The sequence below is a fragment of the Mesorhizobium sangaii genome (assembly GCF_014207355.1).
Classification (GTDB): Bacteria; Pseudomonadota; Alphaproteobacteria; order Rhizobiales; family Rhizobiaceae; genus Mesorhizobium; species Mesorhizobium sangaii.
The window spans coordinates 342414-397069 of the sequence record NZ_JACHEF010000006.1 but is presented as its reverse complement, the minus strand read 5'-3'; the positions used below and the strand labels follow the sequence as shown (position 1 = coordinate 397069).

General features: G+C 63.9%; 58 protein-coding genes and 1 riboswitch (2 of these 59 cut by a window edge). Of the genes, 28 read left to right on the top strand and 30 right to left on the bottom strand.

The features are described 5' to 3' along the window. The 3 genes from HNQ71_RS27385 to HNQ71_RS27375 form a co-directional block, all read left to right on the top strand. Positions 1 to 738, top strand: the 3' portion of a protein-coding gene (locus HNQ71_RS27385) for an iron ABC transporter substrate-binding protein (protein WP_184876239.1). Its footprint begins 270 nt before the window's first position; the window shows 738 of its 1008 coding nt (coding positions 271-1008); the start codon falls outside the window, past its left edge; its stop codon occupies positions 736 to 738. Positions 739 to 912: 174 nt separating this feature from the next. Further along, positions 913 to 2493, top strand: a complete 1581-nt coding sequence (locus tag HNQ71_RS27380; protein WP_184876391.1) for an ABC transporter permease — start codon at positions 913 to 915, stop codon at positions 2491 to 2493. Beyond that, positions 2490 to 3572, top strand: coding sequence for an ABC transporter ATP-binding protein (locus HNQ71_RS27375; protein WP_184876237.1), 1083 nt, complete (start codon positions 2490 to 2492; stop codon positions 3570 to 3572). Before HNQ71_RS27380 ends, HNQ71_RS27375 begins: the two co-directional genes overlap by 4 nt. Before the next feature lie 47 nt (positions 3573 to 3619). Here HNQ71_RS27375 and HNQ71_RS27370 read toward each other — a convergent pair whose 3' ends face one another. From HNQ71_RS27370 to HNQ71_RS27350, 5 genes are all read right to left on the bottom strand, one after another. Then, entirely contained in the window at positions 3620 to 4429 is an 810-nt protein-coding gene (locus HNQ71_RS27370; protein WP_184876235.1) for a phosphodiesterase, read from the bottom strand. 70 nt (positions 4430 to 4499) lie between these two features. Next, on the bottom strand, positions 4500 to 5600 hold the full coding sequence (locus HNQ71_RS27365) for a sn-glycerol-3-phosphate import ATP-binding protein UgpC (RefSeq protein WP_184876233.1): 1101 nt from the start codon (positions 5598 to 5600) through the stop codon (positions 4500 to 4502). A 14-nt stretch (positions 5601 to 5614) separates the two neighbouring features. Continuing rightward, positions 5615 to 6529, bottom strand: a complete 915-nt coding sequence (locus HNQ71_RS27360; protein WP_184876231.1) for an ABC transporter permease subunit — start codon at positions 6527 to 6529, stop codon at positions 5615 to 5617. Between the two features lie 7 nt (positions 6530 to 6536). Further along, positions 6537 to 7421 (bottom strand): carbohydrate ABC transporter permease, encoded by an 885-nt coding sequence (locus tag HNQ71_RS27355; protein ID WP_095084869.1) that lies wholly within the window; start codon positions 7419 to 7421, stop codon positions 6537 to 6539. Positions 7422 to 7579: 158 nt separating this feature from the next. Next, positions 7580 to 8932, bottom strand: a complete 1353-nt coding sequence (locus HNQ71_RS27350; RefSeq protein WP_184876229.1) for an extracellular solute-binding protein — start codon at positions 8930 to 8932, stop codon at positions 7580 to 7582. A gap of 256 nt (positions 8933 to 9188) precedes the next feature. On the opposite strand from HNQ71_RS27350, the gene HNQ71_RS27345 reads away from it, so the two are divergent. Both HNQ71_RS27345 and HNQ71_RS27340 read left to right on the top strand, forming a co-directional pair. Further along, positions 9189 to 10229, top strand: coding sequence for an endonuclease/exonuclease/phosphatase family protein (locus HNQ71_RS27345; protein ID WP_184876226.1), 1041 nt, complete (start codon positions 9189 to 9191; stop codon positions 10227 to 10229). Positions 10230 to 10462: 233 nt separating this feature from the next. After that, positions 10463 to 12901 (top strand): sensor domain-containing diguanylate cyclase, encoded by a 2439-nt coding sequence (locus tag HNQ71_RS27340; protein WP_184876224.1) that lies wholly within the window; start codon positions 10463 to 10465, stop codon positions 12899 to 12901. Here HNQ71_RS27340 and tlpA read toward each other — a convergent pair. Next, positions 12898 to 13584, bottom strand: a complete 687-nt coding sequence (gene tlpA / locus HNQ71_RS27335; RefSeq protein ID WP_184876222.1) for a thiol:disulfide interchange protein TlpA — start codon at positions 13582 to 13584, stop codon at positions 12898 to 12900. The genes HNQ71_RS27340 and tlpA overlap by 4 nt on opposite strands. A 35-nt stretch (positions 13585 to 13619) precedes the next feature. Between tlpA and argH the strand changes: the two genes are divergently transcribed. The 3 genes from argH to lysA all read left to right on the top strand — a co-directional run bounded on the left by argH (position 13620) and on the right by lysA (position 16656). After that, positions 13620 to 15020, top strand: a complete 1401-nt coding sequence (gene argH, locus HNQ71_RS27330; protein WP_184876220.1) for an argininosuccinate lyase — start codon at positions 13620 to 13622, stop codon at positions 15018 to 15020. Positions 15021 to 15113: 93 nt separating this feature from the next. Further along, positions 15114 to 15320: a lipoprotein gene (locus HNQ71_RS27325; RefSeq protein WP_095084873.1), complete on the top strand. Its 207-nt coding sequence runs from the start codon at positions 15114 to 15116 to the stop codon at positions 15318 to 15320. 67 nt (positions 15321 to 15387) lie between these two features. Continuing rightward, positions 15388 to 16656, top strand: coding sequence for a diaminopimelate decarboxylase (lysA, locus tag HNQ71_RS27320; RefSeq protein WP_184876218.1), 1269 nt, complete (start codon positions 15388 to 15390; stop codon positions 16654 to 16656). Positions 16657 to 16690: 34 nt separating this feature from the next. On the opposite strand, the gene HNQ71_RS27315 is transcribed toward lysA, so the two are convergent. After that, a complete protein-coding gene (locus HNQ71_RS27315; RefSeq protein ID WP_184876216.1) occupies positions 16691 to 16993 on the bottom strand; it encodes an ArsR/SmtB family transcription factor in 303 nt (100 codons plus the stop codon). A 50-nt stretch (positions 16994 to 17043) separates the two neighbouring features. On the opposite strand from HNQ71_RS27315, the gene HNQ71_RS27310 reads away from it, so the two are divergent. The 3 genes from HNQ71_RS27310 (at position 17044) to HNQ71_RS27300 (ending at position 21117) form a co-directional block, all read left to right on the top strand. Beyond that, entirely contained in the window at positions 17044 to 17985 is a 942-nt protein-coding gene (locus tag HNQ71_RS27310) for a threonine/serine dehydratase (protein WP_184876214.1), read from the top strand. Positions 17986 to 18098: 113 nt separating this feature from the next. Next, the gene (locus HNQ71_RS27305; protein ID WP_184876212.1) at positions 18099 to 20690 is read left to right on the top strand and encodes a TIGR02302 family protein; all 2592 of its coding nucleotides are present in this window, start codon (positions 18099 to 18101) and stop codon (positions 20688 to 20690) included. A gap of 55 nt (positions 20691 to 20745) precedes the next feature. Then, the gene (locus HNQ71_RS27300) at positions 20746 to 21117 is read left to right on the top strand and encodes a glyoxalase superfamily protein (RefSeq protein ID WP_184876210.1); all 372 of its coding nucleotides are present in this window, start codon (positions 20746 to 20748) and stop codon (positions 21115 to 21117) included. Positions 21118 to 21171: 54 nt separating this feature from the next. On the opposite strand, the gene HNQ71_RS27295 is transcribed toward HNQ71_RS27300, so the two are convergent. After that, positions 21172 to 22035: a LysR family transcriptional regulator gene (locus tag HNQ71_RS27295; RefSeq protein ID WP_184876208.1), complete on the bottom strand. Its 864-nt coding sequence runs from the start codon at positions 22033 to 22035 to the stop codon at positions 21172 to 21174. 199 nt (positions 22036 to 22234) lie between these two features. Here HNQ71_RS27295 and HNQ71_RS27290 point away from each other — a divergent pair, with 199 nt between their 5' ends. Further along, positions 22235 to 23182: a DMT family transporter gene (locus HNQ71_RS27290; RefSeq protein WP_184876206.1), complete on the top strand. Its 948-nt coding sequence runs from the start codon at positions 22235 to 22237 to the stop codon at positions 23180 to 23182. Here HNQ71_RS27290 and HNQ71_RS27285 read toward each other — a convergent pair whose 3' ends face one another. The 3 genes from HNQ71_RS27285 to HNQ71_RS27275 all read right to left on the bottom strand — a co-directional run bounded on the left by HNQ71_RS27285 (position 23183) and on the right by HNQ71_RS27275 (position 24840). Further along, the gene (locus HNQ71_RS27285) at positions 23183 to 23554 is read right to left on the bottom strand and encodes a response regulator (RefSeq protein WP_184876204.1); all 372 of its coding nucleotides are present in this window, start codon (positions 23552 to 23554) and stop codon (positions 23183 to 23185) included. Between the two features lie 75 nt (positions 23555 to 23629). Continuing rightward, positions 23630 to 24172 carry a hypoxanthine phosphoribosyltransferase gene (gene hpt / locus HNQ71_RS27280; RefSeq protein ID WP_184876202.1) on the bottom strand — a complete coding sequence of 181 codons (543 nt, stop codon included), beginning with the start codon at positions 24170 to 24172 and terminating at the stop codon, positions 23630 to 23632. Positions 24173 to 24195: 23 nt separating this feature from the next. Next, complete coding sequence (locus tag HNQ71_RS27275) at positions 24196 to 24840, bottom strand: hypothetical protein (protein ID WP_184876200.1); 645 nt, start codon at positions 24838 to 24840, stop codon at positions 24196 to 24198. A gap of 192 nt (positions 24841 to 25032) precedes the next feature. Here HNQ71_RS27275 and ftsE point away from each other — a divergent pair, with 192 nt between their 5' ends. From ftsE to HNQ71_RS27260, 3 genes are all read left to right on the top strand, one after another. Then, positions 25033 to 25692 (top strand): cell division ATP-binding protein FtsE, encoded by a 660-nt coding sequence (gene ftsE, locus HNQ71_RS27270; protein ID WP_027023302.1) that lies wholly within the window; start codon positions 25033 to 25035, stop codon positions 25690 to 25692. Beyond that, positions 25685 to 26680 carry a cell division protein FtsX gene (locus HNQ71_RS27265; protein WP_184876198.1) on the top strand — a complete coding sequence of 332 codons (996 nt, stop codon included), beginning with the start codon at positions 25685 to 25687 and terminating at the stop codon, positions 26678 to 26680. Before ftsE ends, HNQ71_RS27265 begins: the two co-directional genes overlap by 8 nt. Before the next feature lie 133 nt (positions 26681 to 26813). Beyond that, the gene (locus HNQ71_RS27260; RefSeq protein WP_184876196.1) at positions 26814 to 27539 is read left to right on the top strand and encodes a YdcF family protein; all 726 of its coding nucleotides are present in this window, start codon (positions 26814 to 26816) and stop codon (positions 27537 to 27539) included. A gap of 3 nt (positions 27540 to 27542) precedes the next feature. Here HNQ71_RS27260 and HNQ71_RS27255 read toward each other — a convergent pair whose 3' ends face one another. Beyond that, positions 27543 to 28193 carry a pyridoxamine 5'-phosphate oxidase family protein gene (locus tag HNQ71_RS27255; RefSeq protein ID WP_184876194.1) on the bottom strand — a complete coding sequence of 217 codons (651 nt, stop codon included), beginning with the start codon at positions 28191 to 28193 and terminating at the stop codon, positions 27543 to 27545. 24 nt (positions 28194 to 28217) lie between these two features. Next, positions 28218 to 28688: a nuclear transport factor 2 family protein gene (locus HNQ71_RS27250; protein WP_184876192.1), complete on the bottom strand. Its 471-nt coding sequence runs from the start codon at positions 28686 to 28688 to the stop codon at positions 28218 to 28220. 122 nt (positions 28689 to 28810) lie between these two features. Here HNQ71_RS27250 and HNQ71_RS27245 point away from each other — a divergent pair, with 122 nt between their 5' ends. Beyond that, the gene (locus tag HNQ71_RS27245) at positions 28811 to 29713 is read left to right on the top strand and encodes a LysR family transcriptional regulator (RefSeq protein WP_184876190.1); all 903 of its coding nucleotides are present in this window, start codon (positions 28811 to 28813) and stop codon (positions 29711 to 29713) included. A gap of 114 nt (positions 29714 to 29827) precedes the next feature. Continuing rightward, complete coding sequence (locus HNQ71_RS27240) at positions 29828 to 30616, top strand: lysophospholipid acyltransferase family protein (protein ID WP_184876188.1); 789 nt, start codon at positions 29828 to 29830, stop codon at positions 30614 to 30616. An 18-nt stretch (positions 30617 to 30634) separates the two neighbouring features. On the opposite strand, the gene HNQ71_RS27235 is transcribed toward HNQ71_RS27240, so the two are convergent. The 3 genes from HNQ71_RS27235 to HNQ71_RS27225 all read right to left on the bottom strand — a co-directional run bounded on the left by HNQ71_RS27235 (position 30635) and on the right by HNQ71_RS27225 (position 32941). Then, entirely contained in the window at positions 30635 to 31258 is a 624-nt protein-coding gene (locus HNQ71_RS27235) for a LysE family translocator (protein ID WP_184876186.1), read from the bottom strand. A 91-nt stretch (positions 31259 to 31349) separates the two neighbouring features. Beyond that, positions 31350 to 32297, bottom strand: coding sequence for an aldo/keto reductase (locus HNQ71_RS27230; RefSeq protein ID WP_184876184.1), 948 nt, complete (start codon positions 32295 to 32297; stop codon positions 31350 to 31352). 122 nt (positions 32298 to 32419) lie between these two features. Next, a complete protein-coding gene (locus tag HNQ71_RS27225; RefSeq protein ID WP_184876182.1) occupies positions 32420 to 32941 on the bottom strand; it encodes a gamma-glutamylcyclotransferase in 522 nt (173 codons plus the stop codon). Between the two features lie 133 nt (positions 32942 to 33074). Here HNQ71_RS27225 and HNQ71_RS27220 point away from each other — a divergent pair, with 133 nt between their 5' ends. Both HNQ71_RS27220 and HNQ71_RS27215 read left to right on the top strand, forming a co-directional pair. Beyond that, the gene (locus HNQ71_RS27220; protein ID WP_184876180.1) at positions 33075 to 34073 is read left to right on the top strand and encodes a DUF2125 domain-containing protein; all 999 of its coding nucleotides are present in this window, start codon (positions 33075 to 33077) and stop codon (positions 34071 to 34073) included. A 7-nt stretch (positions 34074 to 34080) separates the two neighbouring features. Then, complete coding sequence (locus HNQ71_RS27215) at positions 34081 to 35007, top strand: sugar kinase (RefSeq protein ID WP_184876178.1); 927 nt, start codon at positions 34081 to 34083, stop codon at positions 35005 to 35007. A gap of 9 nt (positions 35008 to 35016) precedes the next feature. Here HNQ71_RS27215 and HNQ71_RS27210 read toward each other — a convergent pair whose 3' ends face one another. Together HNQ71_RS27210 and hisC are read right to left on the bottom strand one after the other, a co-directional pair. Continuing rightward, positions 35017 to 35952, bottom strand: coding sequence for a prephenate/arogenate dehydrogenase family protein (locus tag HNQ71_RS27210; protein WP_184876176.1), 936 nt, complete (start codon positions 35950 to 35952; stop codon positions 35017 to 35019). A gap of 6 nt (positions 35953 to 35958) precedes the next feature. Beyond that, positions 35959 to 37068 carry a histidinol-phosphate transaminase gene (gene hisC / locus HNQ71_RS27205; protein ID WP_184876174.1) on the bottom strand — a complete coding sequence of 370 codons (1110 nt, stop codon included), beginning with the start codon at positions 37066 to 37068 and terminating at the stop codon, positions 35959 to 35961. Between the two features lie 137 nt (positions 37069 to 37205). Then, positions 37206 to 37283: riboswitch (SAM riboswitch) on the top strand. 110 nt (positions 37284 to 37393) lie between these two features. Between hisC and metX the strand changes: the two genes are divergently transcribed. After that, complete coding sequence (gene metX / locus HNQ71_RS27200) at positions 37394 to 38563, top strand: homoserine O-acetyltransferase MetX (RefSeq protein WP_184876173.1); 1170 nt, start codon at positions 37394 to 37396, stop codon at positions 38561 to 38563. Further along, positions 38560 to 39174, top strand: coding sequence for a methionine biosynthesis protein MetW (gene metW / locus HNQ71_RS27195; protein ID WP_095084894.1), 615 nt, complete (start codon positions 38560 to 38562; stop codon positions 39172 to 39174). The genes metX and metW overlap by 4 nt, the downstream gene beginning before the upstream one ends. A gap of 70 nt (positions 39175 to 39244) precedes the next feature. Here the strand turns inward: metW and HNQ71_RS27190 are convergent, their stop codons facing one another. After that, a complete protein-coding gene (locus tag HNQ71_RS27190) occupies positions 39245 to 39571 on the bottom strand; it encodes a DUF1330 domain-containing protein (RefSeq protein WP_184876171.1) in 327 nt (108 codons plus the stop codon). Positions 39572 to 39943: 372 nt separating this feature from the next. On the opposite strand from HNQ71_RS27190, the gene HNQ71_RS27185 reads away from it, so the two are divergent. Continuing rightward, the gene (locus tag HNQ71_RS27185) at positions 39944 to 40621 is read left to right on the top strand and encodes a glycosyltransferase family 2 protein (protein WP_246462160.1); all 678 of its coding nucleotides are present in this window, start codon (positions 39944 to 39946) and stop codon (positions 40619 to 40621) included. Further along, entirely contained in the window at positions 40621 to 40869 is a 249-nt protein-coding gene (locus HNQ71_RS35060) for a hypothetical protein (protein WP_246462159.1), read from the top strand. The genes HNQ71_RS27185 and HNQ71_RS35060 overlap by 1 nt, the downstream gene beginning before the upstream one ends. A 20-nt stretch (positions 40870 to 40889) precedes the next feature. Here the strand turns inward: HNQ71_RS35060 and HNQ71_RS27180 are convergent, their stop codons facing one another. The 3 genes from HNQ71_RS27180 to HNQ71_RS27170 form a co-directional block, all read right to left on the bottom strand. Continuing rightward, a complete protein-coding gene (locus tag HNQ71_RS27180) occupies positions 40890 to 41693 on the bottom strand; it encodes a DUF1194 domain-containing protein (RefSeq protein WP_184876169.1) in 804 nt (267 codons plus the stop codon). Positions 41694 to 41781: 88 nt separating this feature from the next. Beyond that, positions 41782 to 43608: an ABC transporter ATP-binding protein/permease gene (locus HNQ71_RS27175; RefSeq protein WP_184876167.1), complete on the bottom strand. Its 1827-nt coding sequence runs from the start codon at positions 43606 to 43608 to the stop codon at positions 41782 to 41784. Between the two features lie 127 nt (positions 43609 to 43735). Continuing rightward, positions 43736 to 44524: a class I SAM-dependent methyltransferase gene (locus HNQ71_RS27170; protein WP_184876165.1), complete on the bottom strand. Its 789-nt coding sequence runs from the start codon at positions 44522 to 44524 to the stop codon at positions 43736 to 43738. 138 nt (positions 44525 to 44662) lie between these two features. On the opposite strand from HNQ71_RS27170, the gene gloB reads away from it, so the two are divergent. Further along, positions 44663 to 45430: a hydroxyacylglutathione hydrolase gene (gloB, locus tag HNQ71_RS27165; RefSeq protein WP_095084900.1), complete on the top strand. Its 768-nt coding sequence runs from the start codon at positions 44663 to 44665 to the stop codon at positions 45428 to 45430. A gap of 25 nt (positions 45431 to 45455) precedes the next feature. Continuing rightward, on the top strand, positions 45456 to 45902 hold the full coding sequence (locus HNQ71_RS27160) for a cupin domain-containing protein (RefSeq protein WP_184876163.1): 447 nt from the start codon (positions 45456 to 45458) through the stop codon (positions 45900 to 45902). Here the strand turns inward: HNQ71_RS27160 and HNQ71_RS27155 are convergent. From HNQ71_RS27155 to HNQ71_RS27145, 3 genes are read right to left on the bottom strand one after another with little or no spacing between them, the layout of a single operon-like run. Continuing rightward, complete coding sequence (locus tag HNQ71_RS27155; RefSeq protein ID WP_184876161.1) at positions 45899 to 46573, bottom strand: lysoplasmalogenase; 675 nt, start codon at positions 46571 to 46573, stop codon at positions 45899 to 45901. The genes HNQ71_RS27160 and HNQ71_RS27155 overlap by 4 nt on opposite strands. Beyond that, entirely contained in the window at positions 46570 to 47463 is an 894-nt protein-coding gene (gene yddG, locus HNQ71_RS27150) for an aromatic amino acid exporter YddG (RefSeq protein ID WP_184876159.1), read from the bottom strand. The genes HNQ71_RS27155 and yddG overlap by 4 nt, the downstream gene beginning before the upstream one ends. A gap of 45 nt (positions 47464 to 47508) precedes the next feature. Beyond that, positions 47509 to 48297 (bottom strand): DUF3108 domain-containing protein, encoded by a 789-nt coding sequence (locus tag HNQ71_RS27145; protein ID WP_184876157.1) that lies wholly within the window; start codon positions 48295 to 48297, stop codon positions 47509 to 47511. A 256-nt stretch (positions 48298 to 48553) separates the two neighbouring features. Between HNQ71_RS27145 and rpmB the strand changes: the two genes are divergently transcribed. The 3 genes from rpmB (at position 48554) to HNQ71_RS27130 (ending at position 50388) form a co-directional block, all read left to right on the top strand. Next, positions 48554 to 48850: a 50S ribosomal protein L28 gene (gene rpmB, locus HNQ71_RS27140; protein ID WP_184876155.1), complete on the top strand. Its 297-nt coding sequence runs from the start codon at positions 48554 to 48556 to the stop codon at positions 48848 to 48850. A gap of 137 nt (positions 48851 to 48987) precedes the next feature. Then, entirely contained in the window at positions 48988 to 49668 is a 681-nt protein-coding gene (locus HNQ71_RS27135) for a queuosine precursor transporter (protein ID WP_095084906.1), read from the top strand. A gap of 39 nt (positions 49669 to 49707) precedes the next feature. After that, positions 49708 to 50388 (top strand): spermidine synthase family protein, encoded by a 681-nt coding sequence (locus HNQ71_RS27130; RefSeq protein ID WP_184876153.1) that lies wholly within the window; start codon positions 49708 to 49710, stop codon positions 50386 to 50388. Between the two features lie 24 nt (positions 50389 to 50412). Here the strand turns inward: HNQ71_RS27130 and HNQ71_RS27125 are convergent, their stop codons facing one another. From HNQ71_RS27125 to HNQ71_RS27105, 5 genes are all read right to left on the bottom strand, one after another. Next, positions 50413 to 50898, bottom strand: coding sequence for an SRPBCC family protein (locus tag HNQ71_RS27125; RefSeq protein WP_184876151.1), 486 nt, complete (start codon positions 50896 to 50898; stop codon positions 50413 to 50415). After that, positions 50895 to 51263, bottom strand: a complete 369-nt coding sequence (locus tag HNQ71_RS27120) for an ArsR/SmtB family transcription factor (protein ID WP_184876149.1) — start codon at positions 51261 to 51263, stop codon at positions 50895 to 50897. Before HNQ71_RS27120 ends, HNQ71_RS27125 begins: the two co-directional genes overlap by 4 nt. Positions 51264 to 51437: 174 nt before the next feature. After that, a complete protein-coding gene (locus HNQ71_RS27115) occupies positions 51438 to 52466 on the bottom strand; it encodes an esterase-like activity of phytase family protein (RefSeq protein ID WP_184876147.1) in 1029 nt (342 codons plus the stop codon). Then, positions 52463 to 54361 (bottom strand): cobaltochelatase subunit CobT, encoded by a 1899-nt coding sequence (gene cobT, locus HNQ71_RS27110; RefSeq protein WP_095084911.1) that lies wholly within the window; start codon positions 54359 to 54361, stop codon positions 52463 to 52465. The genes HNQ71_RS27115 and cobT overlap by 4 nt, the downstream gene beginning before the upstream one ends. Positions 54362 to 54371: 10 nt before the next feature. Then, positions 54372 to 54656, bottom strand: the 3' portion of a protein-coding gene (locus HNQ71_RS27105) for a hypothetical protein (RefSeq protein ID WP_184876145.1). The gene runs 171 nt beyond the window's last position; the window shows 285 of its 456 coding nt (coding positions 172-456); its start codon lies beyond the right edge, outside the window — the gene reads right to left on this strand; it ends in the stop codon at positions 54372 to 54374.

Sequence of the window (54656 nt, the reverse complement as noted above, 5' to 3'; positions counted from 1 at the left end):
GCGCTGGTCGAAAGTGCCGGCCTGTTCGCTCCGGTCGACGCCGACACGCTGGCGCAGGTTCCCAGCGACTATCAGCCGGCCAGCGGCAAATGGGTTGGCGTCGCCGCACGCAGCACCGTCTTTGCCTACAACAAGACCAAGCTGACGGTCGACCAGCTGCCCAAGTCGATGCTGGATCTCGCCGATCCGAGCTGGAAGGGCCGTTGGGCCGCCTCGCCGTCGGGCGCCGATTTCCAGGCCATCGTCAGCGCGCTGCTGCAGCTCAAGGGCGAGGCCGCCACGGCGGACTGGCTGAAGGCGATGAAGACGAATTTCACCGCCTACAAGGGCAACAGCACTGTGATGAAGGCGGTCAATGCCGGTGAGATCGAAGGCGGCGTGATCTACCACTATTACTATTTCGGCGATCAGGCCAAGACCGGCGAAAACAGCAAGAATGTCGAACTGCACTATTTCAAGAACCAGGATCCGGGCGCGTTCGTTTCGATCTCCGGCGGCGGCGTGCTGGCCTCGAGCAAGCATCCGAAGGAAGCCCAGGCGTTCCTCAAGTGGGTGACCGGCAAGGGCGGCCAGGAGATCTTGAAGACCGGCGATTCCTTCGAATACGCGGTCGGCAAGGGTGCAGAGTCCAATCCGAAGCTGGTGCCGCTGGCCGACCTGCAGGCACCCAAGGTCGATGCCACGACGCTGAACTCCAAGAAGGTCACCGACCTGATGACGGCAGCCGGCTTGCTTTAGTTGCCATTCCTCCTAAAAGGACAACCAACCACGCTCCCGCGGGAATTGGCCTTCCGCGGGAGTGATTTTGTTTTTCGAGATGGCATTCGTCGATGACGACACGCTGTGTTCCCGACCGCAATTGTGGTCCTTCAACTGCTGCCGCTGGACGGCACCGGCACGGCGTCTGACCTGATGCAGTCTGCGGTCGATCTCGCGCGCTCGGGCCTGCCTGCGGGCACAGGCCGCAGGGCTCGGCGACGCGCGGCACCCTGGCTGGTCATCGCCGCCCTTTTCGTGTCGCTGCTGGCGCTGCTGCCGCTGGCCTTCATCATCTGGATCGCGGTGCAGACCGGCTGGGAAACAGTCTCGGCTCTGGTCTTCCGGCCGCGTGTCGGCGAGCTTCTGGTCAACACGGTCCTGCTGGTGTTGCTGGCGGTGCCGATCACCGTCGTGCTGTCGGTGGCGCTGGCCTGGCTGACCGAGCGCAGCGACCTGCCTGGCGCCCGGCTCTGGGCCTGGCTGTGCGTGGCGCCGCTCGCCATCCCGGCTTTCGTGCACAGCTACGCCTGGATCACCATGGTGCCCAGGCTGCACGGCCTGTGGGCCGGTGTACTGGTTTCCGTCATCGCCTATTTCCCGTTCCTCTATCTGCCGGTGTCGGCGGCGTTGCGCCGTCTCGATCCCGCCCTCGAGGACGCCGCGGCGGCACTCGGCCTTGGGCCGTGGCGCGTATTCCAGCGCGTCGTGCTGCCGCAACTCAGGCTCGCCATCTGCGGCGGCTCGCTGCTGGTCGGGCTGCATCTGCTGGCCGAGTACGGCCTCTATGTCTTCATCCGCTTCGACACCTTCACCACCGCGATCGTCGACCAGTTCCAGTCGACCTTCAACGGACCGGCGGCCAACATGCTGGCCGGCGTGCTGGTGAGCTGCTGTTTCGTGCTTCTGGGCCTCGAAGTGCTGGTGCGCGGCGAGGAGCGTTATGCGCGCGTCGGCTCCGGCGCCGCGCGGCACCAGCAGCGCACGCCCCTCGGTCGCGCCACCATCCCGTGCCTGGCCGTGCTTGTCGCCACCACACTGCTGGCGCTGGGCGTGCCTTTCGTCACCATCGGCGGCTGGCTGGCCGCCGGCGGCACCGCCGTCTGGCGCTTCGACGAGATCGGCCTGGCGCTCGGCCAGACGCTGTTCCTGGCGCTCGCCGGCGCATTGCTCGCCACCGTCGCCGCCATGCCGATGGCCTGGATCTCGATCCGCGCGCCCGGGCCATTGCAGCGCCTGCTGGAGGGCTGCAACTACATCGTCGGCTCGTTGCCCGGGGTCGTCATTGCGCTGGCGCTGGTCACCATCACGGTGCGCATCGCCATGCCCCTCTACCAGACCTTGTTCACCATCCTGGTGGCCTACACGCTGATGTTCCTGCCGCGCGCGCTGGTCAGCTTGCGCGCATCGATCGCGCAGGCGCCGGTCGAACTCGAGCGCGCGGCTTCCAGTCTCGGCCGGCCGCCGCTGCAGGCGCTGTGGTCGACGACCATCCGCCTGTCGGCGCCAGGCGCGGCGGCCGGCATGGCGCTGGTGGCGCTCGGCATCATGAACGAACTGACCGCCACCCAGATGCTGGCGCCGAACGGTACCCGCACGCTGGCGATGGCGTTCTGGTCCTACAGCGGCGAGATTGATTATGCCTCGGCGGCCCCTTACGCCTTCATCATGGTGGCGATGTCGTTGCCCTTGACCTGGCTCCTCTATGTCCAGTCGAAACGGATGGCCGGACGATGAGCTTTCTCGAAATCAGCGGCCTGCACAAGCACTACGGCCCGGTGGCGGCTCTTGCCGGCGTCGATCTGAGCGTCGTCAGCGGCAGCCGCACGGCGATCGTCGGCCCGTCCGGCTGCGGCAAGACGACCTTGCTGCGGCTGATCGCAGGCTTCGAGGCGCCGGACCAGGGCCGCATCACGCTCGACGGCGAGGTGCTGGCCAAGGACGGCAGCGCGGTGCCGGCGCATCGTCGAGGCATCGGCGTGGTGGCGCAGGACGGCGCCCTGTTCCCCCATCTGACCATTGGCGACAATATCGGTTTCGGCATGGGTCGCGGCGAGGACAAGCGCGCCGAGCGCATCGTCGAACTCGCCTACATTGTCGGTCTCGACAAGGCGATCCTCAAACGCCGCCCGCATCAACTCTCCGGCGGCCAGCAGCAGCGCGTGGCACTGGCCCGCGCCATGGCGATGAAGCCGCGGCTGATGCTTCTCGACGAGCCGTTCTCGGCCCTGGATACCGGCCTGCGCGCCTCGATGCGCAAGGCCGTGGCCGAGCTTCTGGAGGCAGCCGGCATCACCACCATCCTGGTGACGCACGACCAGGCCGAGGCGCTGTCCTTCGCCAGCCAGGTGGCGGTGATGCGCGACGGCAAGTTCTCGCAGGTCGGTACGCCGCGCGAGCTCTATCTCAAGCCGAAGGACAGGATGATCGCCGAGTTCCTCGGCGACGCCATCATCCTGCCGGCAAAGATATCGGGCGGCTTCGCCTATTCTCCGCTCGGCCGCATCGCGGTCGATACACCGGACAGCCGCGATGTCGTCCGCATCATGCTGCGGCCGGAGCAGATTGCCTTGAAGCGCACATCGCGCGAAGGCATGTCGGGCACCCCTGACATGCTGTTCGGCGAAGTGACGGAATCCGAATTCGCCGGCTCGATGTGCACGGTCGCGGTACGGCTCCTGAACAGCGCCGATCCGCCCGACGCCGCCGCGATCGGCAACACGCCGCTGATCCTGCGCAAATCCGGCATGGACGCGCCAACGGTCGGCGAGATCGTCCGGCTGACCGTATCGGGAACGGCGCACGTGTTCGCCTGAACGGTCGAAGGCCTGGCGACACTGCGCCTCGACGCGGCGAGCCGGCTTCACGCCGTGATGCGTTCTCCGGTCTCGCCGGAATAGATCGGCCATTGTTCGAGAAAATCGCAGCCATGCACGACCACGCGCCCGTTGGCGCTGTCGACGAGGATGACCGCGTAGGAGGGTGGCGCCTGCTCGACGATCTCGCTCGATCTGTCGAGGGCGAGCGCGAACCTTGCATGCAGGCCGCGCTGCGCCGAGAACGGAATGCCGGCGACCGTGCCGGCAATGTCGCGATGGACGTGACCGAAGAAGATGTGGCGGACATTACCGTGGCGCTGCAGCAGGCCGAGGAAGCGTTCGGGCTGCTCGAGCGCCAGCGGATCGAGCTGCGGCAGGCCGAGCGCGACCGGCGGATGGTGCATGAAGACATAGGCGGGCCTGCCGGCTGTCTCTTCGAGCCGGGCGTCGAGCCAGGCAAGCCGCCTTTCGCACAATTCGCCTTCGATGCGTCCCTCCACCAGGCAGTCGAGGAACAGCAGCACCTCGTCGGCCATCTGATGAGCCGACTGCACGAAACCGTTCTCATCGACCGGAATTTCAGGAAACGCCGCGACAAGGTTGGTTCGCCGGTCATGGTTGCCCGGCAGCAGCCGCCAGGGCACCGACAGCGCGTTCAGGGCTGTCCTGAGATCGGCATAGCTCTCGGGCGCTCCGGTCTCGGTCAGGTCGCCGGTGAAGACGCAAAGCGCCGCGTCGGCGTGATTTGCGTTGATGTGCGCGATGCATGAAGCCAATCGCTGGTGCAGGTCGACGCCATAACGGCGCTCGCCTTGCCGGCCAAGATGGACATCGGTAACCTGGATAAGTTTCATCGCACGACCGTTTCTTCGACTTGCCAGCGTCGCCTGCCCCATCGTCGGCGACAGTGACTGCCTTCAGAAATCAGAGTGCCGGCTCCGGCACCGAGGCCTTGAAGACCTCGAGACGGGTTCGCGTCTCCGACGAGAAGAAATGCAAGTCATCCGGCGAAAACCGCAGACCGACGGTGCTGCCCGGTTCGGGGTGGACGGCCTCCGAGGTCATGACGGAGAACGACGCGCCGTCGAGATCGACATAGACGACCCGTCCAGCGCCCAGTTCCTCGACGAGGTCGACCGTCGCATCGAGCGCGCCTGCCGTGCCGGGCGCCACCAGACGGACGGCCTCGGGCCGGATGCCGACGGCCACCTGCGTGCCGACAGCCAGACCGGCGCGTTGAACGGCAAGGCGCCGGCTGCCGCCGAGCAGCGAAAGCCCGTCGAGCTCGACCGTGCCTTCGAGCATGTTCATCGCCGGCGCACCGACGAAGGTGGCGACAAAACGGCTGGCCGGACGGCTGTAGACTTCACCGGGCGTGCCGACCTGTTCGACACGTCCGCCATTCATCACCACCAGCCGGTCGGCCAGTGTCATCGCCTCGACCTGATCATGCGTGACGAACACGGAGGTCGCGTTCAAGCGGCGATGCAACTTGCGGATCTCCGAGCGCATCTGGACGCGCAGTTTGGCGTCGAGGTTGGACAGCGGCTCGTCGAACAGGAACACCTTGGGTTCGCGGATCATGGCGCGGCCCATGGCGACGCGCTGCCTCTGGCCTCCGGAAAGCGCCATCGGCTTGCGGTCGAGCAGATGCTCGAGTTCCAGGGTACGGGCAACCGCCTGGATGCGCTGCGTACGCTCGGCGGCCGGAACACCAGCCACCTTGAGCGAATAGCCGATGTTCTGCGCCACGCTCATATGCGGATAGAGCGCATAGTTCTGGAACACCATGGCGCACCCGCGCTCGCGCGGTTCCAGCTTGTTGACGACAGTGCCGTCGATCGCGATCGTGCCGCCGGAGATATCCTCCAACCCGGCGATCATGCGAAGCAAAGTGGACTTGCCGCAGCCGGACGGCCCGAGGATGACGACGAACTCGCCCGACGCGATGTCGAGGTCGACGCCGTGCACGACCTGCGACTTGGCGTAGCTTTTCTTGACGTCGCGAATGGTGATGGAGGCCATTGGCCGTCTCCTTGTTACTTTTCGGTGGCGATCAGGCCGCGCACGAACCAGCGCTGCATGGCGACCACGACAATCAGCGGCGGCAACATGACGATAAGCGTTCCGGCCATGGCGATGTTCCATTCCGGGATGCCGCCGACATTGGGGATAAGCTGCTTCAACTCGGTGACTGCTGTCGCATGCGACTGGTCGGTGGTGATGAGCAGCGGCCACAGATACTGGTTCCATGCCCACAGGAACATGATGGTTCCAAGCGCCGCCATGTTGTTGCGCGACAGCGGCAGCAGGATGTCGATGAAAAAGCGGAGGGCACCGGCGCCGTCCATGCGCGCGGCCTCGGTCAGCTCATCGGGAACCGTGAGGAAGAACTGCCGGTAGAGGAAGGTGCCGGTTGCCGTCGCGATCAGCGGCAGGATAAGTCCGGAATAGGAGTTGAGCAGCCCGAGGCTGAGCGAAACCTGCACGCCCGAGACTTTCTCGACGAGCCAGCTCAGACCAGTCAAATCCAGGATGGTCTGATAGGGCGACAGAACGTTGGCGACCACTGCATAGGTCGGCACTATGCGCACTTCCAGCGGCAGCATCAGCGTGACGAAGATCAGCCAGAAAATGAAGGTGCGGCCGGGGTAGCGGAAATAGACGATCGAGAAGGCGGTGAACGCCGAGATCATCACTTTGCCCGCCGCGACGCCGGCGGCCATGATAAAACTGTTCAGAAGCTTGGGGCCGAGGTCGGCGGTCGTCCAGGCCGTCTTGATGTTGAGCCAGAAGTCGCTGCCCGGCAGCAGCGACATCGGCACATCGTTGACATCCTTGAGATTATGCGACGCGGCAATGGTGACAACCACGAACGGCGCGATGCAAAGCACGAAGCCGACGAACAGGATCACATGCGTGAAGAAATTGAGGAAAGGGGTGCGCTCTACCATATCGGCCTCACCTGTAGTGCACACGCCGCTCGATGAAGCGGAACTGGAAAATGGTCAGCACGATGATGAGCAGCATCAGGATGATACTCTGCGCGGCGGCACCCGAGTAATCGAGCCCTTTGAAGCCGTCGGAATAGATCTTGTAGACCATCAGGTTGGTGGCGTTGGCCGGGCCGCCGGAGGTCATGATGTCGACGATGCCGAAGGAATCCTGGAAGCTCTCGGTGATGTTGATGACCAGCAGGAAGAAGATCGTCGGCGTGATCAACGGGAACTGTATGTCCCGGAAACGCCTCATGACGCCCGAGCCGTCCATCGCCGCGGCCTCGATCAGCGAACGCGGGATGGCTTGAAACGCGGCGAGGAAGAAGATGAAATTATAGCCGACATATTTCCAGGAGAAGGCGATGATGATCGAGGCCATGGCGTCGGCGCCATCAAGGCCAGGGTCCCAGAAGCCGGGCCAGACCTGGTTGACGACGGCCATGAAGCCTGCTTCCGGCGCCAGGATGAATCGGAACGCCATTGCCAGCGCCGGAGCGGCGATGCCGTAGGGCCAGATCAGCACCACGCGATAGAAGCGCGAGCCGGCAAGCTGCCGGTCGGTCAGCGCCGCGAGCACCAGGGCGATGAACATCGCAAGCCCGGTGCTGATCCCGGCAAAGACCAGGCTGGCGGTGATCGAGTTCCAGTAATCGGCGTTGGACAGGATCGAGCGGAAATTGTCGAGCCCAACCCAGATGTTGCCGCCGCCCCAGGGCTGCTGCAGCGTCAGCGACCAGTAGACCGCCTGACCGGCCGGCCAGTAGAAGAACGTGAAGATCAAGAGGAGCTGCGGCACCGCGAAAAGGATGCCTATCGTCCAACTGCTGAAGGTAACGCGTTTTTCCATCGGTCCGCCGACGCCGCTTAACAGCTGGCTTAGAGCAAAGGGAGACTAGTCTACGAAATGGCCGCCCGTCGACCCAAGCATGATCCCGAAAGTGAAAACCGGTTTTCGGAAGAGATCATGCTTGGACAGGACCGGCGGGCGGCCGCGTAGATCCGAGATCAGGGCAGGGTCTTGCCCGGATAGGTCTGCTGGAAGCGGTCGAGGATGGCATCGCCATTCTTGACCAGCGTGTCGAGGCCTTCCTGGACGCTGACCTTGTTGGCGAAGATCGCCTGCATCTGCGTGCCGAACTCGGCGCGGATCTGGGTGAAATTGCCCAGCCGGATACCGCGGGTGATTTCGGTCGGCTCGGACGCGGTCAGGCTGGCGATCGCGGTTTCACGGCCCTTGAAGGGCGCCTTGTCGTAGAAGCCATTCGACTTCATGTAGTCGAAGCCCGACTTGGTCACCGGGATGTAGCCGGTGTTGGTCGACCAGAACAGTGCGGTCTTGGGATCGTGGATGAAATTGAGGAACGCGGCCGCGCCCTTGTATTCCGCGTCCGACTTGCCCGAGAGCACCCACAGCGAAGCGCCGCCGACCAGCGAATTCTTGCGCTCGGTGCCGGCGTAGGCCGGGAGTTCGGCGACATCCCAGTTCATGCCTTCCTTCTGGGTCTTGCCGACGGTGCCGTGGTCGCCGACCGAGGTCATGATGACCTGGCAGGTGCCCGAGGCGAAAGCCTGGACCATGTCTTGGCCGAGGTCCTTCGACTTGATCTTGATCAGGCCGGCGTCATACCACGTCTTGAGGTCGGTGACGTACTGGACGAACTTGGTCTTGTTGACTTCCAGGCGCGCGTCGAGGCCGTCATAGCCGTTGTTCTTGGTGGCGATCGGCTGGTTGTGGATGGCGGAGAACTGTTCCATCAGCTGCCAGCTTTCGTTGGCCGAGATGTTGATCGCCATCGGGCACTCGTAGCCGGCGTCCTTCATCGCCTGCAGGTCGGCGCCGACATCTTCCCAGGTCTTCGGTGCTTCGGTCTTGCCGATCTTGGCGAAGGCGTCCTTGTTCCAGTACATCAGCGCCGTCGAGGAATTGAACGGGAACGACAGCATCTCGCCCTTCGACGTCGCGTAGTAGCGCGCGATGCCGGGGAAATAGTCGGCGTAGTCGATCTTGTAGCCGTTTTCTTCCATCAGCTTGTCGGCCGGCTTGTAGGCGCCCGACAGCATCATCGTGGCGGTGCCGACATCATAGACCTGGACGACGGCGGGCTGTTTGCCGGCACGGAAGGCGGCGATGGTGTTCTGCAGCGTGGCGTCGTAATTGCCCTGGCTGGTGCAGACGACTTCATAGTCGGACTGCGAGGCGTTGAAGTTCTTGCACAGCGTGTCGACGACACGTGCGAGGTCGCCCGAAAGGCCGAACCAGAAATCGAACTTGGTGGGCGCGGCAGCCGCTGGCAGCGCCATGGCAACGCTGATTGCGCCGGCGGCAAGAGCCGCCAGGCCATTTTTGATCATCGACATCAATCTCATTCCCTGTTGAGTGGCTCGTTTCAAGGATCGTTGCGCAGGTCCCGGGCCGTCTCATAGAGAAAGTATGTGACAGTTCTGCTGTGCCTTTTCAGGCCTGTGGACAGCCAATCTCTCCTCCCTCGACGGCTTGCGCCGACATGAAATGAAACCGTAAATGAAACCGTCATATCGGCGCCCTAGGTACCTAGGGCGTCGAAAACTGGCGTAAAGGCCCACGTCGTTAACCGGCTAAAGATGGACAGACGAAATGCTTGTTTCGCAGCTGACACATGTGCCGATCGCCGACCGCGAGGCCATGCGCGAGGGGCCACGCGACAGCGCCACCCATCTGCGCCTCGCTGCCGCTACTCCCGCTCTCGGTCAGATCGAGATCGGCGGCAGAGCCACACGTGAAAGCGCCGGCGAGACGCTCACCGTCGTGACCTGGAACGTCGAGCGGCTGCGCCACGGGGCGGCCGTCGCGGCGACACTTGTCGGCCAGTCTCCCGACGTCGTGCTGCTGTCCGAGGTCGACGAAGGCATGGCGCGCTCCGGCAATGGCCATCCGCTGCGCGCCCTCGCCGACCAGGTCGGCCATGCCTTCGCCTATGGCGTCGAGTTCGTCGAGCTCGACGCCGGCAACGCGGCGGAACGGTCGGCAACCGGCGGCGCATTCAATGCCGAAGGTTTTCACGGCAATGCCGTCACCAGCGCGGTTCCGCTGCTTCGTCCTTTCCTGGTACGTCTCGACGCGGCCGGCGGCTGGTTCCGGCCGGAGCGCGGCCAGCCGCGTATCGGCGGACGCATGGCGATCGGTGGCCAAGTGCAGGTCGGCAACCGCCGGGTGACGGTGGTCTCGGTGCATCTCGAAAACCGCACCGATCCCGCCGGCCGCGCCGTCCAGACAAGACACCTCCTTGATGCCATCGACAAATATGATCCGCAGGCACCGGTGCTGCTCGGCGGCGACTTCAACACGCTGACGGCCAGCCATGAGGACCGCCACGACGACCCCCGGGCCTGGGCGGCCCGCATCGCCGCCGAGCCTGACCGGCTGATCGATGTCGAGCCGCACGAACCACTGTTCGCGATCCTTGCCGGGCGCGGTTACGACTGGAAGACCGCCAACAAGCTCGACCTGCCCACCCAGCGACGCGAGGCCGGCGATCCCACTCCTATCGGCCACATCGACTGGTTCTTCACCCGCGGCCTCGTCGCCGGCGCTCCTGCCGTTCTTCCGGCCGTGCTGCCGGATGGCCGACCGAGTTCCGATCACGAGGCACTCGTTGTGACGATTCGCATCGCGTGACGGGCTGGAGCCCCTCAGATTCAGATATCTCAATCTGCGGCCGGTTGGCCGGTCCCTGAGCCACTTCCGAACCTTTGAAACCGCATCCACCCGAACGACAGGCCAATCTCCCGCGGCCGCCCCGTGCCCGGCAAAGCACGCCAGGGTTGCAGCGTACTTAATTGATCCTTCAACTGCCAGGGGCTAATCAATGCTATTGCCTTGTTTATTTCCGGTAGATCAGGTGAGAGAAGATGCTGACGGTCTACAATTGTATCGTCAATGAACACGATTTGAGACTAGTGGCGCTCGCCGCCCTGATCTGCGGAATATCTTCTTTTTCTGCCGTCAACCTGCTTCACCATGTCGGCCGGTCGACAAACCGAAACCGGCTTGCCTGGTTGATGATCGCGGCCGCGTCGACCGGCTTCGGTATCTGGGCGACGCATTTCATCGCCATGCTTGCGTTCACGCCGGGCATACCAAACGCATACAATCCCGAACTCTCCGCGCTCTCGCTTGCCGCCGCCGTTGTCCTGACAGCCGCCGGCATGTGGGTCGCCACGTTGCGCAACGGGCTCGACCATTATCTCGTCGGCGGCGCCATCCTGGGCGCTGGCATCGCCACCATGCACTACATCGGCATGGCGGCGTTCGAGGTGCAGGGCCGGATCGAATGGAACCCGCTGCTCGTGGCGGTCTCCCTGCTGGCCGGGCCAACGCTCGCCGCGCTGGCGCTTGTGGTTGTCCTGCGTCGCCCATCGCTGTCTGCGACACTGGGCGGCGCGGTTCTTTTGACGCTGGCGATCTGCACCTTGCATTTCATCGCGATGGGCGCGGTGTCGATCGTCCCGGATTCCTCGATCGAGATATCGCCATACACGATCGCGCCCACTTCGCAGGCCTTTGCCGTGGCGGCCGCCAGCCTGGTGATCCTCGTTCTCTCGGGCACGGCACTTTGGATCGATCTGCGCTTCCGCCGCCAGAAGCTCGAGGCCGACCGCATGCACGGTTTGGCCAATGCCGCCGTGGAGGGTCTGATCGTCTGCGACGGCAACCGCGTCATCAGCGCCAATGACAGCATGGCGAAGCTGACGGGCACGGCAACCGAGACCCTGAACGGGATGCAGCTTGGCGACCTTTTCGGGTCCGATATGTCAGGCTTCGGCGAACAGCCGCAGGAGGCCGAATTGAGGGCCCACGACGGCACGGGCATTCCCGTCGAGCTGATCGCCAGGAGCATCGACTACTGCGGCAAGCCTCACAACGTGCTTGCAGTCCGCGACATTCGCGAGCGCAAGAAGGCTGAAAAGGAAATCCTGCGGCTTGCGCATTTCGATCCCTTGACCGGACTTGCCAATCGCCGCAGCTTTTCCAGCCGGCTCGAGATGGAGATCGCTGCGATGGGTCGGGCCAGGAAAACCGGCCACCTGGCGCTTCTGCTGCTCGATCTCGACCGGTTCAAGGAGGTCAACGACCTCTACGGTCACGGCGCCGGCGACGCCATGCTGCAGAAGGTTGCGCAGTGCGTCACCGGCGTCCTTCGCCAAGGACAGATGGTTGCGCGGTTGGGCGGCGACGAATTCGCCATCATCGCCCCAAACCTGACCGACCCTTTGGAGGCCGGCCGCATCGCCAACGCCGTGCTGAACGCGATGCGCGAGGAAAACAGGCTGTCGGTCGGCGGTGGTCTCGTGTCGGCCAGCGTCGGCATTGCGCTTTTTCCGTCGGATGCCGAAAGCCAGGCCAGCCTGATAACCCACGCCGATACAGCACTCTACCGGGCCAAGACCGAAGGCAGGGACACATACCGCTACTTCGAGGCATCGATGGGGGCCGCGGCCCGCGACAAGCGCGTGATGGAGCACGAACTGCGCCAGGCTGTCGCGCGCAAGGAGTTTTACCTCGTCTACCAGCCGCAGAAGGAGATCAGCAGCGGAAGGATGGTCGGCTTCGAAGCCCTGATCCGTTGGCGGCATCCGACGCGCGGCGACGTCCCCCCGACCATATTCATCCCGATCGCCGAAGACAGCGGAGCCATTGGCCAGATTGGCGAATGGGTGTTGACTGCGGCCTGCGAGGAAGCCGCCCGCTGGGAAAATCCGCTGACGGTGGCCGTCAACGTTTCGGCGGTTCAGCTTCACAATCCGAGTTTCAGCCGCAAGGTCCACGAAACACTGCTGAATTCCGGTCTTGCACCCGGCAGGCTGGAACTTGAGATCACCGAGACGGCGCTTGTGAAGGACATGCCGCGCGCGCTGGCAACCTTGCGGCAGGTCAAGGCGCTGGGCGTGCGCGTGGCCATGGACGATTTTGGAACCGGCTATTCCTCGCTCTCCAACCTTCGCGCCTTTCCTTTCGACAAGATCAAGATCGACGGCTCCTTCATCAAATCCGTCGACAAGAACGGTCAGGTCGCGGCAATCGTGCGCGCCGTTCTGGGGCTCGGGCGCGGCCTCGGCCTGCCGGTTCTGGCGGAGGGTGTCGAGACGCTCGGCGAGCTGAAATTCCTGGATGCCGAAGCCTGCGAGATCGGCCAGGGCTACTATATCGGCAGGCCTGGCCTCATCGAGGAGTTCGGCGAGCTGACCGGTGTCGACGCACCCAGTGTCAGCAACGACACGGCCGGCCAGCGCAACAGAAGCGTCCTGGCCTTCGCACCCGCGCCTGCACTGAGTGTGGACAGAGCCTAGCTTTCGGGCTGGAGTGCGGCCTCGACCAGCCGCTTTGCGTCCGGCCCCGACCATTCGGCAGGGCCGTTCATATGGGCGATCAGGCAGCCTTCACCGTCGATCAGCATGGTGGCGGGAAGGCCGAGCGCCAGGCCGCGCGTCTTGAGGTCGTTGAACACCGCCATCGTCGAATCCCGGTAGTAGCCGAGCGTTTTGACGCCTGTCTCGCTGAGGAACTTCTTCGGCTTCACATCGTCGCCGGCATCGACATTGACGGCGACCACCTCAAAGGCGTCGCTGCCCTTTTCCTTCTGCAGCGCATCGAGCGCCGGCATTTCGGCGCGGCACGGCGCGCACCATGTCGCCCACAGATTGAGCAGCACCGTCTTGCCGGCATGGTCGGCGAGCGTCATCGGCTTGCCGTCCGGCCCATTGAAGGCAAGGTTCTTCAACGATTGCGGCGGATCGGCCGGCAACAGTGCAGCGACCTCGCCGGTGGCCGCTGCCGCCACCTTCTTGGCGCGCTCGCCCTTGGCGCCGCAGGCGACATCGTCCTTGCTGTCGCCGATAGCCACCTGGCGCTCGGCGTTGTTGCCAGACCGGCTCTCGCTGACATATACCGCGACCGCGCCGGCCAGCGCGCCAGCCACCAAAGCGGCGAGGATCAGGCGCGGGGCCGGGAAGAATCTATTACCGTCTGCCATTTTCTCAAAACTGCTCCGAAGCACGGGTTATAGCCATGAGCGACAAGAAGACCAGCAACCAGATGTGGGGCGGACGTTTTGCCTCGGGTCCGGCCGCGATCATGGAAGCGATCAACGCGTCGATCTCGTTCGACCGCAAACTCTATGCGCAAGACATCCGAGGCTCGATCGCCCATAGCGAGATGCTGGCGCAAACGGGCATTATTTCGGCGGCCGATCAAGAAAAAATCGCTCACGGGCTGAACACGATTCTGAAAGAGATCGAGGCCGGCACATTCGAGTTCTCGACCCGGCTGGAAGACATTCACATGAATATCGAGGCTCGCCTCGCCGACCTGATCGGACCGGCGGCCGGCCGCCTGCACACCGCCCGCTCTCGCAACGACCAGGTCGCGGTCGACCTGAGGCTGTGGGTCAAGGACGAGTGCCTTCGCGTCGCCGAGGCGTTGAAAGGGCTGATCGAGGCGCTTCTGGCACGGGCCGAGGAGCACGCGGCGACGGTGATGCCGGGCTTCACCCATATGCAGGCGGCGCAGCCGGTGACCTTCGGCCATCACTGCATGGCCTATGTCGAGATGTTTGCGCGTGACCTTTCGCGGGTTCGCGACGCGATCGAACGGATGGATGAAAGCCCGCTCGGTGCTGCCGCCCTTGCCGGCACCAGCTTCCCGATCGACCGCCACAAAACCGCCAAGGCACTCGGCTTCCGCGAGCCGATGCGCAATTCGCTGGACAGCGTTTCGGATCGCGACTTCGCGCTGGAGTTCCTCGCCCTGGCCGCGATCTGCGCCACGCATTTGTCGCGGCTCGCCGAGGAGATCATCATCTGGTCGACGCCGCAATTCGGCTTCATCAGGCTGTCGGACAGCTTTTCCACCGGCTCGTCGATCATGCCGCAGAAGAAGAACCCAGACGCCGCCGAACTGGTGCGCGGCAAGACCGGCCGCGTCACCGGCCATCTGGTCGGCCTGCTGACGGTGATGAAGGGCATGCCGCTGACCTATGGCAAGGACATGCAGGAAGACAAGGAATCGGTGTTCGATGCCGCCGAGACGCTCGACCTGATGCTGGCGGCGATGACCGGCATGGTCTCGGACATGACGGTCAACTCAGCGGCGATGAAAAAGGCCGCCGGTTCGGGCCACGCGACCGCCACTGACTTTGCCGACTGGCTGGTGCGCACGCTCGGCTTGCCGTTCCGCGAGGCGCATCATGTCACCGGCCGGGCTGTGGCGCTGGCCGAAGACAAGAAAGTGGGGCTGGAGAAGCTTTCGCTGGAAGACCTGCAATCGATCAATCCCGGCATCACGGCGGATATTTTTTCGGTGCTCGCGGTGCAGAACTCGGTGAAGAGCCGCACCAGTTTCGGCGGCACCGCGCCGTCGGAAGTCAGAAGGCAGATCCGCGGCTGGAAAAAGCGTATCGCAAAGGCGTGATCCCAGATATTGCGACCAGCAATATCCGGGGTGCAATGCTCTAAGAACTCGGCTAAAAGCGGCGGCTGGAAAAAGTTTCGGACGGATGGATCGATGACCGGAAGCAGGATTTTGGTGACGCTGACGCTGCTGGTGGCGATTGCGGCCGTCTCGGCTTGCGGCAGGAGGGGCGGTCTCGACACGCCCTACGAGGCAGCCGTCCAGGCGCGCAAGGATGCCTCAAAGGCGCACCAGCCCGTGCCCCCCGAGCCGGAGAAACCGGTCAAGGACAAGAAGTTCTTCCTCGACCCGCTGATCTAGTGCCGATGACACGGGGTTGGCTTTTCAAACCCAGTGTCATCGTGCTCCAACTTCCGGAACAACTCTTGTGAACCATTTCGACTACCGCGACGGCGTGCTGCATGCCGAGGACGTGGCGATCCCTGATATCGCTGCGCAGGTCGGCACGCCGTTCTACTGCTATTCGACGGCCACATTGACCAGGCACTACCGGGTGTTCGCCCAGGCCTTCGCCGGGCTCGATGCGCTGGTCTGCTACGCCATGAAGGCCAATTCCAACCAGGCGGTGCTGCGGACGCTGGCCAGGCTCGGCGCCGGTGCCGACGTGGTGTCGGAAGGCGAACTGCGCCGGGCGCTGGCCGCCGGCATTCCGGCAAGCAAGATCCTGTTTTCGGGCGTCGGCAAGACCGCGCGCGAACTGGACTTTGCCCTCGCCGCCGGCATCCTTTGCTTCAACGTCGAATCCGAGCCTGAACTCGAGCTGCTGTCGGCGCGTGCCGCCGCCCTTGGCAAGGTGGCGCCGATTTCGCTGCGCATCAATCCGGATGTCGACGCCAAGACCCACAAGAAGATCTCCACCGGCAAGGCCGAGAACAAGTTCGGCATTCCGTGGCAGCGGGCGCGTCAGGTCTATGCCCGTGCAGCACAACTGCCGGGCCTCAAGGTCACCGGCATCGACACCCATATCGGCAGCCAGATCACCGAGTTGCAGCCCTTCGACGACGCCTTCGCCCTGCTTGTCGATCTGGTCGGCGCGCTGCGCGCCGATGGCCATGCCATCGAGCATGTCGATCTCGGCGGCGGCCTCGGCATCCCCTACCGCGTCGACAACAACCCGCCGCCCTTGCCCGACGCCTATGCCCAGATCGTCAGGAAGCATGTCACCAAGCTCGGGCTCAAGGTGATGTTCGAGCCCGGCCGGCTGATCGTCGGCAATGCCGGCATCCTCGTCTCCGAAGTGATCTTCGTGAAGGAAGGCGACGCCAAGAATTTCCTCGTCGTCGACGCCGCCATGAACGACCTGATCCGGCCGACGCTCTACGACGCCTTCCACGACATAAGGCCGGTGGTGCAGCCGCCGGCCGCCACGCCGCGCATGATGGTTGATGTCGTCGGCCCGGTCTGCGAGACCGGCGATTATCTCGGCCTCGACCGTGACCTGCCCAGGCTGAAGGCTGGCGACCTGATTGCCGTTTCCACCGCCGGCGCCTATGGCGCGGTGCAAGCCGGCACCTACAACACCCGCTTGCTGGTGCCCGAGGTGCTGGTCGACGGCGACCGGTTCCACATCGTGCGCCCGCGCCTGACCTATGACGACCTGATCGGGCTGGATTCGGTGCCCAACTGGCTAAGGTAGACGCTGCCCTGTCCGAAACGCTCCGCCGGCGGCGCTACAGCCGGTTCTGGATGAGCGCCCTAGTGTCGGCGATCCTGTCCTCGTCGCGGCGGTAGAACGTCCATTGCTTGATGCGCTTGGCCCGCAGCAGGCCGGCCTGGGTGAGCACGCGCATGTGCTCGCTGAGCGTCGCCTGCGTGATGCCGAGCTTCTCGGCGATCAGCAGCGCGCAAACACCGTCGTCGACCAGATCGCCGTCGGCTTGGCGTGGGAAATGCGCGCGCGGATCCTTCAGCCATTCGAGAATCTGGAGCCTGCGTTCGTTGGCGATCGCCTTGAAGACATCAACCTCTTGCATTTAGCCATTTTGCCAAGTTACTAATTGCTGTCAATCCCGAGGAGACGTTGATGAGCAACGGCAACACCGTCACGCGCGAACGCATTGCCGCGATGGAACCGCGCATCCGGCCCTATGTGCGCCACACGCCGGTGCTGCGCGTCGACATGGCAGACTTCGACCGCCCGCCGCTGACCGTCGACCTGAAGCTCGAGTGCCTGCAGCATTCCGGCTCGTTCAAGGCGCGCGGCGCCTTCACCAACCTGCTGGAGCGAACGGTCCCCAAGGCCGGCGTCGTCGCCGCATCGGGCGGCAACCACGGCGCCGCGGTCGCCTACGCCGCCATGCGGCTTGGCCACAAGGCGACCATCTTCGTTCCCGAAGTGAGCCCGCCGGCCAAGCTGGAGCGGATCCGCTCTTACGGCGCCGAGCTGATCGTCGGCGGCTCCCGCTACGCCGAGGCGCTGGCCGCCAGCGAACGCTTCGCCGAGGAAACCGGTGCCTTGCAGATCCATGCCTTCAACCAGGAGGAGACGCTGGTCGGCCAGGGCACGCTCGGGCTGGAAATTGAGAGCGATTTGCCTGAGATCGACACGCTGCTGGTCGCCGTCGGCGGCGGCGGCCTGATTGGCGGCATCGCCGCCTGGTTTGCCGGCCGCATCCGCATCATCGCCATCGAGCCGGAGGGGGCGCCAACGCTTTACCGCGCTTTCGAGGCCGGCCGCCCCGTCGACGCGCCCGCCGAGGGCATCGCCGCCGATTCGCTGGCGCCCAAGCGCGTCGGCGAAATGATGTTCCCGATCGCCGAGGCCTTTGTCGAGCGTTCGATCCTGGTCAGCGACGACGACATCATCGCTGCCCAGAAGGCGCTGTGGAACCGGGTGCGCATCATCTCCGAGCCGGGCGGTGCCGCCGCCTTTGCGGCCCTGCTGTCCGGACGGTACGAGCCTGCGCCCGGCGAAAGGGTCGCCGTACTGGTCTGCGGTGCCAACGCGAACCCTGCCACGTTCTGACAGCAACCAGTCGGCAGCTTCACGTTTTCTCGAACTGCCTCGCCTTTGCCGTGTTTGCTGGTATTCTTCGAGTCGTGAGGATCGGGCTATCCCGCCCGCCCATGGAAGGGCCGATGACGCAACGACCCACCTTCAGCAGCCATCGCGGCCTGGCCCGGCGCCTTGCCTTGAGCCGGCTCGCGACACGGGTCTCGATGATGGTCGAGCGTGGCTGGCCGTTGCTGCTGCCGCTCGTCATCGTTGCCAGCCTGTTCCTCAGCGTCTCCTGGCTCGGGATCTTCTTGCGCCTGCCGGACATGGCGCGCATCGGCCTGGTCGCCGCATTCGGCGCGGCGGCACTTGCGGCACTCTATCCGCTGCGTTTCTTCCGCATGCCGGGCGCCGCCGAAATCGATCGCAGGATCGAAGCGGCCAATCAGTTGCTGCACAGCCCGGTGCTGGTGCAGACCGATCGGCCGAGCGGCCGGGAAAGCAGCTTCTCGCAGGCGCTGTGGCGCGAGCACCAGAAGCGCATGGCCGGAAAGCTCGACAGCCTTGGCGCCGACCTGCCGCGCACGCGTGTGCCGGAGCGCGACCGCTGGGGCCTGCGCGCGGTGGCCGCACTTTTGCTGGTGACCGCCTTTGCCTTCTCCTTCGGACCGAGCGGCGGCAGGATTGTCGACGGGTTCAGTGCCCATGGCGTCCACGATGCCGTACCACCGCGCATCGACGCCTGGGTGACGCCGCCGGCTTATACCGGCAAGCCGCCGATCTTCCTGACCGCCGACGTCAACCAGGCGACGCCGACCTTCATCATTCCCGAAGGCAGCGACGTCTCGCTGCGCGTCACCGGCGGCTCGGGCGAGGAAACGCTCGCCTATGCCGACAAGAACGGCAATTCCCGCGCCATCGACCCGGCCGGCCCGCAGGCCGCCGCCACGTCCAAGCCGGCGGCAAGCCCGGCAACGCCATCCAAGGTGCGCCAGTTCACCGGCAAGCTGACCGGCGACGGCACCCTGACGCTGACGTCGGGCGAGGACCAGTTCGGCCGCTGGGCCTTCGCGGTCGTGCCGGACAAGCCGCCGCAGATCCGCTTCGTTGGCGAGCCGAAGCGTGCCGCCAACGGCGCCTTCGAGCTCAACTACCAGATCGACGACGACTATGGCGCCGCCAATGCCAAGGCGGTTTTCGCGCTCGCCGATCCGCAGGCGCCCAATGCGCATCCGCTCTATGGTCCGCCTGAAATGCCGCTGTCGCTGCCGCGTCGCGGCGGCAAGTCGAATGCCGCCCGGACGACGAAGGACCTGACCGAGCATGTCTGGGCCGGCAGCAGCATCAAGCTGACGCTGGTCGCCACCGACGATGCCGGGCACGCGGCGTCGAGCGAAACCAAGACGCTGGTTATGCCGCAGCGGCCTTTCGCCAATCCGCTGGCGCGCGCGGTGCTCGAGCAGCGCCGCCTGCTGGCGCTCGACGCCAACGCCAAGCCGCGCGTGCTCGACCTGATGGACGCGATCACGCTGCGGCCCGAGGACACGTTCGACAACATGTCCCACTACCTCGCCATCATGAGCGCCCGCAGCCGGCTGAAGATGGCCGTCAATGACGACCAGCTGCGCAGCGAGGTGTCCTATCTCTGGGAAATCGCGCTCAGCATCGAGGAAGGCAATCTCTCGGCCGCCGAAAAGCGGCTGCGCCAGGCGCAACAGGCGCTTCAAGACGCCATCAAGAACGGCGCCAGCGACGCGGAGATCGAAAAGGCGATGAAGGAACTGCGCGAGGCGATGAACCAGTTCCTGCAGGAATTCGCCGAACGCGCCAAGCAGAATCCCAATGCACCGCAGATGCAGCAGAATGGCCAGGAACTGCGCCAGAGCGATATAGACCGCATGATGGACCAGATCGAGAACCTGGCGAAGTCGGGCGATCGCGACAAGGCGCAGCAATTGCTGTCGCAACTGCAGGATATGATGAACAACCTCCAGGCCGGCCGTCAGCAGCAAGGGGGTCAGCAGGACAGCGAGATGCGCCAGCAGATGGACAAGCTCGGCGAGATCCTGCGGCGCCAGCAGGAGATGATGAACGACACCTTCCGCATGGACCAGATGCAGCGCGGCGAGCGCCAGCGCGGACAGAACCGCGATGAGCAACTCGGCCAGGACGGTGAGCAAGGTCAGTCGGGCGAAAACGGCAAGCCCGGCGAGGATGGCCAGCAGAAGCCGATGACACCGCAGGAATTCGCCGATGCGCTGAAGCAGCTGCAGCAGGGGCAGGGCCAGCTGAAAAGCGACCTCGAGCAGCTGAAGAAGGGGTTGGAAGGCATGGGCATGGAGCCCAATGAAGGATTTGGCGAGGCCGGCAAATCCATGGGCAATGCCGAACAGGCGCTCGGCGAAGGCGACGGCGATCAGGCGGTCGGCCACCAAGGCCGGGCGCTGGAAGCGCTGCGCAAGGGCGCCAAGGACATGATGAAGCAGATGCAGGCCATGCAGGGTGATCAGGGCGGCAGCGAGGAAGGTGGCCGCCAGCAGAACGCCGACCGTGACCCGCTGGGCCGCCCACGCGCCAGCCAAGGCCCCGATTTCGGCGATTCGGTGAAAGTGCCCGACGAGATCGACGTGCAGCGCGCCCGCCAGATTCTGGAAGCGATCCGCAAGCGGCTCGGCAACGCGCTCAGCCCAGACATCGAACGCAGCTATCTTGAACGGCTGCTCGAGCTGAAATAGGGATCGCCGCCCCGCTTCCAACCTCGCCCGAAGACACTCGAACGGTTGCAACGCCATGCCGAAACTTGGCGCCGTCACGCCCATCCTGCGCATCTTCGACATAGCCAAGGCACGTGAATTCTATGTCGGCTTCCTGGGCTTAGAGGTGCAATGGGAGCATCGCTTCGACGACAACGCGCCGCTCTACATGGCGGTCGGCCGCGACGGCTGCGTGCTGCACCTGAGCGAACATCACGGCGACGGCGCACCTGGCATTGCCGTGCGCATCAAGGTCGAGGACATCGCAGCGCTTCATCGCGAGCTGATCGGCAAAAACTACCGCTTCGCCAGGCCAGGCCTGGAGGAGACGCCGTGGAAATCCCGCGAAATATCGGTCGCCGATCCGTTCGGCAACCGCCTGCATTTCTACGAGGAAATGGCCGCTTGAGTCTTTGTTTTGTGCATGTCGTTATCCAACACCGCTGCACATGGACGAACTGTACTAAATCTGCCTGTTGACGAACGCCTCTCGGATTGCCTCTTGCATGCCGTCGATCGCCTCACCCGAGGCATTCGGGTTGCGATGCATCACCACATTCGAGGAATCGATATCGCCGAACCCGTCCGCTGAGGTCAGTTCGCGACAGCCGGCGGGAATGTTGCTATGTGAGATCGGCGCGATCGCCAGTCCGGAGGTGACCGCGAGCTTCAGGCCGCCAGTGGTGTCGCTAGTATAGGCGACGCGATAGGCAAGACCGCGCTGCTCCAGTGATTTGACGGCAAAATCCTTGCACCAGCCGGCCCGGTTGTAGAGCGCGATCGGCACCGGCCGCTCCTCATGCATGTGATGCAGCGTCGATGTCACCCACACGGTCGGATCGTGCATCAGCACTTCGCCGCCGGCAGGATCCTGCCATTCGAAAACCACGCACAGATCGAGTTCGCCGGCGGCGAGCGCCGCCACCTGCGCCCCCGAATGCGCATAGCGCACGGTGACCTCGACCTGTGTGTGGCGCTTCGAGAAGGCGCCGAGCGCGCGCGACAGTATCGCGTGGCCATACTCCTCCGGAATGCCGATGCGCACCGGCCCGCCAAGCGGCGCCGCCGCCATCGACGCCGCCGTCTCGTCGAGCAGCGAAACGATGCGGCGAGCGTTGACGATGAGTTCGCCGCCGCGTCGCGTCAACACGACGCCGCGCGAACCGCGCTCGAACAGGCTGTCGCCGATCAGGTCCTCGAGCTTCTTCATCTGCATCGACACCGCCGACTGGGTGCGGCCGGCCTGCTCCGCCGCCCTGGTGAAATTGCCAGCTTCGGCAATAGCCACGAAGGTGCGCAGGAGGTCGCTGTCGAGGGTCGGTCGCATGAAATCCGCCATAAGGAATTTTGATCGCTGATATCATTCCAATTCGTTTGCAACATGTCAAACGCCGAACGATAGTCGCCTCACCCATTGGATATGCGGCTGCGAAATCGGCCGCGGACCAATTCGAAGAGTCCTCACTCATGCCCGCTGCCCGAAACGGTGGCGGGTTCTTTTTCGCTTGCAGGAGCCCCGAAGGCACATGCAGAATCGGATGGTGCTTGGCATCCTGAGCCTGTGCCTTGGCGTGCTGGTCTTCTCGCTGCAGGACCCGCTCGTCAAAGCCGTGTCGAGCGGCTATCCGGTCACCGAGGTGATGGCGATCCGCTCGATCGTCGCCTTGCCGATCCTGATTGTTCTCGTCCATGTCGATGTCGGCTTGCCGGCGATCCTGTCCAGGCGATTCGTCATGCTGACGATGCGCGCCTTCATCCAGTTCACCTCCTATACGGTGTACTATCTGGCCATCGCCGCCTTGCCGCTGGCCGACGCCGTGGCGCTCTATTTCATGGCGCCGCTGTTTATTATGGTGCTGGCCGGGCCGTATCTTGGCGAGCGCGTCTCCTGGCAGACGCTGGCGACCGTGCTGATCGGGCTGTTCGGCGTCCTGGTGATGCTGCGCCCAGGCGCCGGGCTGTTCGACTGGGCGGCGCTGCTGTCACTGGGCTCGGCGGCGCTCTACGGCTTTTCGCAGCTGATGGCCCGCAAGATCGGCGACACCGAATCGTCCACCGTCATGGCCTTCTACCAGAACGGCGCCTATCTGGTCGGCGCCGCCGTGGTTGCCGGTACGTTTCACCTGGCCGGCATCACCCACGCCGTCCACCCGAGCCTGGAATTCCTGGTGCGGCCCTGGCTCTCGCCGACACTGCCTGATTTTCTCAAGATGGCGGCCTGCGGTTTCGTCGCCTCCGCCGGCATGATCCTGCTTTCGCAGGCCTACCGGATGGCACCGGCCAACCGGGTTGCCACCTTCGAATACACCGGCATCCTGTGGTCGCCGCTATGGGGTTTTCTGTTCTTCGCCGAGGTGCCACGGTCGACGACGGTGATCGGCGCTGCCCTGATCATCGGCGCCGGCCTGCTGGCGCTGAACTTCGAACGTCGCAAGAGCGCTCCGCCCGTTCTCGCTGCAGCCGATCCAGCCTGATCAGGCGAAGCAGATCAGCGCCCGTTCAACGCGGGAGCGGATTTCGGCGAGTGTAAAGGGCTTCTGCACGACATCGAGGATAACGCCGTTCAGCTCCTCGGCGCGCTCGCGCTGGTCGGCATAGCCGGTCATCAGCATGATCTTCATCGACGGGAAGAGGGCTGCCGCCGCAATCGCCATCTCGATGCCGTCCATCTCCGGCATGCGGATGTCGGAGACGACGAGATCATAGCCACCATTTGCGGCTCGGATCAGCGAAAGGCCTTGCGCGCCGTCCGCGGCGATATCGATTATGTGTCCGGCGCGTTCAAGCGCGCGGGCGGCCAGGGTGCGAACGGACTCATCGTCCTCGACGATCAGAAGCTTTGCCATGGCAGGCATATTTGGCTGCGAAAAGTTGACTTTTTCTGAAGGCGCCGGAGGCCAACAAGCCTTTTTGGACGTCGCTTACACGTCGCCCTTGACGACACCGACAAACGGCAATTCGCGAAAGGCATGCGCCACGTCCATGCCGTAGCCGACGACGAAATAGTCGGGACAGTCGAAGCCGACATAGTCGGCGTTGAGTGATGTCTGGCGGCGCATGCGCTTGTCAAGCAGCACGGCGATGGCGCAGCTTTTGGCCCCACGCGACAACATCAGGTCGCGGGTGAAGCTCAGCGTCTTGCCCGATTCGAGAATGTCGTCGATCAACAGCACGTCGCGGCCGGCCACCTCATTGTCGATGTCGCGCAGCACCCTCACCTCGCCGCTGGTCGTGCCGGCGCCATAACTGGAAATGAAGATGAATTCGACCTCCGGCGACAGGCCGACATCATGCATGGCGCGGATCAGGTCGGCGGCGAAGATGAACGAGCCCTTCAGCACCGAAATCACCAGCAGATCATGGTAGTCGTGGCCGGCGATCTCCTTGGCGAGCTCTAGATTGCGCCGTGCGATCGCTGATGCCGAAAACAGGACCTCGATGTCCTTGCCGCGTACGATTGGCATTGGTGGCCTTCCCCGGTGATCGCCTATTGGGCGAAAGTGACCAAAACGGTTCTTACGCCGTTCTTAGGCACGTCGAGCCGGCTGGCAAAGCCGAATCTTTCGCCTGACGCCAGCGCCCGACCGGATGTCCCCAACGTATAGCGGGTCGTGCGCCCGTCATTGCCGGTCACCCGGATTTCGAGCGGCGGCAGCGGTGCCGGTTTCGCTCCGTCATTGCCGGCCTCGCCATCGACGAACAGCACCGGATTCGGCCCGGAGGTGTCGACGCGTGACGTGACCCCAGAAATGCTCAGCGCCGACGCCTGCGCGCTGAACAGGAACGGCGCCTGGCGCACCAGCGCATGCCCTCCGGAGACCCAGAAGGCTGCCAGTGCGGCGCCGATGCCGGCGATCCAGAAGATCGGCCCGCCGCGTGAAGCCGGTGGCCGCTCCGCTGGAGCCTCGGGCTTGCGCAGCATGTCCATGCCCTCGATGGGCGGGGTGACAATCGCACGCGGCAGCGGCGAAACGCTTTCTGCGGCAGGGACAAGGCGCGGCATCACCACATAGTCGGCATCGACGATGTCGGACGCTGGAGCGCGCATGAACCGGTCCGTTGCGGCAATTGCCGCCGGATCGGTCATGATTTCGCCGGAAACCGGGCGCGCGGTTCTATCGTCAGCCATCATGGCCCCAGCATTGCAGCAGGTGTTCGCTTTTCGTTTCTTTTGCGTAAACACAAATGGTTAACGCTTCCCCACCGGAGCCCTCGTGAAGAGCCGAAAAAGCCCAACAATTAACCGCCGGTTAACCATGCCGGCCGATGGTCATTACCCAGAACAGGCTGGCTCGCTGCCGCCGCGAATTTCAGGTCGCCGAAATTGATTCGCTTCGAAAATGTCGGCCTCCGCTATGGCATGGGTCCGGAAATCCTCCGTGACATCTCCCTGCACATTCCGGAGCGCTCCTTCCAATTCCTGAGCGGGCCTTCGGGCGCCGGCAAGACGACGTTGCTGCGCCTGCTGTTCATGTCGTTGAAGCCGACGCGCGGGCTGATCACCATTTTCGGCAAGGACCGCTCGCGCATCTCGCGCGCCGAACTGCCGCATCTGAGGCGCCGCATCGGCGTGGTGTTCCAGGACTTTCGCTTGCTCGACCATATGACCACCTATGAGAACGTGGCGTTGCCGCTGCGCGTGCGTGGACGCGAGGAGGCGAGCTACCGCACCGATGTCACCGAGCTGTTGAAATGGGTCGGGCTGGGCGAGCGCATGCATGTGCTGCCGCCGGTCCTGTCCGGCGGCGAGAAACAGCGCGCCGCGATCGCCCGTGCGCTGATCGAGCAGCCGGAGATCCTGCTGGCCGACGAGCCGACCGGCAATGTCGATCCGCCGCTGGCGCGACGGCTGCTGCGGCTGTTCATCGAACTCAACCGTCTCGGCACCGCCGTGGTGATCGCGACCCACGACCTTGGCCTGATGGAACAGGTCGACGCGCGCCGCATGATCCTGGCCGGCGGAAGGCTGGACATCTATGACTGAACTGTCCGCCGAACATCTTGAACACCAGGAGCAGGGCGCCGAGGCGGCCGAGGCAAGGCCGCGTGCCCAGCGCAGGATGGCGCCGATCGTGCCGGCGCAGAACATCGCCGGCCGGGCGCTGGTGCTGGTCATCGCCATCATGACCTTCCTGTCCTGCCTGACCTTCGGCGCGGTGACGCTGGTGCGTGACACCGCCTCGGTCTGGGAGAACCAGATTTCGCGCGAGGCGACGATCCAGATCAAGCCTGTCGACGGCCTCGACATGGAGGCCGCCCTTGCCCAGGCCTCGCAGATGGCCAGCGAGTTTCCTGGCGTCAAGGCGACCCGGATCATCGATCGCGACGCGACCGCGAGGCTCTTGGAGCCGTGGCTGGGCTCCGGCCTCAACATCGATGAACTGCCGGTGCCACGCCTGATCATCGTCACCATCGACGAGAGCAGCCCGCCTGATTTCGCCGCCATGCGCGCCGCGATCACGCCGAAATTGCCAAGCGCATCGCTCGACGATCACCGCACCTGGGTCGACCGGCTGGTGGCCATGGCCCGCACCACTGTGACCATCGGTATCGCCGTGCTGGCGCTGATGCTGTCGGCGACCGTGCTGACCGTGGTGTTCGCAACGCGCGGCGCCATGGCAGGCAATGGCCACATCATCGAGGTGCTGCATTTCGTCGGCGCCGAGGCGAGCTTCATCGCGCGTGAATTCCGCCGGCATTTCCTGGTTACCGGCATGAAGGGTGCCGCCGCCGGCGGAGCCGCGGCTGTGCTCGTGTTCATCGTCTTTTCATGGTGGTCGTCGCGCAACATGGCGACGCCGCAGGCCGACCAGGCGACCGCGCTGTTCGGCAATTTCGCAATCGGGTCGGCAGGCTATCTCGGCGTCTTTCTCATGGTGCTCGTGATCGGCGCACTGACGGCGGCAACCTCGCACGCCACCGTCGTTGCCTATCTCAGCGACATCGAGGTTCGCCAGCCGGATGCCGGCTAATTCACGTCGCTTGGAAGCAGGGACCAGTTCGGGACAATGACATCGATAGAAACAGGATGATCACGGATGGAGAATTGGCGTAACGCAAAGTGCGTCTTTCTACTACCCAAAGCCACATTTGGGGATTAACCATATGGCGATGGACGCGCGGCAAACGACCGGGACGGCTGGGCAGATGCCAGTGGTGGTTGCCCATTCGCGCGACCACGGCAAGCTCAGCCGCTTAAAAGCTGCTCTGCGCGTGTCCGCACTTTCCCTGCTCATCCTCGCTACTCTGTTTGCCGGCGGCTTTGGCTGGTTCGCCAACAAGGTCAGCCACCTGACGACACCCGCCAATCCGGCCAAGGCCGACGCAATCATCGTTTTGACCGGCGGCCAGTCCCGCCTTGACGCCGCGATGGACCTGCTGGCGTCCGGCAAGGGCGAGCGGCTGTTGATCAGCGGCGTGCATCCTTCCGCCAGCCGCCGCCAGCTGCAAGCTGCGATCGGTGGCGACAAGCGCTTGTTCTCCTGCTGCGTCGACATCGACCGCGCCGCGCTGGACACGATCGGCAATGCCGAGGAGAGCGCCAAATGGGTGGAGAGCCATGCCTACGGCACGGTGATCCTGGTTACCAACAACTATCATATGCCGCGCAGCCTGCTGGAAATGGGCCGGCTGCTGCATGGCGCCAAGCTCGAACCGTATCCGGTGGTCAACACCAACCTCGACAATGGCAGCTGGCTGACCAAGCCGCGCGCATTGCGCGTGCTGTTCACCGAATACAACAAATACCTGCTGGCGCTGGCGCGCGGCATCGTGCCGATGAAGCCGACGCCGGACGGCATCGCGCTGGCCGAGACCGCGGCCGGCGGCTGAACCTCATTCCCCGGCTGTAGCACCTGCCCCGGCTGCAGCGCCTGAAATCCCCTTGAGGCGTGCGATCTCCTGTTCGAGGCGCTCGATACGCTTGTCCCGTTCGCCAAGCGCCGCTGCCACGTCAGCCGCCTCGAACCGCTGCGGGATATGTTGCGGGCAATTGGAGTCCCAGGCCGAAACCGTGAACAGGATGACCTGCTCGGGGCGCGCCTTGTAGTCCTGCGGCATCAGCCTCGCCATCAGCTCGGCATCGTTCTCGACGACGCGGGCCGTGCCCCAGATCTTGATGCGCTGCCGGTGGGCATAATCGATCAGGAACAGGAAGGCCTGCGGATTGTCGGTCAGGTTGCCCTGCGTGATGAATTGCCTGTTGCCGGAGAAATCCGCAAAGCCGATCGTGTGTTGATCCAGCACCTTGAGAAACCCTGCCGGTCCGCCGCGATGCTGGATGTAGGGCTGGCCATCGCGATTGGCCGTCGACAGGAAGACGCTGGTCTGCATCTCGATGAAGGCGGCAAGGTCGGGCGTGATATCAGCCTGCCAGCCGCCACGCTCCTCGACGCGGGCATAGGACTGGCGTGAGCCCTTGCGGGCCTGGATCGCCTTGACGGTCGGCGTGAAGGCGACGTCGCTGGTGAAAGCATGCGCATTCATGAAAGCCTCCTTGCCCGGACGATCCTATAGCCCAAGCTCCGACAATGACGGGTGGTCGTCCGGGCGCCGGCCGAGCGGCCAGTGATACTTGCGATCGGCCGCGCCGATCGGCAGGTCGTTGATGCTGGCGATGCGCAGGCGCATCAGCCCGTGTTCGTCGAATTCCCAGTTCTCGTTGCCATAGCTGCGGAACCACGAGCCGCTGTCGTCATGCCATTCATAGGCGAAGCGCACGGCGATGCGGTTGCCGTGGAAGGCCCAGACCTCCTTGATCAGCCGGTAGTCGAGTTCGCGGCTCCATTTGCGCGCCAGGAAAGCCTCGATGGCATCGCGGCCTTGCAGGAATTCGGCGCGGTTGCGCCAGCGGCTATTGATTGTGTAGGCAAGCGCCACCCGGGCCGGATCGCGTGAATTCCAGGCATCCTCGGCCATGCGCGCCTTCTGCACGGCAGTCTCGGCTGTGAATGGTGGCAACGGCGGCCGGCTCTCAGACATGGTAGCTCCTCGTTTATCCAGGCCATGCTGCAGGCAGGCCAACAACCGTGATATAAAGCCTTCCATCCTTCAAATGCAGATGACATATTCGCAATCCGTGCTTCCATTTTCTGGAAGAAGCTATGGATCGTCTCGAAGCCATGTCGCTCTTTGTCGCCGCGGTGGAGGCCGGCAGCCTTTCCGCCGCGGCCCGCCGTTTCGGCATTCCGCTGGCGACGGTCAGCCGCAAGGTTTCCGATCTCGAACGACATCTGAACACACGCCTGTTGAACCGCTCGACGCGCCGGCTGACGCCGACCGATGCCGGCCAGGCTTATCTTGCCGCCTGCCGCCGCATCCTCGACGACGTCGGTGAGGCCGAACGCACGGCGGCCGGCGAATACAGCGCTCCGACCGGCGAACTGGCCATCACCGCGCCGGTCGTCTTGGGCCGCCTGCACGTGCTGCCGGTCGTCACCGGCTTTCTCGCGGCCTATCCCGACGTGAACATCCGCCTGACGCTGGCAGATCGCATAACCCAGCTGGTCGAGGACCATTTCGATCTCGCCATTCGCATCGGCCAATTGCCCGATTCGAGCCTGGTCGCCATTGCTGTCGGCTCGATCCGCCGCGTCGCTTGTGCGAGCCCGGCCTACCTGGCCGAGCATGGCACGCCGATGATCCCGCAGGATCTGGAAACACACAGTTGCATCACCTTCGAGGGACTTGCTTCCGCCGCCACCTGGAGCTTCGCCCAGGGCAGGACGGAAGTCCCGGTTCAGGTCCGCTCGCGGCTTCAGGTCAACACGGCCGAGGCGGCCATCGATGCCGCGATTGCCGGCATCGGGGTGACAAAGGTGCTTTCCTACCAGATCGAAGCCGCGCTGCGGTCAGGCGCGCTGCGCATCCTGCTGCAGGAGTTCGAGCCTGAACCATGGCCGGTAAGCCTGGTGCATGCCGGCCACGGCCTGCTGCCGGTCAAACTGCGGGCCTTTCTCGATTTCGCTGCCCCACGTCTGAAGGAGCGGCTGGCGCGATTGACCTAGCCGAACGGACCGATCGACGATCATTCTTCTTCGCCGGTCAGAGCTGGTTGCGGCCATTTCCTTTTTCGCCGCGCTTGGTGTAACCAACGCACACCTCTCACCGGGCCTCCCTCCATGCTCTATGTCCGATCGCTGGCGTTCAATTTCGTCTTCTACGTCAATCTGATCGTCCAGATGATCCTCTGGACCCCCTATTATTTCCTGTCTCCCCGCCACCGCGCCTGGTTCGTGCCGAAATTCTGGTCACGCACATGTATGTGGCTCTATGACAAGATTGCCGGGACCAAGAGCGACATCACCGGCCTGGAAAACCTGCCCGAGGGTTCCTTCATCCTGGCGCCCAAGCATCAATCGTTCTGGGACGCGATCGCTTTCTTCCCGTTCCTCCAGGATCCGCTCTACATCCTCAAGCGCGAATTGACCTGGATCCCGTTCTTCGGCTGGTACATCATGAAGATGCGCATGATCCCAGTCGACCGCGGCAGCCGCTCGAAAGCGTTGAAGGCGGTGGTCGCCGCCACCAGGCAGGAAATGGCGCGCAACCCACGCCAGCTGATCATCTATCCCGAAGGGACGCGCCGCGCGCCGGGTGACGAACCGGCCTACAAATACGGCATCGTCGAAATCTATTCGCAGCTTGGCGTTCCGGTGGTGCCGGTCGCCCATGTCGCGGGTCTCTATTGGCCGCGGCGCAAATTCCTGCGCTACCCCGGCACGATCAAGGCGCGTTTCCTGCCGCCGATCCCGCCCGGCTTGGGCAAGGACGAATTCATGGCCCGGCTGATCGGTGAGACGGAGGCTGCCTGTGACCAGCTTCTCATCGAGGCATCCCGCGCGCCCAACCCGCCGGCCATGCCGTCGACCGCGGTGAAGCGGTTGCGGGAACTCGGCGCGAAAGCCTGAAGGCTCCTGAGTCAACACTCAGCCGAACACGGCCAGCGCGGTGGTCAACACCAGCGTTGCGGCAAAGACCAGATTGATGATCCGCGAGGCCGCAGGCCTGCGCAGGAAGCGGGCGAACGCCGCGCCCGCAACGAGCCACAAAGCGTGGATGGCAACGATCATCAGCGCCAGAACAGTCAGCTTGAGCCACATGCCGATATCGCCGGCGCTTTGGCTCGACGAAGCGCCGGCGAACACGGCGGCGATCGCCACATAGGCTTTTGGGTTGACGACAGCCAGCAGGAACCCGGCCAGCCATGTTGGGCGCGAAGCCTCGGCCGTGCGCGCCGCTAATGGCGGAGCCGTGGCAATCTTGAATGCGAGATAGAGGATGTAGGCGCCGGACGCGAAAGCCAGCAGCGGCGCCAGCTTCGGCATCGACGTGAGCACCGCCATGACCCCGGTGGCCACGACCAGCAGCACGGCGACCGTGCCCAGCACGATCCCGCAGGTATAGCGCACGGAGTGGCGCAGGCCGAAGGCAGCACCGACGGCGGTGACGCTTATCGTTGCCGGCCCCGGGCTGCCCATGACGACAGTGGCGGCAAGCACCAGAGCGAACAGCTGGCGCCAAAGATCCGGCTGTGAAGCGAATTCGGCCATCTCACCCTCTGCCTTGCCTCGTGCGAAGGACGGTATGGCAAGACAGGAGGTTGGTCTTGGACGTTCGTGCGAGCAGCGGCCGCCAGAAGCTTCAGCCGCTCGCTTTGTCGAGCTCGGCCATGTCGTCGGCGGTCAATTTCAGCGACGCCGCCTTGATCAGGCTGTCCATCTGCTCAGACCGGGTGGCGCTGGCGATCGGCGCCGTAACACCTGGCCGTGCGATAACCCAGGCAAGCGCCACCTCCGCCTGCTTGGCCGAATGTCTGGCCGACACCGCATCGAGCGCCGCGAGGATGCGCGTGCCGCGCGCGTTGAGGTAGTCTTTCGCCCCGCCGCCACGCGGGCTTTGGCCGAGATCGGCCTCGCTGCGGTATTTGCCGCTGAGGAAGCCCTTGGCCAGGCTGAAATAGGTGATGACGCCGATATCCTCGGCCACGCACAGATCGCGCAACGGCCCGTCGAAGGATGAGCGGTCGTAGAGATTGTATTCCGGCTGCAGCACCTCGTAGCGCGGCAGGCTGCGCAGGCTCGCCACATCGAGTGCCGCGCGCAACTGGCCGGCGTCGAGGTTCGAACAGCCGGCATAGCGGATCTTGCCCTTGGCGAGCAGCTTCTCGTAGGCGCCGAGGGTTTCCTCATAGGGCGTGGTCGGATCCGGCCAGTGCGACAGGTAGAGGTCGATGACGTCGGTCTGCAACCGCTTCAGCGACGCGTCGACGGCCTTTTCGATATAGGCGGCGGACAGGTCCTTGTGGCCTTGTCCCATATCCGAACCAACCTTGGTGACCACCACGACGTGATCGCGATTGCCGCGGTCCTTCATCCACTTGCCGATGATGGTTTCCGATTCGCCGCCCTTGTGGCCGGGCACCCAGCGCGAATAGGCGTCCGCCGTGTCGACGGCATTGAGACCGGCCCCGACGAAGCGGTCGAGCAGATCGAACGAAGTTTTCTCGTCGGCGGTCCAGCCGAAGACATTGCCGCCCAGAACCAGTGGGGCGATGGAAAGATCAGTGCGACCAAGACGGCGTTTCTGCAAGGCGTATCTCCGGGATGATTAGGGGGCCGGTGAATGCAGCCCTGGCTGAGGTTCAAAACCTAACCTAGGTCTTGCCATATCGAGGTCAAAGGCCTGGCGGCCTTTTCCGCAGAGCCAGGGCTTCACAAAGGCGCGACCCGGCGCGCGACATCCTGCAGCCAGTGGTCGCTTATGCCCAGCGCCTCAAGGTGTTCCAGCGTGCTGATCACGTAGTCCTCATTGTTGCCGGACTGGCCGACCGCGCCGCGCACTACGGCCGCTGCATGCGCCGCGTCGAGCGCGCCGGCATATTGCTCGTGCTGGCGGTCGACGATGTAGGCCACGGCTTCGACCGTCCGGCCACCGTCAAGGCGAACCTTGAGCGTCCGTTCGAGATAGACGTTGGTGACCAGCTCACGCTCGCGCAGATAGCCGATGACCTCATCGCGCAATTCGCCGGGCACGCGGAACGCCAAACCGACGCAGGAGCCACCACGGTCGAGACCGAGCACCAGCCCCGGCCGCTGACGCGTGCCGCGATGCACGAAGGAATAGACGCACAGCGAGCGCCGGTAGCCGTGCAGGCGGGCGCGCTGCGTCTCGACATGCGCGAAACCCGGCCGCCAGATCAGCGACCCATAGCCAAACACCCAAAAATCGCCCATATCGCCGCGCCTGATTGCAAAGAATGACAGCACCACACCGGAATCGGTGTTTTTTCCGTCCGCCTCTGTCTACCTATTGTTGTCGGAATCGCGAGTCCGCCTACAACACCCATGCGTTAACGAGAGCCAAAGCATGACGTCAAGTGACGAACGCCAACCGAAGCGCCGACGCCGCCTCTTGTGGCTTGCCGCGTTCATCGTCCTGTTGTTCGCCATTTACAGCGCTGGCTGGTTCTATCTGGCTGACCGGGTCAGAAGTGAAGCCGACAAGGCCGTTGCCACGCTCAACAAGGGTGGTGTCGAGGCCGGCTGCGCCAATCTCCAGGTCAGCGGCTATCCGCTGAGCTTTGCCGTCTCCTGCGACAATCTCGCTTATGAGGACGATGCCAGGAACATCGCGGCCTCGGCCGGCAGCTTCAATGCGGTCGCCCAGATCATCCAGCCGCTGTCGCCGGTTGCCGATCTGCGCGGTCCGCTCAGGACTTCCGTTCCGGGCATGATGCCGTTGTGGATCGACTGGGACAATCTGCAAGCCAACGTCAAACTGTCATGGCCGCTGCCACGGCGGATTTCACTGCAGGCCGAGGGTCTGTCCGGCCAGACCGATCCGGCTGATGACACCGATCCGGTCGAACTGTTCAGTGCCGGCAAGGCGAACGGCCAATTGCAGCCGAGCGGTGGGGATATCAACTATCTCGGCAATTTCAGCGATCTCGAGATCGATTCCGAGGCGATCGGCGGGCGCGTGCTGCCGGCGCTCGATGCCAGCGGCGACGTGACGCTGAAGAATGGCGTGGCACTGATCGGCAGGCAAGTGAAGAGCCTGCGCGGCCAGGCGATCGAGATCCGCAATCTCGACCTATCGTCGGGCACGGCGCGCGTCACCGTTTCCGGACCTCTGTCGGTCGATGCCGATGGTCTCATCGACGCCGACCTGACGATCACGCTGAAGGACCCGAAGGCCGTGGCGGCGATCCTCGGCGGTGCCATCCCCGAGCAAAAGACGCAGATCGAGCAGGGCTTTGCTGGCTTGGCGCTGCTCGGCAACCAGCCGTCGATGCCGCTCAAGGTGGTCAAGGGCAAGGCCTCGCTCGGCTTCATTCCGCTGGGCAAGATCAAGCCGGTGGAATAGCGCATCGATGGCAAAAACCGTGAGACTGCTGAGTGTCGGCGCGCTGACGCTGGACACGATCCTGCGCGTCGAGACGCTGCCCGACCACCAGGGCAAGTTCATCGCCTCCGACGGCGTCCAGATCGCCTCGGGCATGGCGACGAGCGCGGCCTGCGCAGCACTTCGTCTGGGCGCCGCGGTATCGCTGTGGGCGAGCACGGGCGACGATTCCGTCGGCGATCAGCTGATCGCCGGGATCAAGGCGGAAGGCGTCGATTGCAGCTTCGTGCGCCGCGTCAGTGGCGCCCGCTCGGCGCTGGCCTCGATCCTGGTCGACGCGCATGGCGAGCGCATCATCGTGCCTTTCTACGACAGTAAAGCCCAGGCCGATCCCGACGTTCTACCGGTCGCCGACCTCTCCGCATTCGATGCCGTGCTGGTCGACGTCCGCTGGCCCGGTGCCGCAGCACTTGCCCTGGAGGCGGCGCACGCCATCGGCCGGCCGGCCATCCTCGATGCCGATACCGCGTCGAGGGACGTGCTGGAGCTGCTGCTGCCGCTGGCCTCCCATATCGTCGCTTCCGAGCCGGCTGCGCGCATTCTGTGCGGCACGGAACTGGACTCGCGCCAAGCCTGTGAGGCACTTGCCCGGCGCGGCGATGCGTTTGTCGCGGTTACCGGCGGCGCGGCCGGAACCTGGTGGTTCGATCGCGCGACGGGATCGTCGCGCCATGTGGCTGCGCCAAAGATCAAGGCGGTCGACACGCTTGCCGCCGGCGATGTCTTTCACGGCGCCTTCGCCGTCGGACTGGCGGAAGCCATGCCGGTCGAGCAGGCCTTGCGCTTTGCCAGTGCGGCCGCCGCGCTCAAATGCCTGCGTTTCGGCGGCAGGCTGGGCGCGCCGGACCGGGCCGAGACGCTGGCAATGATGAAAAGCCATTGGCCAGCAGGCTGAATAACCGATCTACGCCTTCGCCGGGTGCTCGACAGCCTGACGGCCGAAATCGGGTGCGTCGATGTCCTGGCCGGCCTCGATGATCGAGCGGCGCACCGCGCGGGTGCGGGTGAACAGGTCGAACAGTTTTTCGCCGTCGCCCCAGCGGATCGCCCGCTGCAGCGAGGCCAAATCTTCCGAGAACCGCGCCAGCATTTCGAGGATGGCATCCTTGTTGTGCAGGCAGACGTCTCGCCACATGGTCGGATCCGAGGCGGCGAGACGGGTGAAATCGCGAAAACCCGAAGCCGAATATTTGATCACTTCGGATTTGGTGACCGACTCCAGATCGTCGGCGGTGCCGACGATGTTGTAGGCGATGATGTGCGGCAGGTGCGAGACGATGGCCAGCGTCATGTCGTGATGCTGCGGATCCATGGTGTCGATGTTGGCGCCGCACCGACGCCAGAATTCCGACAGCCTCTCCAGCGCATCCGGGTCTGTGTCGGGCAGCGGGGTGAAGATGCACCAGCGATTGTCGAACAGGTCGGCGAAACCGGCATCGGGGCCGGATTTTTCCGTGCCCGCCAGGGGGTGGCCGGGAATGAAATGCACGCCATCAGGCACATAGGGCTGCATCTGCGCGATGACCGATGCCTTGGTCGAGCCGACATCGGTGAGGATCGCACCCTGCTTCAGTGCCGGCGCGATTTCCTCGGCCACAGCGCCCGACGAACCGACCGGCACCGAGACGATGACCAGATCGGCATCGCGGACTGATTCCTTCGCATCGGTGGTGTAGGAGGAGCCAAGCCCAAGCTCTTCCGCCCGCGCCAGCGTCGCGGCACTGCGGGTCGAGATGGCGACGTGGCGGGCGAGGCCCTCGCGGCGGATGACACGGGCCAGCGACGAGCCGATCAGGCCGATGCCGACCAGCGCGATCTTTTCAAACATCGGTGATGTCATGGTGTTCTAGCTTTTCAGGAATGTCGTGAGAGCGGCGACAACGCCGCGATTGGCCTCTTCGGTGCCGACGGTCATGCGCAGCGCGTTTGGAAAGCCGTAGCCGGAAACGCGCCGCAGGATATAGCCGCGCGCCGTCAGATATTCGTCCGCCGCAGCAGCCGAATGGCTCTGGTCGTCGGGAAAATGGATGAGGATGAAATTGCCGACGCTTGGCGTCACCCGCAGCCCGAGCTTGCCGAACTCCTCGCTCAACCATGTGAGCCAGGTTTCGTTGTGCATCACGCTGCGTTGGACGTGGTCGCGGTCACGGATCGCGGCAATGCCGGCCTCGATCGCCGTTGCATTGACGTTGAAGGGGCCACGCACACGGTTGATGGCATCGACGATGTGCATCGGCGCGTACATCCAGCCGATCCGCGCCCCGCCGAGGCCGATCTTGGAGAAGGTGCGGGTCATCACCACGTTCTCGGCGCCGCCGACCAGTTCGATGCCGGCTTCATAATCGTTGCGGCGGACATATTCGGCGTAAGCCGCATCGAGCACCAGAAGCACATTTCCGGGAAGGCCGGCATGCAGGCGGCGCACCTCCTGGAACGGCACATAGGTGCCGGTCGGGTTGTTGGGATTGGCGAGGAACACGATTTTCGTGCGGGGCGTGACCGCAGCCAGCATCGCATCGATGTCGGCACGCTCGTCGGTCTCCTTGACCGCGACCGGAGTGGCGCCGGCCGACTGGACGTAGATCTTGTAGACCATGAAGGCGTGTTCGGTGAAAATCGCCTCGTCGCCGGGAGCGAGATAGGTCTGCGCCAGAAGGCCGAGAATTTCGTCGGAGCCGTTGGAACAGATGATGTTCTGCGCGTTGAGACCATGCACCTCGGCGATCGCCTCACGCAGCCGCCTGGCGGTTCCGTCGGGATAGACGTCGAGCTTCGCAGCAATCTCCCGCGCCGCCTCGATCGCCTTCGGCGACGGACCGAGCGGATTCTCGTTCGACGACAGCTTGTAGACCTTGGCGACGCCAGCGGGCGCCGTGCTCTTGCCCGGCACATAGGCGTCGATGTCCATGATGCCCGCGCGCGGGATTGGACGTGCCTTGTCCGGTGTCTGGCTCATGTCGCAAAATCCGTCGAGAACGCTTCCATCTGGAAGCCGCAGCGGAAATACAAGCCACGGCCCGCAATGTCGAGAGGTGGCAACCTCCCGACTGCGGCTGGCCGTTGACGGCGGCGTCCCGCAGTCCTAGAAGGGGTGAGAACTTCCGTGGTGATTTGGCCGGTCGGCTTGCAGCCACGTTAAACAACTTGCTAAAGGGCCGTTTGCATCCTGTAACCGGCTTTGCGACTGCAATGCCGGTTTTTTGTTGTCCGCTCCGGCCGGACACCGCATCGGCCTCGAATTTCGAGAGCACCGTGCGGATTCAAAGTGTGAGATGGATGCAATGGCCGCTCTGCGCGCTGGAAAAACCAACAACGAGGCTGATCAGCCGTCGAGCCCAGTGCTGCGCTTTGGGCTCGACAAGCCGCTCAAGCTCGACGCCGGCACCCTGCTGTCGCCGTTCCAGATCGCCTACCAGACCTACGGCACGCTGAACGACGCCCGTTCCAACGCCATCCTCGTCTGCCATGCGCTGACCGGCGACCAGCATGTCGGCAGCACCAATCCGGTGACCGGCAAGCCAGGCTGGTGGGAAGTGCTGATCGGCCCCGGCAAGATCATCGACACCAGTCGTTTCTTTGTCATCTGCTCCAACGTCATTGGTGGCTGCCTGGGTTCGACCGGCCCGGCCTCGACCAATCCCGCCACCGGCAAGCCCTATGGGCTCGACCTGCCGATCATCACCATCCGCGACATGGTGCGCGCCCAGCAGATGCTGATCGACCATTTCGGCATCGAAAAACTGTTTTGCGTCCTCGGCGGCTCGATGGGCGGCATGCAGGTGCTGGAATGGGCGTCGAGCTATCCGGAGCGCGTCTTCTCGGCGCTGCCGATTGCCACCGGCGCGCGCCATTCCTCGCAGAACATCGCCTTCCATGAGGTTGGCCGACAAGCCGTGATGGCCGATCCGGACTGGCACGGCGGCAAATATTTCGAGCACGGCAAGCGCCCGGAGAAGGGCTTGGCGGTGGCGCGCATGGCCGCCCACATCACCTATCTGTCGGAAGCCGCCCTGCACCGGAAGTTCGGCCGCAATCTGCAGGATCGCGAGGCACTCACCTTCGGCTTCGACGCCGACTTCCAGATCGAAAGCTATCTGCGCCACCAGGGCATGACCTTCGTCGATCGCTTCGATGCCAATTCCTATCTCTACATGACGCGGTCGATGGACTATTTCGACCTCGCCGCCGACCATGGCGGCCGGCTGGCGGATGCGTTCGCCGGCACGAAGACCCGCTTCTGCCTGGTGTCCTTCACCTCCGATTGGCTGTTTCCGACCGAAGAGAGCCGCTCGATCGTGCATGCACTCAATGCGGCCGGCGCGTCGGTATCCTTCGTCGAGATCGAGACCGATCGCGGCCACGACGCCTTCCTGCTCGACGAGCCGGAACTGTTTGCCGCCATCAATGGCTTCATCGGCTCCGCGGCGCGCGCGCGAGGGCTCACATCATGAATGTAACCCGCAACCAGCGCGTCGACCTCGAAGTCGTCGCCAACCTCATCCCGCCACAGTCGCGCGTGCTCGACGTCGGTTCGGGCGATGGCTCGCTGCTCGAATTGCTGCAGGACACCAAGCAGGTCGACGGCCGCGGCCTTGAACTGTCGCAGCGTGGCGTCAACGAATGCGTGGCGCGCGGCTTGAGCGTCATTCAGGGCGATGCCGACAAGGATCTCGAGTTCTATCCCGACAAGGGCTTTGACTTCGTCGTCCTGTCGCAGACCCTGCAGGCCACCCGCAACCCGAAGCTGGTTCTCAAGGAACTGCTCAGGATCGGCAATCGCGCCATCGTGTCCTTCCCCAATTTCGGCCATTGGCGGGTCCGCATGTCGCTGTTCCTCAATGGCCGCATGCCGGTGACCACGGACCTGCCCTATTCATGGTACGACACGCCCAACATCCATTTCTGCACCATCCGAGACTTCGTCAATCTGTGCGACGAGCTCGGCGCCACCGTGGAGAAAGCAACCGCGCTCGACGCCAATGGTCAGAAGATCGGCCTGTCGATGCCATGGTGGTTCTGGAACTTCTTCGGCCAGCAGGCGGTGTTCTTGCTGAAACGGTAGTCTCGCTGCTCTATCTCTTAGTTTGGACGCAACTCCCTCAGGAAAGCGCCACGCGCTTTTCCCGTCGACTTCACGCTGAGTCAAGGACATCCGTGGCCTTATGCGGATGTTCAACGCCGTCAACGAAGATCACGTCGGCTTCCGAGTTGTCGGTCCGCAACGATAGTATCGCCCGGTAAGCGGCCGAATTGTACCATCCGCGCACCTGTTGCCTGTCGGGAAATTCGATGATGATCAGGTGGCCCGGCCATTTGTTTTCGATGACCTCGACATCGCCGCCATGGACCAGGAAACGGCCGCCGAAAGGGGCCAGCGTGGCATCGATCTTTTGCAGATATTCGACGAGCTGCGGACCCATCCGGGCTTGGCGCATATGGGCAACGGCGTAGGCTGTCATGACAGGTACTCCCTCTGGAACCGAAGCCGACCAGCCGACCTCGCCGCGGCAATCTGCCCAAACACCGGCCGCGATGCGATTACGTCTGACGTAGTGGAATGCATTCGCATTCTAGACGCGTCATTCATCGCAAGGGCGATTCGCAAGCAAAACGCGCGGCAATAGTGTTGCACTTGAAGCGCTAGATACTGGAATTCGTCATTTCGCGCGCATTGAGCAGCATCCCGGTGGGGTGACAGGTGCGGTTGCTTTTTGTAGCGTCGTGACCAATACGGGGGAAATGGAAGGGGGAGTCCGATCGATTTGACCGTCCTGAAGATCGAAAGACCTGTCAGGAAGCATATTTTTTGCGCTGGAAATGGCTGACGCAGTATGTCCGGGAAGACAGTGCACGCTCCTCTCATCACGGTGATTACCCCGACTCACAACAGGCGTGAGGCGGTATTACGCGCTGTGGAAAGTGTACGTTCCCAGAGCATGCCGAGGTTCGAGCATATTGTCGTCGACGATGGCTCGACGGACGGAACCGCGGCGGCGCTGGCCGGCATTCGCGATCCGCGACTGGTCTCTGTCGGCGCGAAATGGCGAGGCGCCAATGCCGCCCGCAATGCAGGCATCGAGCGCGCGCGGGCCCCCATCGTGACGTTCCTCGATTCCGACGATGTCTATTTGCCGCACAGGCTCGAACGGACCCTGACCTGGTTCGATGCCGATCCCGCGCTCGAAGTGCTGATCAGCTCCTATGTCTCCCTGAAGGGCGGACACGCCACCAATTGCATCAACCGCGATGCATTCCTTAACTCGGCCACGCTGGAACGGACGCTGGTCGCGGAGACAATCTTGATCGCAGGATCGGCGATAACAGCTCGCCGCGAGGCGTTACTGGCCATCGGCGGCTACGACAGCGACATCGCCCGGATGCAGGATCGCGAATTGCTGCTGCGCGCTTCGGCGCGCAATTGTCTCAGAACATCGACTGGACGAAGCACAATTCGGAGAATTCGATTTCGCGACGTCGCCACGGCTATGTCGAAGCCTATGCGAACCTGATGCGCAAACATCCGAATATTGCCCGCTCCTACCCGCACATCCCGCCCTATATGATCACGCGGCAGATCATTTCCGATATTCTGAAGTGCCGTATTCCGGAAGCCTTCTCAGGCTACATGGCCAACCGCTCGTCGAAAGATCTCGGCTACTCGCTGCCCGAACTGATCAATGGCTATGTCTATGGCCGGCGCTGGCGCCGCGACCTTCACGATGAGTTTCGGCAGAAGTTCGGCGCCCATCCGGCCTGACCCCTATCGTTGCGCCGAAGCTATCGGTCGAGCTCCGGAAAATACGGGTCCGAAAAAAACCGTCTGTCCCGCTCGCCTTTCAGGCAGTCGACAGGCGCACCAGTGTCGACGGGGATGACCCTCGCCCTCTCTTGAATGCCGCTCACCTCGAGGATCAGCTTGCGCCGGATTGCGGTCGAAAATTCGGCGGCCGCGTAGATCGGCAACACGAAGGAACCGGGCCCTCCGGTCACGCACTGCGCATAATACTGGTCGAGATGGCTGAAGGTTGGTGACGGATTGATCAGGATCGGCAGGCCGTTGATGACGATGCCTTTGGCGGTTGCCGCATCGCGCGTCGCGGTGACCGGCGGCCCGATATTGTTGGGACCGTCGCCCGATATATCGATGACGCGGCGTTCGCCCTCGAAAGCAGGGCGATCGAAAAGCTCGGTGCCGAAAGCCAGTGCACCGGAAATCGAGGTGCCGCGGAAGCTGCGGAACGGTCGGGCCGCAACCTTGTCGGCAAAGCTGTTGGCGCTCTCGGCGCTGTCGATGATTTGCCAGTCGATGATCGCGTCGTCGCGAACCGTGCCAGCCCATTCGAAATAGGCGAGCGCGATGCGGCCCGTCTTGCCGGCGCGGACAGCCTGGATGAAATCGGGGTGCCGCAGCGCCTCGACATAGCCGGCGCGCTGCAGGGCAAACTCCTTCTCGTCCATCGACAGTGAAATGTCGACCGCCAGCACCAGTTCGACATCGACCGCCAGCGCATCCGGCGGCGGGGCGATGGGCGTGGCCTGGGCACAGGCAAGACAGGCAAGCAGGCGTAAAGCATCAAGCATGGCCGACGCCAGGGTTGTTTCTTCGGGAAATCTTCCTTCGCGATCGCGGCAAAATAAAGCTTGGAGCCCGTGGCCCCGGGAAAACAGCCTATTTCTTGCGACGGGCGGCCGCCGGCGGCGGGTCGATCGCACCGGCCCTGACGCGGACGGGTTTCAGCGCCTGCGCACCGGTATCCTTGACGATCGTCAACGCGCGCGGAAAGAACTGACTGTTGTGAAGGCCGCGTCCGATGTTGAGGATCGCGGTCCCGGGCAAGCGCTTATCCAATGTCGACAGCACGCGCCGCAGCGAGGGACCGTCGAACGCGTCCAGGGCTTCGTCGATGATCACCCACTTCGGCTGCCGCAAGGCAAGCCTGGCGAAGGCCAGCGAACGCTGTTCGTCATCGCCCAACTCATGCTCCCAGCGCGCGCTGCGATCGAGTGAGGATGACAGCCGTCCAAGCCCGACTTCGGCAAGCACCGCCGAAATGTCGGCGTCGCTCGCCGGCGCAGGTCCGTTCGGATGGTCGAGGACCTCGCGCAGCGTACCGGTCGGGAAATACGGGACGCGCGGCACGAATATGGGGTTTTCTCCCAACGGCAGGCCGATCCGCCCGCTCCCCCATGGCCACAGGCCGGCAATGGCGCGGAAGAACAACGTCTTGCCGGCGCCCGGGTCGCCGGTAATCATGACGCGCTCGCCGGGGCGGATTTCGACATGCTGGTCGGCAAGCTTGGTGCAGCCGTCCCGCGAAGCCACTTCGAGCTTCTCGAAAGTCAGGCTGCCATTGGCGTTCTCGCCGAAGGCAATGCGCCTTTCCTTGTCGTGCAGCACGTCGGTCTCATTGAGCGCGATGCGGAAGTCGGCGACGCGCATCAGCGTGGCGCGCCAGTCGGCGATGCTGCCAATGTTATTGATGAACCAGCGCAACGACGAGTGAACCTGGTTGAAGGCGCCGACCGCCATCATCAGCCCGCCAAAGCTGATTTCGCCCGAGAAATAGACCGGCGAGGCGACCAGGATGGGTGCCACGACGGTGATCCAGCCATAGGTGTCGGTCACCCAGGACAGGTTGATCTGGGCGGTGTAGATGCGGCGCATGGCGCCCAGCACCGTGCTGAGGTCAAGCCCGAGCCGTCGCCTGGCGTCGGCCTCGCCATGGTACAGCGCGATGGCATCGACATTCTCGTTGACGCGCACCATCGACGAGCGCAGCTCGGCTTCGCGTGTGTAGCGGTCGCTGTTGAGGCGGATCAGCGGCCGTCCGACCAGCCAGCTCAGCCAGGAAGCGGTGGCGGCGTAAAGGATAGCAGCCCAGACCATGTAGCCCGGTATGGCCAGCGAGGTGCCGCCGACATGGAACACGAAGCCCGAGGATAGTTCCCACAACACGCCGACGAAGGACACGAGCAGGATGCATGACTGCAGCAGGCCGACGCCGAGATCGGTCGACAGGTCGGACAGGTGCGCGGCGTCCTGCTGCATGCGCTGATCGGGATTGACGCCGATGGCGCCGGCATTGGCCAGACGGAAGGCCCGCGCCGGCCGCATCCACTGGTCGATCAGATCCAGCGTCAGCGCCTCGCGCAGCTTCAGCCTGATCATCTGGTTGAGCCAGGTCTGGCCGATATTGAGCACCAGAAGTCCACCGGCGATTGCCGCAAAGACGAAAAGCTGGTGCAGGAAAGCCGCCATGTCGCGACGCGCAAGCGCATCGTAGAAAGGCTGGTTCCAGCGGTTGAGCAGGACTTGGCCGATCGACGTTGCGATGATGACGGCCATGATGCCGACCGATGTCCAGAGCAACCAGCTGCGAACCGGTGATCCCGTCAGCGCTTGCCTGATCGTCGCCACCTGATCACGCAGGCTGCTGGCTTCGACCGCCACGGCAGCCGGCTGAACGGTGGCTGCATTGTCCAGTTGATCAGCCATAGCCGAGGTCCTTGCGTTCAGTGCTGAAACCGGATGGAGAGACTCGATCGCATCCGTCGTTCAAATGGGCTGCGAGCCCCCTTGCGACAGATAGGGTGGGGCAAGGCCCCAGGCGTTCTTGTCGCGATCACGAAGCCGTCACCCGCGCAACCGATAGCTTGGCATCGCCGGCCTCACTTTGACGGCCGAGCCGCGTGGCGCCATGCGGCGACAGCACCGGCACGAAGACGCGACGCGAGGCGCGCTGGGCGACCGGAACGCCTTGATAGAGCCGCTTCTGCGCCTCCACGACGATCACACCGGAAAAGATCGGCCACAGCCGCCGGCCAGCGCGTTCCAGCACGTTCTGGAAGCGCATCATGAAGCGCCGCCGCGATGGCGGGAAGAACAGCGCATCGGACCAGGCCGCCGGCGTGAAATTCGTCTCGCGCAGCAGTTCGGTAAGCTGGCCGCGCGAAAACGGCCGGCCATTGCCGAACGGCGTATGCTCGAAGCGCGCCCAGACGCCACGCCGGTTGGGCACGACGATGACGACGCGGCCGGCCGGCGACAGCACCCGCCAGATCTCGTTCAGCGTTTCGCGCGGATTTTCGACATGTTCGAGCGAATGGACCAGAAGCATGCGGTCGATGCAGGAATCGACCAGCGGCAGCTCCTCGTCGAAGACCAATGCCGTCGCCGTCGGCCCCGTCGCCGGCCACACCACGGCGCCTTGCGTTGCCGGCATGAAGGCGAAGACCCGCTCGGCATCGGTGCCGAAGCGCTCCAGCCACGGCAAGGTGTAGCCGAGGCCGACCAGCCGCTCATTGGGCACGGTTGCCCAGATTGACGACAGCGCCATGGTGATCGAACGCTCGGCGAACCGGCCGAGCGTTGTCGAATAGAAGGATCGAAGATCGACGATGTCGGAATGCATGCGAGGGATGTAGCCGTGATATCGGCGGGTTTCAACAAAAGGCCTCGACGAGGTCGACATTCCGGGATGTCACTCGACATTCCGGGATGACATCGGCGCCTTGGCGCCCTATGTCTGCGGCGACAATGGAGAGATGCGATGCCGGTCGAAATCGAACAGTTCATGTGCCGCAGCGACAATTTCGGCGTGCTGGTGCATGACCCCAAAAGCGGCCAGACCGCGATCATCGATGCGCCCGAGGAAGCGCCGATCCTGGCCGCGCTCAAGCGCACCGGCTGGACGCCGACGATGATCCTGACCACGCATCACCATGTCGATCATGTCGAGGCCAATCTGGCGCTGAAGGAGCGCTTCAAGCTGCGCATCATCGGCCCGGAAGCGGAAAAGGCCAAGATTCCCGGCATCGACGAAACCGTCGAAGAGGGTTCCGTCGTTCATCTCGGCGATGAACGCATCGAGGTGATCGCCACGCCCGGCCATACCGCCGGCCACGTTTCCTACTACTTGCCGGCATCGAAGGTGGCGTTCACCGCCGATACGCTGTTTGCGCTGGGCTGCGGGCGGCTGTTCGAATGCAAACCGCCGGTGATGTACGAGTCGCTGAAAAAGCTTGCAGCGCTTCCCGCCGCGACCGTCATCTATTGCGGCCACGAATACACGCTCTCCAACGCCCGTTTCGCGCTGACCGTCGACCCGACCAATTCGGCGTTGAAGGAACGTGCCGCCAAGATCGAGGCGTTGCGGGCCGACAACAAGCCGACGCTGCCGACGACGATCGGCGAGGAACTGTCGACCAATCCGTTCCTGCGCTGGCACGACCCGGCGATCCGCAAGCATCTTGGGCTGGAGAAAGCTTCGGACGCCGAGGTGTTTGCCGAAATCCGCAAGCGCAAGGATAATTTCTAAGCAAAAACAGGATGGTCCGGAACCCATGACCAGCGCAGCCGAAATCATCGCGATCCTCGGCCTGAAGCCGCATCCGGAAGGTGGCTGGTATGCGGAGACCTTTCGCGATGGCGCCGGCGGCGCGCGCGGCCATTCGACCGCGATCTATTTCCTTTTGGAGCAGCACCAGGTTTCGGCCTGGCACAGGGTCAAGGACGCCACCGAGGTCTGGCATTTCCATGCCGGTGCCCCGCTGGCGCTGTCGATGAGTGAGGAAGATGGCGCCGTGTTCGAGCAGGTGCTCGGCATCGACCTGGCGGCGGGCGAGCGGCCGCAGATCGTCGTGCCGGCAGGCTGGTGGCAATCGGCGCGCAGCCAGGGCGAATGGACCCTGGTCGGCTGCACGGTCGCTCCGGGCTTTGAGTTCGCCACCTTCGAATTGGCAGAACCCGGCTGGCAGCCGAGACAACCCCAACTCAGCAAGAACCCCTAGCTCAGCAGGAATCCCAGGGTGATCGCCAGTTGGGCGACGTAGTAGAGACCCCAGACGGCGAAACGCATCCAGACGCGGTGCGGCGAGATGGCGGCCACCAGGAATTTCTCCGTGGCGAGCAGCCCGTCCGATGCCATGAACAGCAGCGCGCCGCCGACAATCGAGACGCTGCCAGTCGTCAGTGCCGAAACGCCCATGGCGAGGATGGCCGCGACATAGGCGACGATCGGAACGCGCAAGCCGGGACCGACACGCCGCCAGAGTGCCACCAGCATGACGATCGCGAACGCCGCCATTGCCAGCGCGATCGACCCGCGCCACGATTCGGCACCGAGCAGTTCCAAGCCGCCGCCACTGCGCAGGAACAGCGCGACATAGACGATGTGCGCGACGAGGAAACTGGCCAGCCCGCCGAGAAAGGCCCTTTCGCCGTCGCGCGACAGGAAGGCGTCGCCAGCGGCGCTGAGCGCAAGGGCGATGACCAGCAGCAGCGGGCCGCCTTGCAGCACCGCCAGCACGCCAAGCATCGCCACGGCGAGCGTCTTTGCCGCCGAGCGGGCGAGCGTCGGCGGCATGCCTGATGTGAAGGCGTAGATCACCGCCGCCACCAGCGAAAAGATCAACGTCGCATTGGCATTGGCGTCGATGCCGCCCGCAAACGGCATCGTCATGCCTTGGCCCCGCTTTCGGTCACGACCGGCTTGCGCAGGAACAGCGATTTTGCCGCCAGCGCCGCCCCACCGGTGATGAGCACGCAGGCGGCAAGGACGCGCAGCGACGGCTCGGCGACGCCGGCCGCGATCAGCACCAGCGTCGACAACAGCGGCGCCGCATAGCTTGCCGCGCCGAGCACCTGGATGTTGCCGCGCTTGACGCCGATATCCCAGGTGTAGAAGGCCGCGCCGACCGGCATCAGGCCAAGCCCGAGCACGGCCAGCCACTGGCCGGCGCCGTCCGGCAGCACGGTCTTTTCCAGCGTCAGGTGGCAAGCGAGCGACAGCACCGCGGTGGCGGCGCAGAACCAGGTGACGATGCTGGTCGGCACCGACGGGAAGCGCCGCGACAGAAGCGAATAGGACGACCACAGCACGGCGCAGACGGCGGCCATGGCATAGCCAAAGGCGTAGCGGGCGTCGAAGGCGAGGCCACCGCCCTTGGTGACGATCAGCACGGTGCCGGCAAGGCCGAGCAGCGCGCCGACGACATGGTTCCAGGCCAGGCGCTCGCCCGGCATCAGCGCCGAGCCAAGCACGATCAGCAGCGGCCACAGATAGGCGATCAGGCTCGCCTCAACCGCCGGCGCATTGCGCAACGCGGTGAAGTAGAAAAAGTGGTAGCCGAACAGGCCGGCAATGCCGATCAGCCAAACTTGCGGCGGTATCTTCTGGCTCTTGTCGGGGGCCGGCATGACCAGCCGCGCGACAAGCCCGACTCCGGTGCCGATCGAGAAGGTGATCGCCGACAGCAGGAACGGCGGCACCTGGCCGGAGGCATCCGTGAGCAGCGCCAGCAGCGCCCACATGGCGACCGCCGAAAAGCCGATGAGTGTCGCGCGCCCCATTCTGTCTCCAGTGGCGCGCCCAACTCTGTCCCAGTGGCGCGCCTGCTATTGTACCGCTTCGAAACGCCTGGCGCTGATGGTTAAGGTGCCGATCTGCGTTCCAACCGTGGCGTGGATCGGCGCATATACGCCGGTTTGGCCGAGCGGCGCAAACGTCACCATCATGCGGCTGCGGTCCTTCAGGTAGTTGAGCGCCTTGCGGCCCTTGCGGTAGCCCGCCACCGGATCGAAGCCCATCCGGCAGGTGATGGTATTGCCCTTGTAACCCGGCACCGTGATCGTGCCCTTCGACGCGTAGGTCAGCGTCAGATCGGCGCGCATCTCGCCATCATAGAATTTCACCGTGCGGCCGCAGACCTGGTCTAGGCTGTCGGCGTGGATGACCGTGGCGGCCATCGGATCGAGCACCGATGCCAGGTCGCCGGTGCCAATCGGCACCCAGCTCTTGGGATCGCGCTTTTCCGGCGCCGGGATGACCTGCGTCGAGGTGACCGTGCCATTGGCAAAGCGGATATCGACCACCGATGCCCTCTTGCCCGAGGTGTAGTCGGCACGGAACGCCTGCGGCACCATCTTCTTGCCCGAGATCGTGCCCTTGGACGAGACCGTACCCTGGGTATCGTCGAACAGCCTGGCGAGACCGGCAGCTCTGACGCTGCCTTCGATCGCGTAAGCGCCGTTCTCATAGTGGCTGGAAAACGTTGATTTCGCTATCGAAAGACCAAGGAACGACACGATGTACTCGCCCTTGAATGACTGCGGCGAGGCAGCTTTGGCGGCGGACGGCAAGGCAATGGCGAGCACGGCAGCAAGGGCGTGAGAGGAACGAAGCATGGCGGCATCGGGTCCTTGATTCTTGGCCGGAGGCGGGCAACTCCGGGCTGGCATGTCCCTGTCAGACCGCTTATAGGATGAATTCCGGCCTTAATATGAAATGCCGGGCGCGTCCGTGGGCATGCCGGAGCTTGACGCACCGGCGAAATGCAACTATGGAACGCCAACTTTTTCCATAAGGCCGCCTGACCAGAACCGCGCGCCACCCGGCGTGGGAATAAAGGTTTGGCAGACCCGAGAACTGAAGGTTACAACTATGTCCCGCACCTGCGAACTCACTGCCAAGGCAGTCATGTCCGGCAACAATGTGAGCCACGCCAACAACAAGACCAGGCGTCGCTTCCTGCCGAACCTCGTCAATGTGACGCTGATCTCGGAAGCGCTGAACCAGAACGTGCGCCTGCGCATTTCGGCCAACGCGCTGCGTTCGGTCGAACATCGCGGCGGTCTGGATGCCTTCCTGGCCAAGGCCGACGTCAAGGAACTGTCGCAGCGCGCGCGTCTGTTGAAGAAGCAGATCGCCAAGAAGCTTGCCGATCAGCCTGCTGCCTAACATCGTTTAAAGGCGGGGGACGACCGCCTTGGGCATCGGATCCAAGCCTTTCAAAGTGGCTTCCGATGCTCAAACAAAGCGAGCGTGATTCCGTTTCGGAATAGCGCTCCGCTGGTTCCATTACCCAGGATAAAAAAATGAGTTCCTTCTCGCGATACCTGCCCTTCGTGGCCGCCATGGCGCTTGTCGTCGTGGCGTCGAACATTCTCGTGCAGTTCCCGATGCAGGGGCAGATCGGTGGCCTGTCGCTGGCCGACCTTTTGACCTGGGGCGCCTTCACCTATCCCTTCTCGTTCCTGGTCACCGACCTCGCCAACCGCCGCTACGGACCTGCCGTAGCGCGCAGGATCGTCTTTGTCGGCTTCATGACGGCGGTGATCTGCTCGATCCTCGTCCCGCCCTTCCTGTTCCGCCACGGCCTGATCGAATTCGAGACTGCGGCCGACCGGCTGGTGCGCATCGCTGCGGCGTCAGGTGCTGCGTTCCTCTGCGCGCAATTGCTTGACGTCACCGTGTTCAACCGGCTGCGCCGGCAAAGCTGGTGGCGGGCGCCGATCGTCGGCACGCTGGTCGGCTCGGTGTTCGACACCGCCGTGTTCTTTACCGTCGCTTTCTCTGCCGCTTTCGCCTTTGCTGGTCCCAACGACAGTTTCGCGCTCGAAACCGCACCGCTGATGGGTGTGTTCCATGTCGACGCTATGCGCTGGATCTCCTGGGCGCTCGGCGACCTCAGTGTGAAGCTGATCATTGCCATTGTGGCGCTCATCCCCTACCGGCTGCTCGCCGCCCGCTGGAGCCAGCCGGCTGTCGCGGTCTAGGCCTTTCGGATAAGATCACGCCAAACAGAAAGAAAGCCCGTGATCCCCTGGGTCCAGCTCGATTCGGCAAAGACCCCAGACGGCCAGCAAGAGCTTCGCCTCAAGCGGCGCGGTTCCGAATTCTCGATCATGCTCGGCACCAATGAGCTGATGAACAGCCGCCTCAGCGGCTCCGAGCAAGCGCTGGCAAAACTGTCTTGCCAAAGGATTGCCGACCATCGGCGGCCGAGAATGTTGATCGGCGGGCTCGGCATGGGTTTTACCTTGCGCGCCGCCCTCGCCGAACTCGGCAATGATGCCAGCATCGTCGTTGCGGAACTGGTGCCGGAGGTCGTCGCCTGGGCGCGCGGCCCGATGGCCGAGGTGTTTGGCGGCTGCCTTGACGATCCGCGCGTCACTGTCGAGGAAACCGACGTCGGCCAGTTGATACGGTCTGAGCCGGCAGCCTGGAACGCCATCCTGCTCGATGTCGACAACGGCCCGCAAGGCATCGTCCACAAATCCAACGACGCGCTTTACAGCCTGCAGGGGCTGGGAGCCGCGCGCACCGCCCTCAGGCCGGGTGGTGTCCTGGCGGTGTGGTCGCAAGGCCCCGACGGCGGCTTCACGCGGCGGCTAAAGCAGGCTGGCTTTGCGGTCGAGGAGATCAACACGCGCGCCAACGGCAAGCGCGGCGCGCGCCATGTCATCTGGATGGCCACCAACGGCCCACGATCCTGAGCGAGAGCCGGGCCGCGGTCCGGTCTACCTCGACTTCTGGAGTTCCGCGGCAAGGGCTTCCAACAGCCCGCGTGTCCCCTCTTCCCGCCCTTTCGCGGAATCGACACCGTCGAAAAACGCGCCCTGCTCGGTATAGGTCAGCCGCGTGCCATTGCCCGAGGGGGTCAGCTCGACGGTGGTGAGCGATGCCGACATTGGCTGGGGCCCGACCGCCATCCTGTAGGAGAACACAATGCGCTGGTCGGCAACGATGTCCTGGAACTGCGCGTCGAGCCTGATCTCCGGACCGCCGGCATAACTGAATCGCGACACCTCGCCACCGCCGACGCGGAAGTCGAAGCTGAATTCGGCGATGGCAAAACCATCGCCATCGATCCGCCAGCGGCGCACGGTCGCCTTGTCGGCGAAGGCATGGAAGACTTGGGCAGGCGATTGCGGATAGGTCCGCTCGATGGTGAATGTGGAGTGGATGACGGAATGCTCGTCTTTCACGGGGGCGATCTGGTTCATGTCTGTTCGTCCTTTTCCTGATCTTGAACTTTCGGGGGCGATTGATCTGTGTCGGCCAGGATCTGGCCAAGTCGGTCGAGCTGACGTTCCGCCGGTATGCGGCGTTCAGCAATCCAGTCGGCGAGCGGGGCAAGCCCGCCCGGTTCGATCCGGCAGGTGCGCACCCGTCCGATCTTTTCGCTGCGGATCAGCCCGCAGGCCTCCAGCACCTGCAGATGTTGCAGCACGGCGGCGAACGTCATGCCGAACGGCTCCGCCAGCTGGCTGACGGTGGCTGGTCCGCGGCTCAATCTTTCCAGGATCTGGCGGCGGGTGGGCTCGACCAGAGCCCGCAAGATGCTGTCGATCTCGGAATAGTTAAGCATTGACTTGAGTATTGCGGCGGCGTCATCAATTGTCAAGTCTAGACTAAAGTATTTTGGGGCGCGAACGCACGGCTGGAAAACCGTTCAATGTCAATGACTTGGCAAGGCAAATGCGGAGCAGACCAGCCGCTCCATCGAAAACCACAGGCGAGCGTCAGCTGGTTGAGGAGTTGCTCAATCCTGGTGCAGGATGAATTCCAGATAGAGATTGCGCTGCAGGATCGAGTGGTTGTCGTCGGAGACCAGCGACACCATCAGCGCGCCGTCGTCGCGGGTCCAGACGTCGAGCCCTTCCATATTGTCGATCTGGTAGCCCATGTCGGCCTCAAGCAGCACCGGCCCGTCGGCGACGGCGCCCTTCTCGACGCTTTCGCCATAAATGCGCCGCAGCCGCATCTTGACGCCGCGGGCCATCGAGAAGCTGCGCTCCAGCAACAGCAGGTCGCCATCCGGCAGGAAGGCGCCGTCGGTGATGTCGAAGTCGCCGTTGCGCTTGACCGTAAACACGCCCTTGTGCGGCCCTTCGATGATGGCGGCGTAGATGTTGCCGGCCTTGTCGAGGCTCTTTTCAGAGACGACGACCAGCCCGCCCTCATGCTGGCCGTTGGCATTGGCGTGGGTGACGGTCTCGAAACCGCGGTTCTGGCGCAGTTCCCGGGCCGGCACCAGGAAATCGAGCTGCTTGAACGGCGCCTTCATATCGTTGGGATCGATCTTGAACTGGGCAACATGATGGCTGCGCTCGAAGCCGACAGTGGCGATGCCGTCCTTGACGGCGAGGCCTTCGGCGTCGACCTCCCACTTCTCGTCGATCGCCCGCCCCGCTTCGTCGACCATCTGCTGGATGCGGAAATTCTGGATACCGGACGGCCGCTTGTCGGCGTCGCGGACCACCGTTCCGAAGAACCAGAAGCCGGTGTCTGAAACGCCAATGAAATCGCTGCCGCCTTTGAGAAAGCGGAAGGCCGACAGTGCCCCGAAATCGCGTGTCGGCGAGGTCATTTCCAGGCCGCCGACGAATTCGAATTGGCCGAACTGTTCGTCAGCGCGGCCGATTTGGAATTCGGTGATCGGGCGGGCCGAGATTTCGACCGATTCAACCGAGGTCGAGTCGGGCGAACCGGCCAGCACTGGAGCCGCGCCGGCAAATAGGGCGATGGCGGCGAAAAGCGTCTGCTGGAAGCCGCCGCGCGAAAAGATCATCCGGCGCGCCGCATGCCGCCGCGCCGCGTGTCGCGCGCGCTTTCCTCGGCGAACAGCGAGGCCAGTTGCTCGGTCATGGCGCCGGCCAGTTCCTCGGCGTCGACGATGGTGACGGCGCGCCTGTAATAGCGGGTGACGTCATGGCCGATGCCGATGGCCAGCAACTCCACAGGCGAGCGCGTCTCGATCAGTTCGATGACGGCGCGCAGATGGCGCTCGAGATAATTGCCCGGATTGACCGACAGCGTCGAATCGTCGACCGGCGCGCCGTCCGAGATCATCATCAGGATCTTGCGCTGTTCAGGCCGCGCGATCAGCCGGTTGTGCGCCCACAGCAGCGCCTCGCCGTCGATGTTTTCCTTGAGCAGGCCCTCGCGCATCATCAGGCCGAGATTGCGCCGTGCCCGCCGCCACGGATGATCGGCGGATTTGTAGATGATGTGGCGCAAATCGTTGAGCCGGCCGGGGTTCGGCGGCTTGCCGTCCTTCAGCCATTTCTCGCGCGCCTGGCCGCCTTTCCAGGCCCGGGTGGTGAAACCAAGGATCTCGACTGAGACGCCGCAGCGTTCCAGCGTGCGCGCCAGGATGTCGGCGCAGGTGGCGGCGACCGTGATCGGCCGGCCGCGCATCGAGCCGGAATTGTCGAGCACCAGCGTCACCACCGTGTCCCGGAATTTGGTGTCGCGTTCCTGCTTGAAGGACAAAGGCTGCATCGGGTCGATGACGACGCGCACCAAGCGCGCCGGGTCGAGGTAGCCTTCTTCCAGGTCGAAATCCCACGACCGGTTCTGCTGCGCCATCAGCCGCCGCTGCAGCCGGTTGGCCAGCCGCCCGACGACGCCGGACAGATTGGCAAGCTGCTTGTCCAGGAAGGCTCGCAGCCGGTCGAGTTCTTCCTCTTCGCAAAGCTCCTCAGCACCGACCGTCTCGTCGAAGGCCGTGGTGAAGACCTTGTAGTCGATTTCCTTCGGCAGATTGGTGAAGGGATTGTCGTTCCGGCGCGCCTCGCCGGGCGTTTCGGCATCCGCATCGTCATCGTCGGACAGGTCGTCGGCGGTGGCGTCGGAGGCTTCCGTCTCAGCCGACTGCTCGTCGTCGGCGGACGCCTCGGCATCCTCGGACTGCGACTGCTCGGAGCCGGAATCCTCTTCACCGCCCTCTTCGCTCTGCTCCTCGCCTTGCGGCTGGTTGTCGTCATTGTCCTCGGAGTCTTCGGTCTCCTGGTCGTCGCCGAGTTCCTCCGCCATTTCCATGGAGGCGAGCATCTCGCGCACGACGCGGGCGAAGGCCTGCTGGTCGTCGAGCTTGGCCGAGAGACCGTCGAGATCGGCGCTGGCCTTTTCCTCGACCCAGGGCCGCCACAGCTCGACCAGGCGCTCGCCGCTCTTCGGGATCGGACGGCCGGTCAGCTTCTCGCGCACCATCAGCGCCAGTGCTTCCTCGATCGGCGCGTCGGCCTTGTCCTTGACATCGACGAGGTTAGCCTTGGCGTATTTGTCCTCGAGCATCGAGCCGATATTGTCGGCGACGCCTTGCATGGCGCGGCTGCCGATCGCCTCGACACGGGCCTGCTCGACCGCGTCGTAGACGGCGCGGGCCTGCTTGCCTTCGGGCGCCAGCTTGGTGTGGATCCGCACGTCATGGCAGGCGCGCTTCAGCGCCATGGAATCGCCAAGGCCTCGAGTGATGGCGATGTCGGCCTTGGACGCCTTCTTCGGCAGTTCGGGCAGCCGGGCGCGGCTGCCGGCAAGTGCCGGCCGGTCCTTGGCGAAGCCGACTTCGAGCTCCTTATCACCGGCGATGGCACGCATGCAGACGGTGACGGCGCGCTTGAAGCTGTCGGCTTCAGACCCCGTCTTCGACTTGTTGCGCGTATTGTCGCCCGGACCCGCCATTATCTATTCTCTATTTCACCGCTGGCTGTTGACCAAGCTGGGTGCGTAGGATGCCGACAATCTCTTCCACCGAGATTGTAAAGTAGCCGCCCTTTCCGCCGTCATACGCCTGTCTCCACAGACTGTATCCATGATCAAAGCCAGCAGGAATTGGACCAGTCCCCTCAAGTTCAACCACACTCTCTTTCAGGACGTTGGCGGCCATAGGGAGGTGAGGAACGGTTTGTAGCTGCTTTCCATCATTGGGTATCGGCGCATCAGTGACTGAAATCGAAACGATCGGCTGGCTTTCGCC

Excerpts from the sequence above, each read along its gene's own strand:
- HNQ71_RS27380 (WP_184876391.1), top strand. The coding sequence starts at position 913 with ATGCAGTCTGCGGTCGATCTCGCGCGCTCGGGCCTGCCTGCGGGCACA.
- HNQ71_RS27375 (WP_184876237.1), top strand. The coding sequence starts at position 2,490 with ATGAGCTTTCTCGAAATCAGCGGCCTGCACAAGCACTACGGCCCGGTG.
- HNQ71_RS27370 (WP_184876235.1), bottom strand. The coding sequence starts at position 4,429 with ATGAAACTTATCCAGGTTACCGATGTCCATCTTGGCCGGCAAGGCGAG.
- HNQ71_RS27365 (WP_184876233.1), bottom strand. The coding sequence starts at position 5,600 with ATGGCCTCCATCACCATTCGCGACGTCAAGAAAAGCTACGCCAAGTCG.
- HNQ71_RS27360 (WP_184876231.1), bottom strand. The coding sequence starts at position 6,529 with ATGGTAGAGCGCACCCCTTTCCTCAATTTCTTCACGCATGTGATCCTG.
- HNQ71_RS27355 (WP_095084869.1), bottom strand. The coding sequence starts at position 7,421 with ATGGAAAAACGCGTTACCTTCAGCAGTTGGACGATAGGCATCCTTTTC.
- HNQ71_RS27350 (WP_184876229.1), bottom strand. The coding sequence starts at position 8,932 with ATGTCGATGATCAAAAATGGCCTGGCGGCTCTTGCCGCCGGCGCAATC.
- HNQ71_RS27345 (WP_184876226.1), top strand. The coding sequence starts at position 9,189 with ATGCTTGTTTCGCAGCTGACACATGTGCCGATCGCCGACCGCGAGGCC.
- HNQ71_RS27340 (WP_184876224.1), top strand. The coding sequence starts at position 10,463 with ATGCTGACGGTCTACAATTGTATCGTCAATGAACACGATTTGAGACTA.
- tlpA (WP_184876222.1), bottom strand. The coding sequence starts at position 13,584 with ATGGCAGACGGTAATAGATTCTTCCCGGCCCCGCGCCTGATCCTCGCC.
- argH (WP_184876220.1), top strand. The coding sequence starts at position 13,620 with ATGAGCGACAAGAAGACCAGCAACCAGATGTGGGGCGGACGTTTTGCC.
- HNQ71_RS27325 (WP_095084873.1), top strand. The coding sequence starts at position 15,114 with ATGACCGGAAGCAGGATTTTGGTGACGCTGACGCTGCTGGTGGCGATT.
- HNQ71_RS27315 (WP_184876216.1), bottom strand. The coding sequence starts at position 16,993 with ATGCAAGAGGTTGATGTCTTCAAGGCGATCGCCAACGAACGCAGGCTC.
- HNQ71_RS27310 (WP_184876214.1), top strand. The coding sequence starts at position 17,044 with ATGAGCAACGGCAACACCGTCACGCGCGAACGCATTGCCGCGATGGAA.
- HNQ71_RS27305 (WP_184876212.1), top strand. The coding sequence starts at position 18,099 with ATGACGCAACGACCCACCTTCAGCAGCCATCGCGGCCTGGCCCGGCGC.
- HNQ71_RS27300 (WP_184876210.1), top strand. The coding sequence starts at position 20,746 with ATGCCGAAACTTGGCGCCGTCACGCCCATCCTGCGCATCTTCGACATA.
- HNQ71_RS27295 (WP_184876208.1), bottom strand. The coding sequence starts at position 22,035 with ATGCGACCGACCCTCGACAGCGACCTCCTGCGCACCTTCGTGGCTATT.
- HNQ71_RS27290 (WP_184876206.1), top strand. The coding sequence starts at position 22,235 with ATGCAGAATCGGATGGTGCTTGGCATCCTGAGCCTGTGCCTTGGCGTG.
- HNQ71_RS27285 (WP_184876204.1), bottom strand. The coding sequence starts at position 23,554 with ATGGCAAAGCTTCTGATCGTCGAGGACGATGAGTCCGTTCGCACCCTG.
- hpt (WP_184876202.1), bottom strand. The coding sequence starts at position 24,172 with ATGCCAATCGTACGCGGCAAGGACATCGAGGTCCTGTTTTCGGCATCA.
- HNQ71_RS27275 (WP_184876200.1), bottom strand. The coding sequence starts at position 24,840 with ATGATGGCTGACGATAGAACCGCGCGCCCGGTTTCCGGCGAAATCATG.
- HNQ71_RS27265 (WP_184876198.1), top strand. The coding sequence starts at position 25,685 with ATGACTGAACTGTCCGCCGAACATCTTGAACACCAGGAGCAGGGCGCC.
- HNQ71_RS27260 (WP_184876196.1), top strand. The coding sequence starts at position 26,814 with ATGGCGATGGACGCGCGGCAAACGACCGGGACGGCTGGGCAGATGCCA.
- HNQ71_RS27255 (WP_184876194.1), bottom strand. The coding sequence starts at position 28,193 with ATGAATGCGCATGCTTTCACCAGCGACGTCGCCTTCACGCCGACCGTC.
- HNQ71_RS27250 (WP_184876192.1), bottom strand. The coding sequence starts at position 28,688 with ATGTCTGAGAGCCGGCCGCCGTTGCCACCATTCACAGCCGAGACTGCC.
- HNQ71_RS27245 (WP_184876190.1), top strand. The coding sequence starts at position 28,811 with ATGGATCGTCTCGAAGCCATGTCGCTCTTTGTCGCCGCGGTGGAGGCC.
- HNQ71_RS27240 (WP_184876188.1), top strand. The coding sequence starts at position 29,828 with ATGCTCTATGTCCGATCGCTGGCGTTCAATTTCGTCTTCTACGTCAAT.
- HNQ71_RS27235 (WP_184876186.1), bottom strand. The coding sequence starts at position 31,258 with ATGGCCGAATTCGCTTCACAGCCGGATCTTTGGCGCCAGCTGTTCGCT.
- HNQ71_RS27225 (WP_184876182.1), bottom strand. The coding sequence starts at position 32,941 with ATGGGCGATTTTTGGGTGTTTGGCTATGGGTCGCTGATCTGGCGGCCG.
- HNQ71_RS27220 (WP_184876180.1), top strand. The coding sequence starts at position 33,075 with ATGACGTCAAGTGACGAACGCCAACCGAAGCGCCGACGCCGCCTCTTG.
- HNQ71_RS27215 (WP_184876178.1), top strand. The coding sequence starts at position 34,081 with ATGGCAAAAACCGTGAGACTGCTGAGTGTCGGCGCGCTGACGCTGGAC.
- HNQ71_RS27210 (WP_184876176.1), bottom strand. The coding sequence starts at position 35,952 with ATGACATCACCGATGTTTGAAAAGATCGCGCTGGTCGGCATCGGCCTG.
- hisC (WP_184876174.1), bottom strand. The coding sequence starts at position 37,068 with ATGAGCCAGACACCGGACAAGGCACGTCCAATCCCGCGCGCGGGCATC.
- metX (WP_184876173.1), top strand. The coding sequence starts at position 37,394 with ATGGCCGCTCTGCGCGCTGGAAAAACCAACAACGAGGCTGATCAGCCG.
- metW (WP_095084894.1), top strand. The coding sequence starts at position 38,560 with ATGAATGTAACCCGCAACCAGCGCGTCGACCTCGAAGTCGTCGCCAAC.
- HNQ71_RS27190 (WP_184876171.1), bottom strand. The coding sequence starts at position 39,571 with ATGACAGCCTACGCCGTTGCCCATATGCGCCAAGCCCGGATGGGTCCG.
- HNQ71_RS27185 (WP_246462160.1), top strand. The coding sequence starts at position 39,944 with ATGTCCGGGAAGACAGTGCACGCTCCTCTCATCACGGTGATTACCCCG.
- HNQ71_RS35060 (WP_246462159.1), top strand. The coding sequence starts at position 40,621 with ATGCGCAAACATCCGAATATTGCCCGCTCCTACCCGCACATCCCGCCC.
- HNQ71_RS27180 (WP_184876169.1), bottom strand. The coding sequence starts at position 41,693 with ATGCTTGATGCTTTACGCCTGCTTGCCTGTCTTGCCTGTGCCCAGGCC.
- HNQ71_RS27175 (WP_184876167.1), bottom strand. The coding sequence starts at position 43,608 with ATGGCTGATCAACTGGACAATGCAGCCACCGTTCAGCCGGCTGCCGTG.
- HNQ71_RS27170 (WP_184876165.1), bottom strand. The coding sequence starts at position 44,524 with ATGCATTCCGACATCGTCGATCTTCGATCCTTCTATTCGACAACGCTC.
- gloB (WP_095084900.1), top strand. The coding sequence starts at position 44,663 with ATGCCGGTCGAAATCGAACAGTTCATGTGCCGCAGCGACAATTTCGGC.
- HNQ71_RS27160 (WP_184876163.1), top strand. The coding sequence starts at position 45,456 with ATGACCAGCGCAGCCGAAATCATCGCGATCCTCGGCCTGAAGCCGCAT.
- HNQ71_RS27155 (WP_184876161.1), bottom strand. The coding sequence starts at position 46,573 with ATGACGATGCCGTTTGCGGGCGGCATCGACGCCAATGCCAATGCGACG.
- yddG (WP_184876159.1), bottom strand. The coding sequence starts at position 47,463 with ATGGGGCGCGCGACACTCATCGGCTTTTCGGCGGTCGCCATGTGGGCG.
- HNQ71_RS27145 (WP_184876157.1), bottom strand. The coding sequence starts at position 48,297 with ATGCTTCGTTCCTCTCACGCCCTTGCTGCCGTGCTCGCCATTGCCTTG.
- rpmB (WP_184876155.1), top strand. The coding sequence starts at position 48,554 with ATGTCCCGCACCTGCGAACTCACTGCCAAGGCAGTCATGTCCGGCAAC.
- HNQ71_RS27135 (WP_095084906.1), top strand. The coding sequence starts at position 48,988 with ATGAGTTCCTTCTCGCGATACCTGCCCTTCGTGGCCGCCATGGCGCTT.
- HNQ71_RS27125 (WP_184876151.1), bottom strand. The coding sequence starts at position 50,898 with ATGAACCAGATCGCCCCCGTGAAAGACGAGCATTCCGTCATCCACTCC.
- HNQ71_RS27120 (WP_184876149.1), bottom strand. The coding sequence starts at position 51,263 with ATGCTTAACTATTCCGAGATCGACAGCATCTTGCGGGCTCTGGTCGAG.
- HNQ71_RS27115 (WP_184876147.1), bottom strand. The coding sequence starts at position 52,466 with ATGATCTTTTCGCGCGGCGGCTTCCAGCAGACGCTTTTCGCCGCCATC.
- cobT (WP_095084911.1), bottom strand. The coding sequence starts at position 54,361 with ATGGCGGGTCCGGGCGACAATACGCGCAACAAGTCGAAGACGGGGTCT.